The organism is Streptomyces albicerus (genome assembly GCF_008905045.1).
GTDB classification, from domain to species: Bacteria; Actinomycetota; Actinomycetes; order Streptomycetales; family Streptomycetaceae; genus Streptomyces; species Streptomyces albicerus.
Genome location: NZ_VWMY01000008.1, coordinates 139,787 through 195,146, shown reverse-complemented (window position 1 = coordinate 195,146; position 55,360 = coordinate 139,787). Strand labels below are relative to the sequence as shown.

Genomic DNA, 55,360 nt, shown 5'->3' with positions numbered 1-55,360 from the left:
GAGGTCTGCGCCCGGCACGGGATCGCGTACGTCACCGGGCCGCTGTGGCGCCAGTACTCGTCCATGTGGGGCCGCGTCCTGCGCCACGCGGTACCGAAGGTGCCGTGGGGACGCTCTTGATCTGCTGTGCTGCCGGGCGCGCGTCCTGAGCCGGCCGTCGGCCGCTTAGCGGCGCGTGCTCCGGCGGCGGGGGTGCAGACGGCCCCGGCCGCCGTCACGATGGTCGTGCCGGGGACGGACCGTGGTGGGGCGCGCGATGAGCCCGGGCCTGGGCTGCGGTGGCTGCCTGCGGTCTTCGCGGGATGCCTGTGCCCGGCCGACGGGCTGGATCACACGTGTCGCCACGACGAGCAGGATCAGCAGCGCACTGGTCGCCAGGGAGATGACCATGCCGGTCACCTCCCTGTGACCGGGTGAGCGGGGCGGGCGAGCGCTGCCGCTCGGACCAGTGGAGCGCCGCCCTCGTCCTCCCGGCCCTCCGCCGGATCCTGTGCCCGGTCGGTCGCCGGGGCCGGGCTTCCGTGCAAGGCGTGTTCCGCGGTGATGAGTGCGGTCGCGGTCGTCAGAGGGTCGGCGCCTGCGCCGCCGGCGGCGGCCATGAGCCGGGCGGCCGAGGAGGCGTCGCTCTCCGGCGGGATCACCAGGAGATCCCAGCGGCCGACGGTGTAGGACATCAGCAGGATCTTGTGGGGGTCCAGCTCCGAGGTGAACCAACCGACGTTCACCACATGGCCGTTGACGTGCACCTTGCGCGGGATGACAGGCCAGTACCGAGGGTTGACGGCGATCCGGGTGATCCGGCCCCAGAGGGGGTCCAGCACGTCGGCCAGGGCTGAGAGTTCCTGCGTCAGGTCACGGGAGCGGGGCCACCAGGCGCCGTCCAGAAGTCCTGGGGGAGTGCTCGCGGGCTTCAGCGCGAGGCGGGCGGTCGGAGCCTCGAAGGGCACGATCCGCAGCGGGGGATGGTCGGTGGTCGCGGACATCGCGCGAACCCGTCTCCGGACCGCGGCTCGCGGGCAGCCGTCCGGTGTTGTCGCTCACCGAGAACGACGCAGGTATGAAGACCGGCGTACGAAGTGCCCTCGGTGCCCCCAGGCTACTCCGGACCGATGCCCGGCGGACTGTCGCGAGGCCTCCGGAACGTGCCGGTTCCTGCCGAGCGTGTTTCCGGCCCGGATACGGCCGGCCGTGCGCAGGCCTGCTCCGGGCCGTGGACCGAGGAGTCAGCGGACCGAGGAGTCCGTAGGGCGAGGAGTACCGTGAAACGAGGAAGCGACTCTCTTTCCTCGGCGGCCGCGCCGACATCGTCGCAGGCGAGCAGCGGCGGCCGGGTCGCCGAATCCCGGCAGACAGGCGAGCGTGATGTCCGGCTCCGACTCCCCGCGTGTGACCAGGCTGCTGCCGGGCGCCCTCCATCAGGCCGTCAAACCCGGGACGGCCGTCGTACGGCTGGAGACGACGGACGACCGTCGGGGAGTGCTCGACGGGGCGTGGTGGCCACGGTCCCGCGACATCGCGGCCGAGCTTCCCGTCCTGATCGCCGCACTGACCGAGCACCTCGGGCCGGTCACCCGAGTCGGCCTGGACTCCAGTGCCTGGGAAGAACTTCCGACGCGGTTGACCATCGGCGACCGTGTCGTGCACATCGACTCCTTCCCCGTCGGCGACGACACCGTCCTCATCACCCGCGGCGATCAGGACCTCTTCTCCCTGCTCGTGATCCCGCCGCACGCGACACCCGAGGCGGCCCGCGCCGCGATGGCCGAAGCCGTCCGCGCCGACAACCTCGTGCAGGCCGAACAGATCCTCATCGACACCGGCACACCACCAGGCGCCTGAACCGGGTGGACGCACGGCATACCGGCGAGTCACGGAGGGACAGACAGAGATCCACGCGAGACGCTGCCGCTTGGTCCGGACCCGTATCCGTCGGCAGCCCGCAGGGGTGAGAGCCTGGACCCGCATCCGCCGTCTCCGTGAGGGAGCCCTCCATGGCCGCGCAGCCGTCCACCGACACCAGCTCCGATGCCGATACCGGATCCGATGCCGACACCAGCCCGGATACAGCCACCGGCCCCGACGATGCGTACCGCTTCGACGACCTGCGCGCCCTGTTCGTCAACTGCACGCTCAAACCGTCGCCGCAGGTCAGCAACACCCAGGGGCTGATCGACAAGAGCCGCGCCATCATGGACGCGCGCGGGGTCGCCACGGACGTCGTACGCGCCGTCGACCACGACATCGCGCCGGGCGTCTACCCGGACATGACCGAGCACGGCTTCGCCACGGACGCCTGGCCCGCGCTGTACGAGCAGGTGATGGCCGCGGACATCCTGGTGCTCGCCGGGCCGATCTGGCTCGGTGACAACAGCTCGGTCATGAAACAGGTCATCGAGCGCCTCTACAGCGGCTCGGGACTGCTCAACTCCCAGGGTCAGTACGCCTATTACGGGCGCGCCGGCGGCTGTCTGATCACCGGCAACGAGGACGGCGCGAAGCACTGCGCCATGAACATCCTCTACAGCCTGCAGCACCTCGGCTACATCATCCCGCCGCAGGCCGACGCGGGCTGGATCGGTCCGGCGGGACCCGGTCCGTCCTACCTCGACCCCGGGTCGGGCGGGCCGGAGAACGACTTCACCAACCGCAACACCACCTTCATGACCTGGAATCTCATGCACGTGGCGGCCATGCTGAAGCGCGCCAAGGGCATCCCGGCCCACGGAAACCAGCGCTCCGAATGGGACGCGGGCTGCCGCCTCGACCACCCGAACCCCGACTACCGCTGAGGCCGCTGTCGGCGGTCGTCGGATGTCATTGCATGTCGTTGGATGTCGTCGTGTGTCGCCGGGGGCCGCCCCTCACCAGCCGGTCAGCAGCAGATGGTTCAGGAGCAGGGCCAGGGCGGCCTGCGCGGTGAGCCAGGCGCGCGGCCGGGGCAGGAACGCGCCCGCCGCGAGCAGCCACAGTGCGAACGGGAGCCAGATGCGTTCCGTCTCCGCCTTGCTCATGCCCGAGAAGTCGGCGGCGAGGAGGGCGAGCAGCGCGGCGAGCACGAGCAGGGCCAGGCGGGTTTCGGGGGCGTCGGCGGGCGTGCGCAGACAGACGCGGACGCCCTTGCGTACGGGAGCCGCGCCGGCCCGTCGCAGGCCCGCGACCGTCGCCGGGCCCACCACCAGCACGGTGCAGGCGAGGTTGGCCCACACCCAGTAGCCGTACGGCCGGAGGCCGCCTGCCCCTTGGTAGTAGCGCTCGACCAACAGGTGGTACGCCTCCCACCAGTTGAAGCCGAGGAGGGTGAACACGGCCGGGACGACGACGAATCCGGCAAGGACGTACGGGAGGGGGCGGAGTCTTCGGGAGCGGGAGCCGAGCAGCAGGACGCCGCCGGCGATCAGGGCGTAGAGCGTCAGGCCGTACGAGAGATACGCGGTGAGGCCGAAGAGGAGCCCGGAGGCGAGGCCCGTCGCCCGTGGCCGGTGGCCCGTGACCGCGAGGGCGAGGAACGCGACGGCCCAGGCGGCGACCGCCGCGAAGTAGCCGTCGGCGGAGGTGCCCATCCACACGGCCGCCGGGGCGAGGACGAGGAAGGGCGCGGCCCGGCGGGCGAGGGTCTCGGAGGCCAGTACGCGTACGGTCACGAGGATCGCGGCCGACGCCGCCGCCCCGACGACGATGCACCAGACGCCCGCCCACGCCCCGCCGCCGAGCCCGATCCGGTCGAGGAGGACGAAGGTGACGGTGGCCCCCGGCGGATGCCCGGCGACGTGCGGGGGCCAGTGGTCGGGGGAGCCGATCAGGATGTGGTTCGTGAAGTCCCGCAGGGTGTCGGGGATGTCGTGGAAGCGGTCGATGACCTGGAGGTACTCGTACGCGGTCGTCAGGCGGCGGGCGATACCCCAGTGCCAGCCGTCGATCAGGGCGAGCGAGAACGTCCAGGCCATGGACGTGCCCCAGGCGGTGAACAGCAGCGCGCGCCAGGGCAGCCGGGCGGCCAGCAGCGGGCCGTACGCCACGACGGCGATCGCGACGACGGGCGCGACGAAGGTGCCGGGGCCGACATGCGGCTCCCACACGGCGTACAGGGGCGGCCAGCCGACGTGGAGGGTGTCGTGCTCGCGTTTGATGGCGATGCCGGTCAGGGCGGCGGCCGTGACGAGCAGTGCGGCGGCCAGCGCTGCGGCCAGGTCGCGGAGAAGATCGCGGTTCACACGCAAAAGCTAGGTCCGCGGCCGCCCGTGGCGGCGCCCGCAGGGGTGGACGTCAGCGTTTCGTCATGGTTCCGGACCCCCTGAGCGGGGTGCTCCCTGCCTACGGTCGGCACATGGCACGCTCCCCTTCCTCCCCCGCCTTCTGGCGCAGTCCCGTGCGCGGCCCCTGGTTCACCTCTGTGCTCGGTGTGGTGCTCCTCGTCGGGATCACGGTGCTGTTCGTGACGGGTCTGCTGTCGTACGCCTCCTACAACCCGGACCTGTCACCGGTGAACGACAAGACCCCGGACAAGGGCGTCCTCGGCTTCTATCTCTTCTCCTGGCCGACCGACCCGCCCTGGCTGTACCGCCTCAACCAGGGCGTCCATGTCACGCTCGGCATCGCGCTGATCCCCGTACTCCTCGCGAAGCTGTGGTCGGTCGTGCCGAAGCTGTTCGCGCTGCCGCCCGCGCGGTCGCTCGCGCACGCGCTGGAGCGGATCTCGCTGCTCCTGCTGGTCGGGGGCGCGCTGTTCGAGTTCGTGACGGGTGTGCTGAACGTGCAGCTCGACTACCTCTTCCCCGGCTCCTTCTATCCGCTGCACTTCTACGGCGCGTGGGTGTTCTTCGCCGCGTTCGTGACGCACGCGGTGCTGCGGGTACCGACGGCGGTACGGAACCTTCGCGGGCTCCGGGATGAAGGCCGTCTCCGGGAAGAAGACCCTCTCCGAGGAGATGCCTCGCCTCGAGGAGGTGAGGAACTGGTGTCGCCCGCTCCCGCCGAGCCGACCGTCTCGCGGCGCGGGGCCCTGTGGTTCGTCGGCGGCGGTTCGCTGCTTCTCTTCGGTACGACGGTGGGGCAGAACTTCGACGGGCCGCTGCGGGCGACGGCCGTGCTCGCCCCGCACGGCGGGTCCGAGCCGGGCAGCGGACCCGCCGGGTTCCAGATCAACAAGACGGCCGCGTCGCGCGGGATCACCGCGGCGGAGACGAGCGAGGAGGCGTGGCGGCTGGTGGTGGAGGGGCGCGGGGGAACGGTCCGGCTGAGCCGGGAAGAACTGCTGGGGCTGTCCTTGCACAGTTCCGCGCTGCCCATCGCCTGTGTGGAGGGCTGGTCGACCTCCGACCAGTGGTGGCGGGGTGTACGGCTGCGGGACCTGGCGGCGCTCGTCGGGTACGAGGCGGATGCGGCACCGGATGTGCTGGTGGAGTCGCTTCAGCGGCGCGGGGCGTTCCGCAGGGCTGCCCTGCGGGACAACCAGGTGCGCGACTCACGTTCCCTGCTCGCCCTGTTCGTCAACGGCGAGCCCCTGACCCCCGACCACGGCTACCCGGCGCGGATCATCGTGCCCGCGGCGCCCGGTGTGCTGAACACCAAGTGGGTGGCCCGGATGACGTTCGGAGACCTGTGATGAAGCGGCCTGCGATGAAACTGCCTGCGATGAAACGACCTGTGTTGAAGCGGCCTCTGAACCGGTCGGTCCTGATGCGACGTCCGGTGGTGGGCAGTCCCCTCCAACTCCTGCTGCTCGCCTGCTCGTTCGCGCTCGCCGGATACGCGGGCGTACGGCTGCTGGCGGACGACTGGTTCGGCGTGGCGCTGTGGTTCGTGGGCGCGGCGTTGCTGCACGACCTGGTGCTGGTGCCGTTGTACGCGGTGGCGGACCGGGCGGTCGTACGGGCCCTCGGCGCCGCCGGCCGCCGGGAGTGGACGATGTACGTCCGTGTCCCGGCGGCCCTGTCCGGGCTGCTCCTGCTGGTGTGGTTCCCGCTGATCAGCGGGCGCGTGGCGAGCGGTTACGAGTCCGCGATCGGGCTGCCGGGCGATGTGTTCCTCGGCCGGTGGCTGCTGGTGACGGCGGTGCTGTTCGCGGGCTCGGCGGTGCTGTTCGTGCTGCGGTTGCGCAGGGCGGCGAAGGAGCGGCCGCCGGTCGTCCACTGACCGTCCGGGCGCCAGCCCGCGCGTGCCGCGTGCCGCAGCAGGGACGGGGTGCCGAGGCGGGCCCATGGGAAGGCGGGGCCCGCGGCGCCGTGGCTGTCGGCGACCCGGACGCTGACGCGTTCGTCGACGTCCACGTCCGGGACGGTCTCGACGATCAACAGCCCGCCAGGGGCGAGGAGTTGGGACATCCGGTGGAGCAGGGCGGCGGGGTCGCCGCCGATGCCGACGTTGCCGTCGATGAGGAGGGCGGTGTCCCAGCGGCCCTCGCCCGGCAGCGGCTCGAAGACGGACCGCCGCAGCGCCTGGCCCCCGAGCCGCACGGTGTGCGCGACGGCCGCCTCGCTGACATCGATACCGAGCGCGGCCCTGCCCCGCACCGCGAGCTCGGCGACAAGCCGTCCCGGCCCGCACCCCACATCGAGTACGGCCCCCTCACAGCGCCCCAGCACCTCCCGGTCCACCGCATCGGCATCCGCACACCACCGCTCCACCTCCAACGGCAGCAGCCACCCGTCACTCCGCCGCAGAAAGAGCGGCCCGCGCCCGGAGACCAGGGCGTCGGAGTAGGGATCGGCGGACCAGGGCCGCGCGGCACCGACGGTCTGCCGGGGCACATGGCAGCTCGCCCCGGCCACCTCTGGCGGCGCGGAAACGTCACCCGGCCGAGGGCGCGGGGCGCCACCGTGCACGGGACGACCGGGCGGTGCCTCTGCCTCCGGAGCCGTGGAGGCGTCGGTCGGCGTGGGGTGCGGCGTGCCGCGGACCTGCCTGGGCACCGTACGGCTGGGCGGTGTCTCTGATTCCGGTGGTGCGGAGGCGTCGGGCGAGCGCTGTGCTCCGGGTGCCGAGGAGGGCGTACCCGAGCCCGAGCCTCGCCGTCCGCGCTTGCTGATCGGTGTCAGGCGGCTCGCGAACTCCGTCGGTGCCACCTCGCGTGCGGTGCTCATCGGCCGGTGACCGCCGTCCGGCGGCCCAGTTCGGCGGCGAAGTGGCTGCCGGGGGCCGACGCGGCGACCAGCTCCGCGTCGTGGGCCGTGTCCACGTCCCGGAGGCGTGGCAGGTCGCGCACGCGCAGGCCCGCCGCGACGAGCCGGGCCCGCTGCACGGCACCCGTCGTGGGCGTGGACATCGGTACGCCCCGCAGCAGCCCCGGATCGGGTTCGGCGAGGCCCAGCGCCCAGAAGCCGCCGTCCTCGGCCGGACCGAAGTACGCGTCGCAGTCGGCGAAGTCCACGGTGAGGAGCCCCGGCGTCACCTGAGGCGTGTCCATGCCGATGAGCAGGGCCGGGCCGGTGCAGTCCGCGAAGGCCGCGGCCAGCCGTTCGTCGAGGCCGCCCGCGCATTGCCGTACGACCTCGAAGCCGGGCGGCAGCCAGCGGCCCGGCTCTCCGTCGAGCACCAGCACACGCCGCCGCGCGGGCGTCGCCGCCACCGCACGCAGGGTGTCCACGAGGCACGCCTCGGCGAGCGCCGCCGCCTCCCCGGGGGTGAAGGGAGGGGTGAGCCGGGTCTTCACCCGCCCGGGCCGCGGTTCCTTGGCGATGACGAGCAGAGTGGTCACTGGGCGGTTCCTCCCTGGGAAGGGGCGGGGGTAACGGAAGCGGCGGCCGGCGACTCGGCCAGGACCCGGCTCATGTCCCGTACCGCGTGCCAGGTGCCGCGCCAGGTGCCGGTCACCTTCGAGGCGCCGGTGCGCGGCAGATACGGGACGTCGTGTTCGGCGACGCGCCACCCGGCGTCGGCCGCACGCACGACCATCTCCAGCGGATAGCCGCTGCGCCGGTCCGTGAGGCCGAGGGCGAGCAGCGGTTCGCGGCGGGCGGCCCGCAGGGGCCCGAGGTCGTGCAGCCGCAGACCGGTGCGGCGGCGCAGCATCCGGGCGAGCGCGAGATTGCCCGCCCGGGCGTGCGCCGGCCAGGCGCCCCGGCCCTGCGGCCGACGCCGGCCGAGCACCAAGTCGGCCTCGCCGTCCCGCACTTCGCGCACGAAGGGGACCAGGGCCGACGGGTCGAGCGAGGCGTCGCAGTCGCAGAAGCACACGATGTCGGCCGTGGCGGCGGTCAGCCCCGCGTGGCAGGCGGCGCCGAACCCGCGCCGCTCCTCGCGTACGACGGTCGCGCCCAGCTCGCGGGCCAGGTCCGCCGAGCCGTCGGTGGAGCCGTTGTCCACGACCAGCGCGCGCCAGCCGGGCGGGATGCGGGCGAGCACCCAGGGCAGGGCCTCGGCCTCGTTCAGGCAGGGCAGCACCACGTCAACGGGCGCCGCGTGCCGAGCCGGTCGCGGAGTGGGAGAGGTCGTCACGGCCTTCACCCTACGGACACGAAAAGGGCAAAACGGACTCCAGCTCCTTACGAAACACGGACGTCCGAGCAGGCGTACGCCACCCGGGCCGGGCCGGTGCGACGCTGGACCCATGCAGCAGCCGTACGAATCCCCAGGTGCCGGTGCCGGTGCCGGTGCCGGTGCCGGTGCCGGTCCCGGAGCGGGAGCCGGTGCCGGAGCCGGTTCCGCTTCCGGGCCCGGTTCCGGACCCGCCAGGCGCGGGCCGGACAGCCCGACGCGCGTCCTCGTCGTGGACGACGACCCCACCGTCGCCGAGGTCGTCGCCGGCTACCTCGACCGCGCCGGATACGCCGTGGACCGGGCAGGAGACGGTCCGTCCGCGCTCGCCCGCGCCGCCGCGCACTGGCCCGACCTGGTCGTACTGGACCTGATGCTCCCCGGGATGGACGGCCTGGAGGTGTGCCGCCGGATACGCGGCCACGGGCCCGTACCGGTCATCATGCTCACCGCGCGCGGCGACGAGGACGACCGGATCCTCGGTCTGGAGGTGGGCGCCGACGACTACGTGACCAAGCCCTTCAGCCCCCGCGAGCTGGTCCTGCGCGTGGAGTCGGTGCTGCGCCGGACGCGGCCCGCCGCCACCGAGCGCCCCCTGTACGCGCCCGGCCTCGCCGTCGACCCGGTGGCCCGCCGCGCCACCAAGAACGGCGCCGAACTCGCCCTCACCGTCCGGGAGTTCGACCTCCTCGCGTTCTTCCTGCGCAACCCCGGCCACGCGTACAGCCGCGAGGAGCTGATGCGCGAAGTGTGGGGCTGGGACTTCGGCGACCTGTCGACGGTCACCGTCCATGTGCGCCGGCTGCGCGGCAAGGTCGAGGACGACCCCGCCAGGCCCCGGCTGATCCAGACGGTGTGGGGCGTCGGCTACCGCTTCGACACCGCGGCCTCCGAGGAGACGGTCTGACCATGCGCGACTTCCTGCTCATCGCCCTCTTCGCCTTCCTCGGCGCCGCCGCGGCCGGCCTCCTCGGGGCGGGTGTGCTGCGGCTGGTCCGGCGACGCTCGCTGACCGCGTCGATCACCGTGATCGCCGCCGTCGCCGTGACCGCGATGCTCGCCGGGACGCTGGCCGTGGCCCAGGCGATGTTCCTGTCCCCGCACGACCTGACCGTCGTCACGATGGTCGTCGCGATGGCCGCCGTCGTCTCCCTCGCGACCGCGCTGCTGCTGGGCCGCTGGGTCGTCGCCCGCAGCCGGGACCTCACGCTCGCCGCCCGCTCCTTCGGCGACGGCGGCGACTTCGCGGCCCCGGACGCGCCCGCGACCGCCGAACTGGACGCGCTGAGCCGGGAGTTGGCCGCCACCAGTGCCCGGCTCGCCGAGTCCCGTGACCGCGAGCGCGCCCTGGAGACCTCGCGCCGCGAACTCGTCGCCTGGATCTCGCACGACCTGCGCACCCCGCTCGCCGGGCTCCGCGCCATGTCCGAGGCCCTGGAGGACGGCGTCGCCGCCGACCCCCACCGCTACCTGCGCCAGATCCGCACGGAGGTCGAGCGCCTCAACGGCATGGTCGGCGACCTCTTCGAACTCTCCCGGATACACGCCGGGACGCTGGCCCTCTCGCCCTCCCGGATCTCGGTGTACGACCTGATCGGCGACGCGCTCGCGGGAGCGGACCCGCTCGCCCGCGAGCTCGGGGTACGGCTCGTCGGCGACCGGGTCGAATCGGTGCCGGTCGACGTGGACGGCAAGGAGATGAGCCGCGTCCTGGGCAACCTCCTCATCAACGCGATCCGCCGCACGCCCACCGACGGCACGGTCGCGGTCGCCGCCGAACGCTCCCCGTCCGGCGGCGTCGTCCTGTCCGTCACCGACGGCTGCGGCGGCATCCCAGAGGAGGACCTCCCCCGCGTCTTCGACACCGGCTGGCGCGGCACACACGCCCGCACCCCTCCCGCCGGCGCGGGCCTGGGCCTGGCCATCGTCCGCGGCATCGTCGAGGCCCACCAGGGCCGAGCGGCGGTCCACAACGTCCCGGGCGGCTGCCGCTTCGAGGTAACGCTCCCGGAGGCCCCGTAAAGGCCGCCCCGTAAAAGGGCGCCCCGTAAGGGGCGCGGGGAACTGCGCGACAAGCCACGGACGGCCCGCAGCTTCCATACGTCCTGCGGGAGCACTTCGTACCGCACTCCCTGGCAGCGCTACGCCCGCGCGAACTCCCGCATACCCTCCTCGAACCCCACCTCGGCCTTCCACCCCAACTCGGCCCGCAGCCGCGACGAGTCCGCCGTGATGTGCCGTACATCGCCCAGCCGGTACTCCCCGGTCACAACGGGCGCGGGCCCGCCGTACGCGGCGGCCAGCGCCCGAGCCATCTCCCCGACGGTGTGCGGCTCCCCGCTCCCGGCGTTGTAAGCGGCCAGCGAACCCGCCAAGGGCTCCGCCTCCAGCGCCGCCACATTGGCCGCCGCCACATCCCGTACGTGCACGAAGTCCCGTCGCTGCCCCCCGTCCTCGTAGACACGGGGCGCCTCGCCCCGGGCCAGCGCGGAACGGAAGAAGGAGGCGACGCCCGCGTAGGGGGTGTCGCGCGGCATCCCAGGCCCGTACACGTTGTGATAGCGGAGCGACACCGCGCTGCCGCTCGTCGACCGGGCCCATGCCGCGGCCAGATGTTCCTGGGCCAGCTTGGTCGTCGCGTACACGTTCCGCGGGTCGACCGGAGCGTCCTCGCCCACCAGGCCGGGGGTCAGCTCCTCACCGCACTGCGGACACCGGGGCTCGAACCGCCCCGCGTCCAGGTCGGCGACGGCCCGGGGCCCCGGCCGCACCACGCCGTGCCACTCGCACTCGTACCGCCCCTCCCCGTACACGACCATCGACCCGGCGAGCACCAGCCGCTGCACCCCCGCCTCGGCCATCGCGCTGAGCAGCACCGCCGTACCGAGGTCGTTGCGGGACACGTACTCGACCGCGTCGCCGAAACCCGTCCCCAGCCCGACCATCGCCGCCTGATGGCACACGGCGTCGACGCCGGGCAGCGCGGCGGCGACGGCCCAGGCGTCCCGCACGTCCAGCCCGTCCCGCAGATCGAACACGGCCGCCTCGTGCCCACGCGCCTTCAGCGCCTCGACGACATGGGACCCGATGAACCCGGCACCGCCGGTGACCAGTACTCGCATACGCCTCACGCTAGGACCGGAGGCTCACCGGGCAGCAGTGCAGCGCGCGGCATGTCACGGGTCCGTAAGACCTGGGCGGACCTGGGCGGAGACGGGACGCGCCCACGGAGCTCGACTCACTCGTTGATTTCTTCCTCAACAGGCAACCCAGGCACCACATTTACCAGTCTCACAGGTTGCTCACAGATCCGGCCTGGGCGCGTGGGGGTGCGTCCGTACCGTCGGCCGATGGTGGGCTGTCCAGTCCGATGCCACTCGACCGTGGCACTCGCAGACGAGGAATCGATGACCAGTCAGCAACACCGCAGTCGCTTACAGCGTTCGGCGCTCGCAGCCGGAGCCGCGCTCACCGTCGTCGTCGGCGTGGCCGGGGCCGCTCCCGGTGCCGGCGCGGCCCCGGCGGGCCCGGCGGGCAAGCCGAAGCTCAAGCTGATCGCCGCGTCGAACTCCGTGACGCTGAACCGCTGGAAGGGGGAGGACGGCGTCTATCTGGACCTCGGCACGTACGTCACGGTCGACGACGCGCCGCTGGAGTTCAAGGTGACGCGGAAGTCGTACAAGGACCCGATCGTCGCCCAGCAGATCCTCCGTGACGGAACGAGCACGAAGACGAAGAAGCTGCCCGCCGGGCTGGTGAAGGACTTCTCCGGGCTGCCCGGCTTCCTCGACGTGTCGGTCAAGAACGCGGCCGGCGAGGAGGTGGCGCAGAGCCAGGGAACCTTCTGCCCGAACAACGCCTCCGGACGACTTCGTCCGGACGCTCCGGCGACCTCGCACTATCCGGAGAGCTGCTCCACCAATCCGTTCACGCTGGGCTCGGTGTGGGGCGTCGAGAAGGGCTGGGCGTCCAACTCCAGCACGGTCGACTACGACAAGCCGGTGGACCTGCCGGCGGGCGAGTACACGGCCAAGGTGTCGGTGGCCAAGAAGTACCGCGACCTGTTCGGCATCCCCGACGACCAGCCGACCATCAAGGTGACGGTGCGGGAGATCGGTGACGACGAGGGCGGAGAGGGAGTGGCCCCCTCGCGCTCGTCCGCCCACCACGGCGCCGGGCATGACGCGCAGGCCGCTCCCTCGACGGCCGCCGATCAGCACTACGGCCCGCGCGGCGCCGACGCACCCACCCCGCCCGCCCTGTCGCACGCGCTCGAGGACCGCGGTCTGGCGCACCACCTGGGCGACGGACCCGGCCACACCGACGGCTCGCGTATCGCGCCCGCGCTGAAGCCGGCCGCCAAGCGGCCCACCGGCCGTGCGGGTGCCCCGGCGAACGTGCCCAAGCCCGACCTGCGTTCCCTGCCGGCCTGGGACATCGCCGTCACCGACGGCGAGGAGGGGGACGTAGCGGGCAAGGACTACCTCGCCTTCAGCGCGAACGTCTGGAACGCGGGCCCGGCGCCCCTCGTCGTGGACGGCTTCCGCAGCCCCGGCAAGGACCTGATGGACGCGTACCAGTACTTCTACGACGCGGACGGCAAGCAGGTCGGGTACACGCCCACCGGCACCATGGAGTGGGACCCGCGGGAGGGCCACGAGCACTGGCACTTCACGGACTTCGCCAGCTACCGGCTGCTGAGCGAGGACCAGACCAAGGAGGTGCGCAGCGGCAAGGAGGCGTTCTGCCTGGCCAACACCGACGCCATCGACTACACGGTGAAGAACGCCAACTGGCACCCGAACAACACCGATCTGTCGACCGCCTGCGGCGAGCAGAACTCGATCTCCGTCCGCGAGGTCCTCGACGTCGGCTCCGGTGACACGTACACCCAGTTCCTGCCCGGCCAGTCCTTCGACATCACCGACCTGCCGAACGGCACGTACTACATCCAGGTGATCGCCAACCCGGAGAAGCGCCTCCAGGAGACGAACACCGCCAACAACGTCGCGCTGCGCAAGGTCGTCCTGGCCGGTGAGCCGGGCGCCCGCACCGTGACCGTGCCGCCGCACGACCTGATCAACGCCCCGTAGGGGAGCGGAGACAGGACAGCGGTGACAGGACAACGCTGACAGGAGCTGGAAGACCGTAGAACGCGTGGCCCCTGGATCCCGACGCTCCGGCGCGGGCTCCAGGGGCCACTGCTCAGCCGCCGTGCGGACGGGCGAGCGGTGGACGCCGGTCGCGGCGCCGGTCTCGCAGGGTTTCCAGGAGCGCCCCGAGAGCCAGGGACTGGACCAGGGCGGAGGCGGTGATCCCACCGACGAGGAACCATGCGGGAGTCTCCTCGACGCTCCACACGGCGGCGACCGCCGCGAGGGAGCCGGAGGCGGGGAAGGTGAGGAGCGCCGGCCACACCCAAATCAACGAGTTGCCCCCGTGCTCCGACCACAGCGGTTCGCTCGCGGCGACCGCGACGGAGGCGCCGACCAGGCCGAGGTAGGCCGCCGAGGCGGGGTTGGCGAACATCAGGCGTACGAGGGTGCGCTTCGGGCGAACGTTCATCGGTTCTCTCCCGGGTTCTCTCCCGCGATGCGGCGTATACCGCTGCCTCCACAGTCGGGCGGAACCGCGGCCATGTCGTGAGTACCCGTACTCAGCCCATCCCGGAACCGGGTTTACTTGACTAACTCAACTATAAAAATTGCCGCCGCCCGATCCGGTTCTTCCCGGCGTTCCGGGCGACATGGTGTCGACTCGCGGAATAATGGGATTTGGGGTTGAACCGCACGTCATGTGGCGCTCTTGAGCGGCGCGACGGTACGCGCCCCGAGCAGCGACGCCTCAACGCGGTGGAGAACTCGCGGTGGAGAACTCGACGAGAGCGAGATGAGCGACCATGGAGCGGCGTGTCGTCGACGACCAGGGAGCGAGTCTTCCCCAGGACGTCGTCGGTGAGGCGCTCACCGCGCGCGCCACCGTCGACGAACACGGCACCGTGACCGGCTGGAGCGACGGCGCCGAACGACTCCTCGGGTACACGTCGGCGCAGGTCCTGGGCCGCCCGGTGGCCGCCCTGCTCGCCGAGGAACCCGTCGCAGGGGACCTTCCGCCCTTCGCCGAGTTGCCGAGGTGGCACGGAAAGCTCGCTCTCAGGCACCGGGACGGCCACCGCGTCGAGGCCCGAGTGCTGGCACACCACAGGACGCCGGACCAGGGGAGCGGCGAATGGCTGGTGCTCTCCCCGCTGACCGGAGACGAGCCCGAGCCGGCCGACGAGGCCCTGGTGGGCTGGAGCTTCACGCAGTCCCCGAGCTGCGCCCTGGCGCTGTACGACACCAGGCTCCGTCTGCGGCGGGCCAACGAGGACATGGAGCGGTCCGTGGCCCTCACCGAGGGCGACATGCGCGGGCTGCGCGTGGCGGAGATCGTGGACAACGAGGCGGGCGAGCTGGCCGAGCAGGACATGATGCGGGTGCTGGAGACCGGGGAGACGCACTACCGCGAGAACTATCTGCGCGCGGCCGGCGAGACCCGCGAGCACGCCTGGTCGGTTTTCGTGTCACCGCTGCGGGACTCCGGCGGCCACACCCGGGGTGTCTGCCTCACGGCGCACGACATCACGGAGCAGCACTGGGCCCGCAAACGCCTCCAGCTGATCGCCGAGGTCAGCAGGCGCATCGGCAGCACCCTCGACGTGACGCGGACGGCGCAGGAGCTGGCGGACGTGGCGGTCCCGGAACTCGCCGACTTCATCAGCGTCGACCTGCTGACGTCCCTGGACGACATCCATGAGCAGTTCCCGGGATCGCTGCCGACGGGCCCCTCCCTCGCGCTGCGGCGCGCCGCCCACCAGTCCGTGCTTCCGGGTGTCCCCGAGGCCGTCGTCGCAACGGGCGACGTGGACGAGTATCCGGCCGGCTCCCCGCCGGTCGAGTGCCTGAGGTCGGGACGCGCCGTGCTGAGCCAGGTCACCGCGTCCGCGATCGCCGAGTGGGTCGCCCGGGATCCGCTCCGGGCCTCCCGTGTCCGAGAATTCGGCGTCCACTCGGTGATGACCGTGCCCCTCGCGGCCCGCGGAACCACCCTGGGCGTGGCCGTCTTCGTCCGTCACCGGCATCCCGACCCGTTCCAGCAGGACGACCTGGTACTGGCCGAGGACCTGACGTCCAGGGCCGCGGTCTGCATCGACAACGCCCGGCGCTACACACGCGAACGCGGCACGGCGGTCGCCCTGCAGCGCAGCCTGCTGCCGCAGCGGCTGGCCGAGCAGGCCGCGGTGGAGGTCGCCTCCCGCTACCTCCCGGCCGGTGCGCAGGCCGGGGTGGGCGGCGACTGGTTCGACGTGATTCCGCTGTCCGGAGCCAGGGTGGCGCTGGTCGTGGGCGATGTCGTGGGCCACGGCGTCCACGCCTCCGCGACCATGGGACGGCTGCGCACCGCCGTACGCACCCTCGCCGACATCGATCTGCCGCCCGACGAACTGCTCACCCACCTCGACGACCTGGTGGGCCGCCTGGCCGAGACGGAGGGCACGGAGTGGGACGCCGGTGACGGGGACACCGCGGGAGACGTCGGCGCGACCTGTCTGTACGCCGTGTACGACCCCGTGTCCCGCCGTTGCACACTCGCCAGGGCCGGGCATCCGCTGCCGGTCGTGGTGAGCCCGGACGGCACCGTGGAGCTGCTCGACCTTCCGGCGGGGCCGCCACTGGGCCTGGGCGGACTTCCCTTCGAGTCGGTGGAGATCGAACTGCAGGAAGGCAGTCTGCTCGCCCTCTACACCGACGGTCTGATCGAATCCCGCGACAACGACCTCGACGACGGCATCTTCCGCCTGTGCCAGGCACTCACCCAGCCCGCCGCATCGCTGGACGCGCTGTGCGACACGGTTCTCGCCACCGCGCTTCCCCAGCGGCACGCCGATGACGTGGCCCTGCTCGTCGCCCGTACCCGGGCGCTCGACGGCGACCGGGTCGCCGCCTGGGAGGTCGCCCCCGATCCCGCCGCCGTCGCCGAGGCCCGCAAGAACGCAGTCGGCCGGCTGGAGGCCTGGGGGCTGACCGACGCGGCCTTCGTCACCGAGCTGATCGTCAGCGAACTGGTCACCAACGCCATCCGCCATGCCGAGCCGCCCATCCAACTACGCCTCATCCACGACAGAAGCCTCATCTGCGAGGTCTCGGACGCCAGCAACACAGCACCCCACATGCGCCGCGCCCGCACCTACGACGAGGGCGGCCGCGGACTGCTCCTGGTCGCCCAGCTGACCCAGCGCTGGGGCACCCGCCCCAACACCAAGGGCAAGACGATCTGGGCGGAACAGAGCATCGACGCGCCACCCGACCGTTCCTGACCTGGACCCGCAGGTCTTGCCCGGGTCCGCAGGTCTTGCCCGGGTCCGCAGGTCTCGCTCGGATCGGCAGGTCTCGCCCGGACCCGCAGGTCTCACCCGGACCCGGCAGCCGGGCTCTGGCCGGCCACCGGCCTGCGGCCGCGCACCGCCCAGGCCCGTGCGGTGAGCGCGACCGAACCGTCCGGCCGCCCGGGGACAGCCGCGGCGAGCGCGTCGCGCACCCGGTCGCGGCCGGCCGGCGCGAGGGCGGCGACGTAGCCCGGTGCCGGGCCCTGACCTGCCAGGAAGGGCTCCCACAGATCGGCGAAGTCGGCGAAGACGGTGGGCACTTCGATCGGCGTGGCCGACACGTCCACGAGACCCGCGTCGGCCCACATCGCGCGCAGCGGTTCCGGCCGGCATCCGGAGAAACGGCGGCCTTCGTCCAGCGCCGCCGCGGACGGGTCGACCTCGACGGCCGCATCCCAGAACCGGCGCAGGAAGCCCATGCCGTCCGCGTAGTCCCACACATACGCGGCGACCAGGCCGCCCGGACGAACCACTCGGGCCATCTCGGCCACGGCCGCCGCCGGCTCGGGAAGGAAGTTCAGCGTCAGACCGCTGACCGCCACGTCGCACGAGCCCCCGCGCACGGGCAGCGACATCGCGTCCGCCACCACGAAGTGCGCCGGCGCGGAGCCCGTGGCCCGGGCCGCGCCCACGAACCCCTCGGACCGGTCGCATCCCACCACGACCCGGGGGCGGCACCGGGCGGCCACCACCGCCGACAGCACACCGGTACCGCATCCCACGTCCAGCCACCGCAGATCGCCCCCGCGGTCGAGCCACACCGTGAACTCCTCCGCGACCGCCCGACTCCACCGACCCATGTACCGCTCGTACGCGGCTCCGGACGCCCACACGTCGAATCGCTGCTCTTCCATGCCCCTACGATCCCGGCTCGACGGGACGACGGGGTCATATCGGCCGAAGTGCGGGCGCTGCTCGAGCAGTTGGCGTACTGCCGCCTGCGGACGAGGGCCCGCCGCGACTGCCTACGGCCTTGGCTGCTTGGACGCGTTCACGGTGTCAGCGGCATGCCGAGGGCCGTGCCGGGGCGAGAACTGGCCGACGAGTTCACGGAAACACGCCAGAGCGGTGATCGGCGGAATCCCGACGATCACCATTGCCAGGAGGGAATTCGATGATTGGCCGATGCACAGAGCCACCGCCGTCCCGGAGGCGATGAGCATCACAGCCCAGGACCGCCGAGCGGTTCGGTGCTGAACGGATGCCCGCAGGATGGATAAACCCGCCACGAGCCACGGCCCGTACACCGTCAGTGGCCACCATTGCGCCAACCTCTCCGACACCACCAGTAGAGCAATGGTGCGCAGCTGGTCGTACGAATAAGAGATGGACCAGCTCAGCATCGTCACCGCGCACATGGTGATCAGCGTGATCAGGATCGCAACGGTGACGACTCTCGGGTTTCCGGAAAGGAAGTGAACCCCTGGCCGGGGCCGCCGTCGGCTGACCGTGCGATGCGGGCGCTTTTGGCTGTCCAGCGGAGGAGGAGCGGGAACGGGATCCACGCTGGGCGTCGTGTACAGCATCTGAGCCAGCTCTTCATCCGGATCCCATTCGTCCGACGGGATCGCCGGATCAGGGACTTGCCAGATGTGCTGCGCCTCAAGCGGCTGAGTGTATTCAGGGTGTTCGTTTACCGCGTCATAGTCGGTTCTCATCGAATCTCATCCCGAGTCCAGTCCATATTCGACCCCTCCGCGCTCCGGTTCAGGATGCTTCATTCAGAGTGCGAGCCTTGGGCCGGGCGGCGACTGCGCTTACGGTGTCATGTTCCTCCGTCGCGGCCCTTAGGTATTCACTTTCCATCCGGCTGATGGCTTTGAGGAAGTCCTCAAGCAGGTCCGAGCAGTGCTTGAAGCTCACTCTTCCGCCGGCCGACTCATCACAGACGGTGCTGCTTTCCGTAGCGGTCTGATCAGCTGGAGAGAGGATCCGCTGTTCCGGTTCCCCGGAGGCACTCTGATGCGAGAGGAGCGGATGAGCCTCACCGGCATGCTTTTGCTTCCAAGTCACGACCACCTAACGAGCCTCATGCGGCGCAAGGCATCGGGCATTCGGGGGAATATCCGTCAGCGGAGATTATCTTGAGTATCGGATGACAGTGCATGGTCGATGAAATTCTGAAGATGTAATACATGGTCTTATCGAAGGCTTCGCGGAGGGGAGCCGGCCTGGCGCCGGCTCCCCCGATGAACGCGTGTGGCGAGGTCAGCGGCTGCTCGTCCAGCTGTGCGCCACATCGACCACCAGGCGGTCGGGCAGCTGGACCACCCGGAACGGCAGTCGGGCGCGGACGCCGAGACCGATCTGCGTCTCGCCCTCGAAGCTGCCGGCGAACCGGGTGTCCTTGAAGGTGCGGTATCCGCCGATGTCCACTCCGGGGAGGGGGCGGGCCACCCGTCCCGGGTATGCGGCTGCGCCGCTCTCCGGGTCGTAGCTCGGCGCGGCGACACGGACCTCGAGTACGGCTCCGCCGCCGACCGGGATGTAGTTGCCGGAGCCGGCCTGGTGGAGCCGGGCGACGTAGCTGACGTAGTAGCCGATGGCACCGCCGCCGGGGACGTCGAACACCATGCGGTCGAAGCAGTTGTGCCGGCCGGTCCTGATGTTCTCCAGCGGTAGGGCGCCGGCGGTGACGCCGCCCTTGGCGCCGCTGCCCCAGCCCGTCGGGCAGGCCGTGGCAGGTGCAGTGGTCACCGGGGCCGCGCCCGCGGTGCTCGCGCCCACGCCCAGCATGGTGCCCGCGAGGGCGAGCGCCGCCAATGCCGCTCCTATTCGTCTCATGATGTCCCCCTTGGTCGTGTAGAGCTGATATGAGGTGAGACGGACAGGTATGCCAGAAGGTTGCACGCCGGGGCGGGGAGGGGGAGCTGGTACGTCCTGGCCTGACCGTCGGGTCCGCCGGAGCAGCGGAAGACGGCGAGGCGCCGGGCCGCGAAGGGCCCGGCGCCTCGGATGTCGGTCGGTGTGGGGCGGGTCAGCGCAGGGCGGGGCCGATGCGGTCGATGCGCTCGTCGACGCCGTTGCGGAGTTCACCGAGCGTCGTGCCGGGCGGGGCCACCCTGGGCGTGGCGGAGGGCGGCTGGGTCTCGTCCGCGCAGGTCGCGCCCCGGCCCGGGACCTTCAGATCCACCAGGTAGCTCGTGACCGCGTCCGTCGCGCAGGCGCTCCTGCCGAAGGCGGTGTGTCCCTCGGCCTTGAACGTGAGCAGCGAGGCGTTGTCGAGCTGCCGGGACAGGGCCACCGCGTCCTGGTACGGGGTGTCCGGGTCGCCGGTGGTGCCGACGACGAGGATCGGCGCGGAGCCCTTCGCTCGGTACGAGCCGTCGTAGCGGCTGACGCGTTCGCCGGGCCACTGGACGCAGGCGGTGGCGTGCTGGTGGTCGTAGGTCGGCGGACCGTACGCCATGGCCGGGCCGAGCAGCGGCGCCGCCTTGGCATTGGCTGTGACGTTCCGCTTCAGCCGGCCGAGGTCACGCGGGTAGTCCCGGTCGACGCACTCGACCACCACGTTCGGACCCAGGAAGTCGAAGCTGGCCGGGGACGGCGGCCGCAGCAGGAAGGAGGTGTTGTCGCGCTGCTGGGCCTTGCGCAGGGCCTCGCCGAGCGAGGGCCAGATGACCTTGCCCTCGTTGATGTTGAACATCAGGCGGTAGACGAGCGTGTAGCCGTTCGCCTGGCCGCCGTTCGCGGTCGGCACCGGATTGGCGTCCAGGTCGCGCTTGAGCTGCTCGAACGCCGCCCGGGGATCGCCGTCGCCGAACCCGCAGGTGGCCTGGTCGGCGGCGCACCAGTCCAGGAAGCGGCTCATCGCGCCGTCCAGGGCCAGGTATTGGGGACGGTCATAGGCGTAGGGCCGGTTGGCGTAGTGCACCGGGTCGTACGCTCCGTCGAGTGCCAGGGCGCGCACCCGGTCCGGGAACATGGCGGCGTAGACGGTGCCGATGTAGGTGCCGAACGACCGTCCGTAGTAGGTGAGTTGGTCCTCGCCCAGGGCCTGACGCAGCAGGTCGATGTCGCGGGCGACGTACTCGGTCCCCACGTACGGGAGCAGCTCGCCCGAGTTGTCCACGCATGCCTGGTCGAAGTCGGCGGCCTCGCGCAGGGCCGGACCGAAGGAGCCCGGGCCGGGGACGCCCTTGGCCTGGGTGACGGCCTGGGTGTAGCGCTGGTCGTCCCAGCACTGGAGCGCCGAGCTGCGCCCGACGCCGCGTACGTCGTATCCGAAGACGTCGAACGAGTCGCGGAGGGCGGCCGGCAGGTCCGCGTGGTTGTTGCGGACGAAGTCCACTCCGGAGTTGCCGGGCCCGCCCGGCTGCATGAAGAGCGTGCCCTTCCGCTTCGCCTGGTCCGTGGCCTTCTTGCGGATCACGGCCAGGGTGATCGTGCGGCCCTGCGGGTCGCGGTAGTCCAGCGGCACGTCGGCGCTCGCGCACTCGAAGCCGCCCTGGCAGTCGGACCAGGCGAGGGACGGCACCGGAGGCGCGTCCTGCGAGGCCGTAGTGATCATCGAGGCCGCAGTGGCTCTCGGGGACGTCGTGGTCTTCTGGGCCGTCTCGGCGGCCATCGCCTGGGTCCCCGCCCCCGCGACGACGAAGGCGGTCGCTGCCGCAGCGGCTCCGGCGATCCTCAGACGCGCGAAACCGCTCCGCGCCCGCGAACCGGACCCGGACCGGTGCCCGAGCCGGTGGGCCCGGGCCAAGCGACTGCCCCGGCCGGACGAGTCGTGTTCTGGCGAAATCAAGTGTGTTCCCCCTCGTGCTGATGTGCCGTCAACACCCCACTGGTCAATGGGTGTTCGGGAAATGTCTAACTCAACGGGAGGGGAAAAAGCGACAGGAGTGACGTCGTTGTCGTCCTTCCACGAGATCTCTCCAGCTACCCGGCGGTAGTTACCGCGCTTGTCACTGCCGGGGGCATCCTGAAGAGGGGGTTTTTGTCCCGTTCTGGGAACGTAGACGAGAGTGGACGAGAGAGGACGCACCCCATGCCAGAGCTGCCGGACGTCGAGGGATTTCGGAAGGTGCTCGAATCCTGTGCGAAGGGCAGGGTCATCCGACGCGTCGACGTGCGCGACGCGGGCGTCCTGCACGGGGTGAGCGCGCGGCGGCTGCGCGACGCGCTGGAAGGCCGGCGGTTCACCGAGCCGGAGCGGCACGGGAAGTGGCTGCTCGCCCACACCGGCGGCCCCACCCTCGTCCTGCACTTCGGCATGACCGGTCAGCTGGTCTGCGGCCATCCCGACGATGCGCCCGAGGCCCACGACCGCGTCCTGTTCACCGTGGGCGGCGACCGTCAGCTCCGCTACCGGGACCAGCGCAAGCTGCAGGGTCTCTGGCTGGCCGACGACGACTCCGATGTCGTACGGCTGCTGGACGGGCAGGGCCCCGACGCGATGGCGGTGGACCGTGCGGAGTTCGAGGACGCGCTGTCCACGCACCGCGGCCGCGTCAAGACCGTACTCACCGACCAGTCCGTCCTGGCCGGACTCGGCAATCTGCTCGCCGACGAGATCCTGTGGCGCGCCGGGCTGCGCCCCACCGACCGGGCGAGCGATCTCACCGAGGCCGAACGCCGGCGCCTGTACGCACACATGCGCCGCACCCTGCGTTCCGCGGTCACCGCCGGCTGTGTACCGCCGCGCGACTCCTGGCTCACCGGCCACCGCGACGACCCCGACCCGACCTGCCCGCGCTGCGGTGACTCCCTGCGCCGGTCCCGTGTGGCAGGCCGCGGCACGGTGTGGTGCCCGCGGTGTCAGAAGGACGGATCCTGAGTTCCCGGGCGAGACCCACGTCACATTCGGTCGTGTCACATCGTGCCGAGCCGGTCCGTCAAAGAGGTGTAACCACCAACAACGACACAGGAGTGCACCATGGATGCTCGGTTGAACATCATGGCCAGCCCGGTCGCGGCCAAGGCCCTGAAGCACCTCGTCACGGCGGGCAAGACGCTCGCGGACTCGACCGTGCCGGCCGCGACGCTGGAACTGGTGAGGCTGCGCGCCAGCCAGATCAACGGCTGCGGCTTCTGCACCGATATGCACACCAAGGACGCCGCGCACGCCGGGGAGACCGCGCAGCGCCTCCACATGGTCGCGGCCTGGCGGGAGGCCACGGTCTTCACCGACGCCGAGCGCGCCGCGCTGGAACTGGCGGAGCAGGGCACCCGCATCGCCGACGCGGCCGGCGGGGTCACGGACGAGGCCTGGGCGAACGCCGCCAAGTACTACGACGAGGACCAGCTCGCCGACCTGGTGTCCGCCATCGCCATCATCAACGCCTTCAACCGCGGGAACGTCATGATCCAGCAGCCCGCCGGCGACTACCAGCCCGGCCAGTTCGGCTGACCGGGAGCACCTGGCCGGTGCCGTACGCGTCGAGGGCGCCGGCCGCGGGCGGCGATAGCATCGCGATCATGAGCGCATGGCGGATACGGGCGGCGGCGGACAGCGACGTCGAGTCCGTGGCCGAACTGCGGGCCGCCGTGCTCAGGGACGATCTGGAGCGCCTGGGCCGGTTCGACGAGCACCGGGTGCGGCAGCGCCTGCGGGACGGGTTCGTTCCCGCATATACCCGGGTGATCGAGGTGGACGGAGTCTTCGCCGGCTGTGTCACGCTGCGGCCGGCCGAGGACGCCCACTGGCTGGAGCACTTCTATCTGGCCCTCCGTCTCCAGGGCAGGGGCATCGGCTCCGCCGTGCTGAGCGGGCTGTTGGCGCAGTGCGACCGCGATGCCGTCAGAGTCCGGCTGAACGTCCTGCGGGGCAGCCCCGCCCGGCGGCTCTACGAGCGGCACGGTTTCACCCTCGAAACCGAGGACCCGGTCGATGTGTTCATGGTGCGAGAGCCGGTCGGGTCCCCGGGCTCGATGTACCGCATCATGTCCGGCCGACGGCCGTGACCTGTGGTGTGACCGGGTTCGTCATGGCGTCCCGTCCGGCCTACGGAGCATGGCCTGGCACGGTCCGCCAACGCCAACGCCAACGCCAACACTCGGCCGGTCAGTGCGGTCGACGTAGTCCCGCGATGAGGAGTTCGACCAGTCGGCGTGCGTCGTAGCGGGGATCGCTGTCCGCGCCGATGCAGAGGTTTCCGACGCCGCGCATGAGCTCGTACGCATCGATGCCGGAGCGGATCTCGTCGGCGCCGGCCGCGGCTTCGAGCAGTTGGGCGCACACGGGCACGAGGCGGTCGAGGAAGTAGGCGTGCAGCGTCTCGAAGCCCGCGTCGTCGGACCGCAGCACGGCGGCCAGTCCGTGCTTGGTGACCAGGAAGTCGACGAACAGGTTGATCCATTGACCCAGTGCGGCGTGCGGGGTCGCGCTGGTCGCCAGCAGGGCCGGCCCGGCCTCGGCGCAGGCGTCGACCTGGTGCCGGTAGACGGCGATGATGAGATCCGCCCGCGTCGGGAAGTGGCGGTAGATCGTGCCCATCCCGACGCCGGCCTCGGCCGCGATGTCGCGTACCGGTGCTTCCACGCCCGACCTGACGAAGACCGCGGCGGCCGCGTCGAGCAGCGTCTCCTGGTTACGCCGGGCGTCCCTCCGTTTGGACCGGGCCGCGCTCCCCGCGCCCTCGTCGCTGTCGTTCACCGCGCCTCTCTCTCCGCTACTGGGCTTGTACTGGGCTTGCCAAAACGGAACACCGCTCCGTATCGTAAGCGGAACGACGCTCCGCTTTGCTCATGATGTCAGAGCAGGGGCCCGACAACCAAGCCGCGCATCGGCACCACGCTTTTTCCGCAACGGAGGAACACGGTCATGCAGTACCGCACCTTGGGTCGCACCGGCGTACAGGTCAGCACCCTCGCACTCGGCGCGATGAACTTCGGCAAGATCGGACGCACCACCCAGGACGAGGCCACCGCCATCGTCGACGCCGCCCTCGAGGGCGGGATCAATCTCATCGACACCGCCGACATGTACAGCGACGGCGAGTCGGAGGAGATGGTCGGCAAAGCCGTCGCCGGCCGCCGCGACGACATCGTGCTGGCCACCAAGGCGACCATGCCGATGGGCGACGAGCGCAACCACCGGGGCAGTTCGCGCCGCTGGCTGGTCACCGCGCTGGACAACAGCCTGCGCCGTCTCGGCGTCGACCACGTCGACCTCTACCAGATCCACCGGTGGGACCCGGACACCAGCGACGAGGAGACGCTGTCAGCCCTGACCGACCTGCAACGCGCGGGAAAGATCCGCTACTTCGGCTCCTCGACCTTCCCCGCCTACCGCATCGTGCAGGCCCAGTGGGCCGCCCGCGAGCATCACCTGAGCCGTTACGTCACCGAACAGCCCAGCTACTCGATCCTGCAGCGCGGGATCGAGACCCACGTGCTGCCCGTGACCGAGCAGTACGGGCTCGGTGTGCTGGTGTGGAGCCCGCTGGCCTCGGGCTGGCTGTCGGGCGCGATCCGCGAGGGCCGGGACATCACCACCAGCCGCTCGACGTTCATGCCGCAGCGCTTCGACACCGCCATCCCCGCCAACCGGGCCAGGCTCGACGCCGTCGAGCGGCTGGCCGAGGTCGCCGACGAGGCCGGCCTGACCATGATCCAGCTCGCGCTCGGATTCGTGACCGCGCACCCCGCCGTGACCAGCGCGCTCATCGGCCCCCGCACGTCGGCCCACCTGCACGCGCAACTCGCCGCCGCGGACACCGTGCTCTCCGCCGACGTACTCGACGCGATCGACGCCATCGTCGACCCCGGCACCGACCTCGCCGCGCACGAGAAGTACGACACTCCGCCCGCGCTGCTCGATGCGTCACTGCGGCGCCGCTGATCGCCGACCGACTGAGCCTTTGCCCAGGCGGCCCGGTCGTCCAAGTTATCTTGCTCGGGCAAAGGGCCGTCTCGTCAGCCCAACACAGCGTCGCAGGCAGGGAGTTGAAGATGGGCGCGCAAGACGCGCAGGACGCGCAGGACACCGCCAAGAGGCTGCGGGCGATCGGCGACGAGCTGTCGGACCGTTTCTACGAGCGGGCTGACGTGGTGCGGACGCTGGTGGTGACGCTGCTGGCCGGACAGCACTCGTTGGTGCTCGGCCCGCCCGGCACGGCGAAGTCCGAGTTGGCCCGGGAGCTCACGGGCAGGTTCGAGGGGGCGTCGTACTGGGAGATCCTCCTGTCGAAGTTCACCGCGCCGACGAGGATGTTCGGCCCCATCGATGTCGCCGCGCTGGCCCGGGGTGAGTACCGCCAGGTGTTCGAAGGCCGTGCCACGACCGCGCATGTCGCGTTCATCGACGAGATCTTCAAGTGCTCCACGGCGGCGCTGAACGAGACGTTGGGCTACCTCAACGAGCGGATCTACCACCCCGAGAGCGGCGGCGAGCCGATCCGCTGCCCCCTGATCGGGGCCATCACGGCGAGCAACGAACTGCCCAGCGAAGAGGACGCGGCCGCGATCTACGACCGCCTGCTGGTGCGGATCGAGGTCGGGTACCTGGAAGACCCCTCGAACTTCGCCGCGCTGGTCCGCTCCGCCGTCAGCCGCCCGGCGGCGCCGACACGGACCACGGTCGAACTGGCCGCGTTGCGGCACGCCGTGACCGAAGCCGTCCCGGCCGTGGACGTCCCCGACGTGATCGTGGACGCGGTGTGTACGCTGCGGGCCGCCCTGCGCCGCAAGGAACTCGTCGCCTCCGACCGCCGCTGGCGGCAGGCGGTGGGCCTGCTCCAGGCGTCCGCGTACTTCGACGGCCGCCCGGCGGTCGCCGAGACCGACCTGTCGGTGCTGACCCACGTGCTGTGGGACTCCCCCGCCGAGCGCCCGACCGTCGAGCGCGAGGTGCTGCAGCTGGTCAACCCCGACGCCAAGGAGGCGCTCGACCTGGCCGACGTCATCGTCGAGTTGGAGGCCCAGCTCGACGCCATGGCCGGGCAGTCCCGCGAGGCGCTGAGCGACTGGGTCATCAAGAAGGCCCACAACCAGCTGGCCATGGCGGGGAAGCGCCTTGAGAAGCTGCGTGAGGAGGCGGCGTCCGCCGGCCGCTCCACCGCCGCCATCGATCGGGTGGCCGGCCGCCAGCGCGCCGTCCGCGCCCGCGTTCTCACCGAGGCCCTCGGCGTGGACGCGAGCATGCTGCAGGCCCAGTTCTGAACACCGGGGGACAAGGACCGTGGGGGAGACACCGAGCAAGCTCAACGAGCTGGCGAGCCGGGCCGGCAAGTGGCTGGGCCTGTCCGCCGCCGCGCCCGAGCGGCACACTGCGGCCGTGGTCGCGGACCGCTTCGAGCGGATCACCTGGCGCGACACCTACGAGCAGTCGGCCGGACTGCGCGAGCTGGCCGAGGAGTTGAACGAGCGCTACGACCGCTTCGCCCCGTACGACCACACCACCGATCTCCTGACCGACGCGTTCCTGGCCGCCTACAAGGTCAGCCCGCGGTTGCGCGAGCGCGCGGAGATGGACCCCTCCCGGCTGGTCAACCACCAGGTCATCACCTCCCTGATGGAGTCACCTGAGTTCGCCGAGCTGCGCCGGGAGACGGCAGGAGACCCCTACGCCGCCGCCATGGCCGTACTCGCCCAGGCCGCCGCGCTGCGCCGGATGCTGGAGCGCTCCCGGGATGCCCAGGAACACGCCGGGCGGGCGAAGAAGGCCCAGCAGGCCGCCGAAGTCGCGGCGGCCGCCGTGGGCGAGGCGCTTCAGCAGGCCGCCGACGGGGCCGACGGGGCCGGCACCGTGTCGGCCCAGGCCGCCGACGCCGTACAGCGGGCGATCGAGACCGCCGAGGCCGCCGAGGCCGCTGTGCGGCAGGCCGCCCAGGACGCGGCGCAGGCCCTCTCGGGGGCGGCCCCCGCCATCCGTGCCGCCGCGCGGAACGCGGTGGCGAAGGCCGTCGAGACCGTACGCGAGGAGGCCGCACTGATGCGGGCATGGGGCGTCGGCCCCGGCGAGCTGGAGCGGATGCCGTTCGACCAGCGGGCCCGGCTCGCCGAGCGGCTGCGCACCGGTCGTCTCGCACAGTGGGCCGAACTGATCGGCCGCTTCCGGCAGATGGCCGGCGGTGAGCGAGCCCGCAAGGTGGAGAACGCCACCGGGGAGCTGGTCGGCGTCACGCTCGGCAATGACCTCTCCCGCGTCATCCCCTCCGAGCTGGCCAATCTCGGCCTGCCTGAGCTGCGTGCGGTGTTCGCCGCGCGCTACGCCGCCGGGGAGCTGATGCTCTACGACAGCCAGGACGAGCAGACCACCGGCCAGGGCGCCGTCATCGCGTGCGTCGACACCTCGCACTCCATGTACGAGGCAGGGCCCGGCGGAGTCACCCGGGAGGCGTGGGCCAAGGCGTGCGCCCTGGCGCTGCTGGACCAGGCCCGCCACGCGAAGCGCGACTTCGTCGGCATCCTGTTCTCCGCCGCCGACAAGCTCCAGGTCTTCCGCTTCCCGGCCGACGAGCCCGCCGACACGGCCCGCGTCCTCGACTTCGCGGAAACCTTCCTGGGCGGCGGCACCAGCTACCAGAGGCCGCTGTCAGCGGCCGGCGAACTGCTGGAGGAGGAGTTCAACGACGCCGCCCGTAAGCGCGGCGACATCGTGATGCTCACCGACGACGACTGCGGCGTCACCGAGGAATGGATGCGCGGCTGGAACGACGCCAAGCACCGGCTGGGCTTCCGCGTCTTCGGCGTGGCCATCGGTGCCCCGCGCGTCGCCGAAGCCGACTCGGTCCTGGACGCCCTGTGCGACAACCTCCGCTCCATCGAGGACCTCACCGACGTCCACGCCGCCGCCGACCTCTTCCGCGTGATCTGACCGGGCTTCCTCCCACGACGGTCCGCGCCGGCAGCGGTGCGGGATGGAGTCCTGCGAACGCAAGATCAAGGCAGCCGCGTACGCGCCCGCAAGAAGACCGCGCCCGCGGCCGTCCACTGACCCGTCGGCGCCGCCGGCCATGGTGACGGATCGAGGCGGTCAGGTCCGTACCGGCTTGCGTGCCGTCGGCTCACCCGCCGTCGCGCGGAGGTGCGCGATGCCGGTGTCGAGCGCCGCCTTGAGGTGGGTCGAGTCGCCGGTGGACATCATGATGGCCACGCCTCCCTGGATGCCCGCCAGCAGCGCGGCGGCCGTCCGGTCCACGTCAAGGGCCGACGACACCATGCCGTTCGCCTGGAGGGCGCGCATGCCGTGGGCGAGCTGCTGCTGCCATTGGCGCATCAGCTCCGTCACGATGGCCCGTGAACCGGGGCGGGACCGCCCGACCTGCAGAAACAGTGACCCCAACGGGCAATGGTCGCCTTGGCGTTCATAGCGTTCCACCACCACGTCCCGCCACTGCTGCCAGGACTCCCACGAGTCAAGACGCCCCAGGTGCGGCTGCTGATCCGCCAGCACACGGTCCGCTTCGAACTGGGCCACCGCCAGCAGCAGTTCGTCCTTGCCGTCGGGGAAGTAGTGGAAGAGCTGGCTCTTGCTCGTGCCGGTGCGGCTGCGGATGTCGTCGAGCGTCGCGAAGGCGACCCCCTGCTCGCGCAGCACCTCGGCCGCCCCCTCGACGATGCGGGCCCGTGTGGCGCGGCCTTTCGCGGTCGGTGCGTCGGGCATCTGACCTCCTCTCCTCCCCGCCTCACTGTACCGGCATTCTGGACTTTCTGGTCCATCTTCTACGACGCGCAGCGGTCCGCACCCTGCGAGACAAGGGAGATCGCGTCATGAGTGGACGGCTGCGGAACAGGACGGCGTTGGTCGCAGGATCACGCCGGGCGGTACGGCGTTCACCCGCACGCCCGTCCGGCCGAACTCCGCGGCCCACGCCCGCGTGAGCGTCTCCATGGCTCCCTTGGTGGCGGCCGCGATTGTTCCCGAAACTTTCGCATATGGGGCAATACCTTGACGCGGATTTCTGCGTGGCCGCAAGATCAGCCCGCCCTTACGCCGCATTTGTACGAAGGGTGGGTGCTCTGCCTGCACCACCGGCAGCCGGTCGCGCGCGGCGGCTTCAGCGCCGGGATCTCCACCTCCAAGCAACAGATGGCCACCCGCCCCCGTTCCGTCAAGGAGTCACCATGAGCTCGTCGTTGTCCCGGCGAACCACCCTCCAGGCCGTCGGCGCCCTCGCTGCCGCCGGCTTGGCCAACAGTGTCGCGAACACTTCGCAGGCCGCTGCCGCCACGGCGGGGGAGACGGGCGCCACTGGCGACATCGTTGTCACGCACCCGCCTCTTCCGCAGGTGCCGGTCAACAACTCCTTCACCGTCAAGGTCCGGTCGTCCGGCGGCAGTTGGCAGAGACTCGGCGTCTACCTGGCCAAGCTTCCGCTGATCGATCCCACCACCGGCAGCAACAAGGCCCAGAACTCCTCCTGGGCCGCCTTCGACTTCTCCGGCACCGTCGAGGTCGAGGTCACCTACAACCAGGGCGGCTTCGAGAAGGCCCGCATCCGCCCGGACTCGTACGGCATCAAGCCCGAGGTGCTCGGCAGCACCGTGCGCTTCACCCTGGACCGGCCCCGCAACGTCGTCGTCCAGCTCGACGACAAGATCTTCGACTGCCTGCACCTGTTCGCGAACCCGCTCGAGGAGAACCCGCCCGCCGAGGGCGACAAGAACGTCATGTACTTCGGGCCCGGTCTGCACACCCCCACCAACGGGGAGCTGAAGGTGCCCAGCAACACCACCGTGTACCTGGCTCCGGGCGCGGTCCTCAACTCGTTCGTGCTGTTCGAGGGGGTGGAGAACTCCCGGCTGATCGGCCGCGGCGTGATCTACAACTCCAAGTGGGGCGCAATGCTCATCCGCAAGTGCGAGAACGTCACGATCGACGGCATCACGATCCTCAACCCCCGCTACGAGAACATCCGGGTCGCCGAGTCCAAGAACCTCACCATCAAGAACCTGCGCGCCTTCAGTCACCAGGGCTGGGGCGACGGCATCCAGCTCTACTGCTCCGAGAACGTCACGGTCGACGGCTGCTTCCTGCGCACGTCCGACGACTGCATCGCCCTTTACACCCATCGCTGGGACTTCTACGGCGACACCCGCAACATCACCGTCAAGAACTGCTCCCTCTGGGCCGACGTCGCCCACCCGATCAACATCGGCGTGCACGGCAACTCCGACACCCCGGAGATGCTGGAGAACCTGAACTTCGAGAACATCGACATCCTCGACCACCGCGAGCCGCAGGTGACCTACCAGGGCGCCATCGCCTTCATGGTCGGCGACAGCAACCTTGTCCGGGACGTCAGGTTCGAAAACATCCGCGTGGAGGACTTCCGCTGGGGCCAGCTCATCCACATGCGGGTCGAGTACAACCCGAAGTACAACACCTCGGCCGGCCGCGGCATCGAGTCCGTCTACATCAAGGACCTCAGTTACAACGGCAAGAACGCCGACCTCTCGATGATCGCCGGCCTCGACGCCGAGCACGCCATCAAGGACGTCACCTTCGAGAACCTCCGCGTCAACGGCAAGCTGATCGCCGACAGCACGGGCAAGCCGAGGTGGTACCTGGCCTCGGACGGCGTGCCCATGTTCGTCAACGAGCACGTGCAGAACCTCCGCTTCCTCACCACCGAGGAGGCCGCGGCCCTGTAACAGCCGAAACAGCCGACGATCGGCCCCGGTGTCCTCTGGGGGATGCCGGGGCCGGCCGCACGCCCGCGGGACGTCACACACAGGGAACACGAGATGGGGAATCCCGGCGCCGGGCCTGGGGCTCGGTGCCGGGATCTGGTTCCCGCTCTCGGTCGCCTACGCGACCGCAACGTGCCTAGAAGGCCTTGTTGTCGCAACCCATGCTCGAGCCCAGGTGGGTGTCCTGGCCACCCGAGTTGCCCTCGCCGTTGAGTCCGTTGCCCAGCAGGCCGTTGAGCAGCCCGACCTGGCCGAGGACGTCGACGTTCAGGTCATGCGACTTGCATTCGGAACTCTGCAGGACGCTGTGGTGACCGCCGCCCTTGCCGCCGCCGCCGTCGCCGCCGTTGGCGCTGGCGGTGCCGGCGCCAAGGAGTCCGACGCTGCCGATGGCGGCGACCAGGACGGCAGCCTTGCGAAGCTTGTGCATGTCATCTCCGGTGAGTGAGGTGGGTGTGATCTACGAAAGATCGATTTCAAACCATTACGGGGAGATTAGTGCGAAATACGACAGAAAGTCCGGTGTGGCGCGCCGGACCTCGTGATCTCGTAGCGAGAGAGCAGCCTGACGCCGCATCGCATACGAGCGGGCCTTTCGGACGCGGTCCTCGAAGAGCCTTTGCTGGGCGTCGACGCCCTGCCGTCCGGCGGCCCACAGGACCTGGCGAGGGTCACTCGGCGACGGCGGACCGGTGGCGCTCGGCCCAGTCCACCAGGCCGGTCAGCGAGCTGTAGAGCTCCCGGGCCATGGGTGTGACTCCGTGACGTAAATGTGCCTCCTTCCGCTGAGCGGCAACGTTACGGAGGATGACCGCTGTAACAAGTCGTGAACCAAGGGGGAAGACATGGCCGTTCGCGCTCTCGTCGTCGATCCGTCCGCATCCGCCGCCGTACGCCTCGCCGAGGCTCCCGATCCGGTGGCGGGGCCGACTCAGGTCCTGGTGGACGTCACCCACGCCTCGTTGAACTACGGCGATCTCAACGACGCCCGCTCCGGCCGCGTCCCGCCAGGGGCAGTGCTCGGTTCGGACGCCGCCGGAGTGGTGACTGAGGCCGCCGCCGACGGAACCGGCCCGGCGGTGGGCACCCGGATCGTGGCCCTGACGGCGGGGGCGTTCGCCGAGCGCGTCGCGATCGACGTGAACGCACTCGCCGAGGTGCCGAAACCCCTGGACCTGGCGCAGGCGGTGGCGCTGCCGGTGGCCGGAGTGGCCGCGCTGCGCTCGCTGCGCGCAGCCGGGCTCGGGCCGGACAAGAGGGTGCTGGTCACCGGCGCCTCCGGCGGGGTCGGCCGGTTCGCCGTCCAGTTGGCGGCGCGCGCCGGAGCCCACGTGATCGCATCCGTGGGCTCGGCGGTTCGCGGGGAGGGGCTGGCCGAGCTAGGTGCTGACGAGGTGCTGATCGGTCTGGACGGACTTGACCGCTCGATCGACGTGGTCATCGACAGCGTCGGCGGCCCTCAGTTGGTCGCTGCATGGAACCTGCTCGCCCCTGGCGGCAGCGTGCAGAGCGTCGGCTGGACCTCCGGGGAGCCGGCCGTCTTCCCTCCGTACGCGACGGTCGGCCCTGCCAAGTCACTGACTTCCTTTGTCATCGAGGGCAACGCCGGCGCGGACTTGGCCACCCTCACCGAACTGGCCGCGGAGGGGGCCCTCACCGTCGAGATCGGCTGGCACGACTCCTGGGAACGCTTCGCCGAAGCGGCCGAGGCGCTTCGTGGACGTCGGGTTTCCGGAAAGGCGGTCTTGGAGGTGTCACGCAGCGAGCGGCGCATGTCGACACGTCGCCCGCAGGACTAGAACGTGCCTTCCAGGTCGCCCAAGGGGCGTGCGCCTTCGTCGATGGCGAGGGGAAACGCGAGCGTCGCTCACGGCGGTTGGCTTCGCCGGCCTCTGATGGCCCCGACAGATATCTGGTCTTGGCGCCTGCCTAATCCGCTTTTCCTACGCCCGCGCGTGGATGATGATCGGTCCGCAGTCTCCGCATCCGGCCACAGGGAGGCAACCGATGGAGCTCGTGCCCCACAACCCGACCGAAGGCGTCTACGCCGCCACGGACGACTACGTGCACGCCATGGAGGTGCGAGGCGCCGGACGGCTGCTGTTCGTCGCCGGCACCATGGGGCTCGACCCGGCCGGGAAACCCGGAACCGGCCTGGAGGAGCAGCTCGAACTGATCTGGTTGAACATTCGCGCCATCCTCGCCTCAGCCGACATGACCGTCGACAACATCGTGCGCCTGACCAGCTATCTGCGAGACCCCGCCTACGCCGAGGCCAACGCCGCCGCCCGAACGGCCGCACTCGGGGGCAGGCGCGTCCCGACATCCGCGATCGTCGCCGCCACGCTGGACAGCAACTGGCTCGTCGAAATTGAGGTCATCGCCGCAGGGTGACACCTCGCACGCTCGGTCAGGGATCAGCCCCAAGCGGTGAGGTGTTGCTGAAACTCACCAGCATTTCTGCGGCCGAGTGCCCTCAGGCGATCCCAGAACTCACCGTCACGCGCTGCTGCTTCCCACCGACATTGCCAAGGAGGCACTCGCCACCGCCGGCAAGTTGCCGAACTCGTCCTGATGCCGTCCCGCTTGTCGGCGGCCTTGGTCTCGTCGACGAGCGAGACGAAAGCACTTCTCAGCGCAGCGCGCTCTTCTGCTGCCACTCGGTCCACGAGAGGTTCCACGCGCCGAAGCCGTTCCCGGGTGCGACCACGCCCTTGGTGTCCTTGCCGGTGATCTCGAACGGGTCGCCCGGCCGCACCTGCCCGTAGAACCAGGCCGCGTTCGCGTCGCTCATTCCTATGCATCCGGAACTGTGGTTGGTGTTGCCGAAGTAGCGGGCGTTCCACGGGGCGGCGTGCGCGTACATGCCCGACCAGGTCAGCCGCATCGAGTGGTCGACCATCCTGTTGTAGGCGTCGCGCAGGCCCACCGTCTCGGAGTTCATGTTGATCGTGCCCTCCTTGGCCATGAGCACGGCGGTTCCGCGCCAGGAGCGCTTGTCACCGCCGGGTGTGCCGCCGGAGACCGGTATGCGCCGGACTGTCTCGCCGTCGCGTACCAGGGTGAGTTGATGGCTGTCGAGGTCGACCTTGACGATCTGCCGGGCGCCGATGGTGAAGGCGGTCGTGTAGTCGCGTACGAACCAGCCGCCGGCCGCGCCCGAGTCGGTGCCGTTCAAGTCGGCGTTCAGCGTGACCTTGGTTCCGGGCTTCCAGTACGTCCTGGGCCGCCAGTCCACCCGGTCCCGGCCCGACCAGTCGCGTATCCAGCCCCAGGAGCCCTCGGTGCCGTTCGAGGTGGTGATCTTGAGCTGTTTCTCGACCTCGGCCCGGTTCCTGACCGGTTGGTCGAAGACCAGGGAGATCGGCTGGGCGATGCCGACGGTGCTGCCGGCGCCCGGTCGCCAGTCGACCTTGTTGACCTTGTCCGCCGGAGCCGTGGTGAAGGCGGCCTTGGTGCTCTTGGCGGTTCCGCTCTCGGTCCGGGTCGCCGCCGTCACCGCGTACGCCGCGCCGGGTACGGCCTTGCGGTCGGAGACCCACGACCGGCCGTCGGCGGCGACCTTGCCGGCGAGGCTGTGGCCCTCGGCGTCGGTGACGGTCACCGAGGTGAGCCTGCCGCCCGCGGCCGTGACCCGCACGGGCTCGCCCGCCGGGACCCGTTCTCCCATGGGCGTGACGGTGACCGTGACAGGGCGGTCGACGGCATTCGGCGGCACCTTGGTGTCCGGGGCGCCGGAGGAGGCGCCGGGGGAGGAGTTCGACGAGCAGGCGGCGAGCGGCGCCAGCAGGGCGGTCATGGCGACGGCCACGACGGCGGCCCGGACGCGGGTATGGGCGAGTACGCGTGTGCGCGGCAACAGGACCTCCGGGAAGGGCGAGAACGAGGTGGGTGAGTCGGCGATGTCGTGACTGTAGAGCCGGAAAACCCGAGGTCAGCCGCTATGGAGCTATGTGACGGCGACTGGTGAGGAACGGTCATCGTCCGGTCACATTCGCCGCGCGGAGCGGTCATGGACCGCTGTGAGCCTCCTGTGTGTCCCCGCGACGGACCGGGGAGAAGGAGAGGCTCGGACTGTGTCAGCGCTGCTCGTTCCGCCCAGCCGCGTGTGCCAAGCACGGAAGCAGGGCGTGGCCCTGCGAACCATCACAGCGGAGACATACCGCGCCTTCCTCGCAACCCCCGACGGCGCCGCGCTCGGTGCCGGATTCCTGCAGTGCCCGTCCTGGGCCGACGTCAAGGAGCGCTGGCGCGCCCAACTGCTCGGCTGGGGGCCGGATCCGGAGGCAGGCGCACTGACGGGCGTGGCCCTGGTGCTGCTGCGGCAACTCCCCGGCACCCGCAAGTACTTCGCCTACCTTCCCGAAGGGCCCGTCGCCGACTGGAACGACCCCGACGTCGACGGCTGGCTCGGTCCGCTGCTCGAACACCTGCGCCGCGCGGGCGCCTTCGCCGTGCGCATCGGCCCGTCGCCCGCCTACCGGCGCTGGGACGCCGCCCTGCTCAAGCCGCTCACCGGCCCGGGCCGACGCCTGGGCGACGTCCTCGCCAGTGAGGTCGACCCGCTCGGCACCGCCGTCGCCGAGCGGCTGCGGGCCCGGGGCTGGCGCCGCTGCGGTGGTGACGGGACCGGAGAGAACGGGGGCGGCGACGGGGACGCCCAGCCCCGGCACGTCTTCCACGTACCGCTCGCCGGACGCACCACGGAGGACCTGTGGTCAGGGCTCAACCAGGAGTGGCGCCGCAACGTGCGCCGAGCCCGGAAGGAGGGCGTGGAGGTGGTGGTGGGCAGTGCGGCGGAACTCCCCGAGTTCTACCGGCTGCTCGGCATCACCGAGCGACGCGACGGTTTCCGGCTCGGCCGCTCGCTCGCCTACTACGAGCGTCAGTACGCGGTGCTCAACGCCGAGGAACCGGGCCGGATGAAGCTGTACCTCGCCCGTCACCGAGGAGAGATCCTGGCCGCCCACACGATGATCACGGTGGGCCGCCGGACCTGGTACCAGACCGGCGCCTCGGCCGACCACCGTCGCGAGGTCCGGCCCTCCAACGCCCTGCAGTGGCGGATGTTGTTGGACGCCCACGCCCTCGGCGCCGACGTCTACGACATGCGCGGGGTACCCTCCACTCTCGATCCTGAGGAACGTGCGTACGGACTGCTGCGGTGGAAGCTCGGCACCGGAGGACAGGTCGTCGAGACGTTGGGGGAATGGGAGAGGCCATTGGGCGGCAGCGCCAACCACGCGCTCTACCGCGCCTTCCAGGCGTACCTGAACCGCCGATGAAGCAGACGCCGCCGACCATGCCGGCCAGCACGCCGCCGCCGATACCGGCTGGCACGGACAGCGCGGCCGGCGCGGAAGCGACGAAGGCGGCCTCCACGGCACGCAGCAGTGCCGTCATGGCCGCCGGATCCATCGTCTCCCGGGCCACCGGTTTCGCCCGGTCCGCCGTGGTCGCGGCAGCGCTCGGCACCATCGGGCCGATCGCCGACGGCTACGCGGTCGGCAACGCCCTGCCCACCATCGTCTACATGCTGCTCCTCGGCGGCGCGCTGAACGCCGTCTTCGTGCCCGAGCTGGTCAAGGCCGCCAAGGAGCACGACGACGGGGGCGCCGCGTACACCGACCGGCTCGTCACCGTCTGCGTCGTCGCCCTGCTGGCGATCACCGCGACCGCGGTATGGGCGGCTCCCGCGATCATCGACGCGTACACCGACTACACCGGCCCGCAGGCGGCCATGACCACCGCGTTCGCCCGCTACTGCCTGCCCCAGATCTTCTTCCTCGGACTGTTCACGCTGCTCGGGCAAGTACTCAACGCACGCGGCCGGTTCGGCGCGATGATGTGGGCGCCGGTCCTGAACAACGTCGTCGTCATCACCGTCTTCGGCCTGTACCTGGCCCTGGCCATGGGCGGCGGGGACACCCGCACCGCGGGGAACACGCTCACCGCGACCGAGACCGCCGTACTCGGCTGGGGCACGACCGCCGGTATCGCCGTCCAGGCACTCGCCCTCGTCCCCGCGCTGCGCGCGGCCCGCTTCCGCTGGCGGCCCCGCTTCGACTGGCGCGGCAGCGGACTGACCCGCCCCCTGCGCTCGGGCGGCTGGCTGGTGCTGCTGGTCCTGGCCAACCAGGCCGCCTACTGGGTCACCACCCGGCTGGCCACGACCGCGGGCCTCGGCGGCGGCCCCGGATACGGCGCGTACAACAACGCCTATGCCCTGTGGGTCGTACCGCACGGCATCATCACGGTCTCCGTGGTGACCGCGCTGATGCCCCGGATGAGCGCGGCCGCCGCCGACGGGGACACCGCCGCCGTGCGGCGCGACGTCTCCCACGCCCTGCGCGTCTGCGCCTCCGCCGTCGTACCCGCCGCCTGCGCGCTGTTCGCCCTCGCCCAGCCGGTGATGGCCCTCGTCTTCGGATACGGCAGGACCAGCGCCGACGACACGGCCGCCATGGCCGGGATCCTGATGGCCTTCGCGCCGGGACTCGTCGCCCTGTCGGGCCAGTACGTCCTGTCCCGCGCCTTCTACGCGCTCTCCGACACCCGTACGCCGTTCCTGCTGAACCTCGTGATCGTCGCTCTCAACGCGGGGCTGTCCCTGGCCGCCGCACACCTGCTGCCGGCTCGCTGGGCCGTGACGGGCATGGCGGCGGCGTACTCCCTGGCGCTGTGCGCGGGCTGGGCGGTGACCGGCCTGGTGCTGAGCCGCCGGCTCGCCGTCGCACGCCCCCTGCGATCGTCCGCCGTCGGCGCGCACGCGCGGCTGCTGCTCGCCGCCGTCCCCGCCACCGCGCTGGGTCACTTCGCGGCCCTGGGAACCGCACCGGCGGGGGCGGTGGTCTCCATGGTTGCCGGCGCGACCGCCGTCATCCTCACCTTCGCCCTGCTCGCCCGTCCGCTGCGCCTCGCCGAACTCGACGCGCTGCTCTCGGGCGTACGCCGGAGACGGACCCGGACCTGACCACCACCGAGGGAGAACCGCCGATGCCCCGCGTGCTCCTCATCGAGGACGACCCTTCCGTACGCGAGGGGGTCGAACTCGGTCTGCGCCGCCGCGGCCACGAGATACGGGCAGCCGCGACCGGCGAGGCCGGTCTTGCCGCGCTGGCCGAATTCCGCCCCGATCTACTGCTGTTGGACCTGATGCTGCCCGGAATGAACGGCGTACAGGTCTGCCGGCGGGTCCGCGAGCACAGTCAGCTGCCGATCATCGTGCTCACCGCGCGCGGCGACGACTTCGACGTGGTCATCGGCCTGGAAGCCGGTGCCGACGACTACATCGTCAAGCCCGCCCGCACCGAGGTGATCGAGGCCCGGATCCGTGCCGTACTGCGCCGCATGGACGACAGCGGCCCGGGCCGCCCGGCCATCGAGGTCTACGGTGAACTCACCATCGACCGGGCCGGACTGACCGTCACCAAAGCCGGCCGGCCGCTCGCGCTCGCTCCCTCGGAGCTCAAGCTCCTGCTGCACCTCGCCGCCGCCCCTGAGCAGGTGTTCAGCAGGCAGCAACTGCTGGAGCACGTATGGGAGCACAGCTTCCACGCCGACGCCCGACTGGTCGACGCTTGCGTCGCACGTCTGCGCGGCAAGATCGAGGACGAGGCCGGCAACCCCCGCTACGTCCAGACACTGCGGGGCTTCGGCTACCGCTTCGGGCCACTGTGATCACCAGCCCCCGCCCCGGCCGCTCGCGGATCAGAGCGTTCGGGCTGCGTACGCGGCTGATGCTCGCCTTCCTGCTGGTCGCCGCCGTCAGCGCCGGCACGACGGCCGCGCTGACCTACCGTGAGGCCCGCACCGCGCTGCTGGAGACCGCCCAGGACACGGCAGTCACGTCGTTCCGTGACCACGTCCAGACGACGGGCTTCGCCCTGCCCGTACAGGAGGAAGGCATGGAGGAAGTCCTGCGGGACATCGCCCGCAAGGGCAAGCCCCATCCCTGGGTGGTGTTCGCCGAGTACGGTTCGGTCCGCGCCTCCTCGGGCGAGAACCCCGTCTCCACCGTCATCACACCCGAACTGCGCCGCGCCGCGCGGGCCGACCCCCACGGCAGCTTCGAGCGGGTCGTCAAGGACGGCGTTCCCTATCTGACCATCGCCATGCCCATGGTCTTCAAGGCGAGCCCGGACAGCGTGCTGCCCAGCGGCCTCGTCCTCTATGCCGTCATGCGGATGACCGACGAGCAGGTCAACGTCGACGCCCTCCTCATGGCCGCCCGGGACGGCGCCCTGCCCGGCCTCGCCGTCGCGCTGATACCCGGCCTGATCGCCGCGCGCAGCGTGCTGCGCCCGGTGCGGGAACTGCGCCGGGCGGCCCGGAGCATGGGCAGCGGCAGACTCGACACCCGGATTCCGGTGCGCGGCAGCGACGAACTGGCGGACCTGGCGCGCACCTTCAACGAGTCGACGGGCCAACTGGAGCGGTCCGTACGTGAACTGCGCGAGGCCGAGGAACGGGCCCGCCGCTTCGCCTCCGACGTCTCGCACGAACTGCGCACCCCCCTCGCCGGAATGCTCGCCGTCACCGAGGTCCTCGACGAGGACGCGGACGGCCTGGACGCCGACACCGCCCGGGCGGTCCGACTGGTCAGCGCGGAGACCGGAAAGCTCGCCGTGCTCGTCGAGGACCTGATGGAGATCTCCCGCTTCGACGCCCGCGCGGCCGAGCTGAACGCCGACGAGGTCGACGTGGCCGAGGCCATCCGCAAAACCCTCCACAACCGGCACTGGACCGACGACCGGGTCCGCACCGAACTCCCCGACGGCATCCGGGCCCGGCTCGACCCGCGCCGCTTCGACATCGTGATCGCCAACCTCGTCGGCAACGCCCTGCGGCACGGCGGCGCGCCCGTAACGGTGAGCCTGCGCACGGAGACACGCTCCCCGTCCCCGGCCGTGCTGATCACCGAGGTCATGGACAGCGGCCCCGGCATCCGCCCCGAATCGCTCCCGCACATCTTCGACCGCTTCTACAAGGCCGACGCGGCCCGCACCCGCTCGGCGGGCAGCGGCCTGGGACTGGCGATCACCCTGGAGAACGTGAAGCTGCACGGCGGAACGATCCGCGCCGGGAACCTGCCCGGGGGCGGTGCCGTCTTCACCGTCGGGATACCGCTCCACGCGGAGGAGGCCGGCGGATGAGACGAGCGCGAACGCGCCGTCGTCTCCTGGCTGCCGCCATCGCCGCGGCGGCCGTGCCGCTGCTCGCCGGCTGCGGTATCCAGGAGACCGACGTCATCGAGGCGGGCGGCCCGGCCAGCTTCCAGGCCTTCCTCAACCGCGACTACGACATGCTGCTCTTCTTCCGTTCCCCCGACGGAGGGCTGAGCCCCGTGATCCGGACGACCGAGCCCTCGGCCGGGCTCGGCGACGGATACGACGAGTCGTCGGGCTCCGGAGACGAGAACCCCGGCGACACGGAGGGACCGGTGCCGACGGAGAAGGTCGTCCTGGCGTTGCTCGGCGGTCCGGGGAAGGAAGACCGGGCCGCCGGCCTGGCCACCTCCCTCCCCGCCGCCCGCCCCGGCGGGACCGTCGAGGTCGAGCGCTCCTCGGGCGACAGGGTCACGACCCGTCTGCCCCTTGCCCTGGAGGGACTGGACAGCACCGCTCTACGTCAGCTGACCTGCACGATCGCCTACAGCCAGGACGCCGACGGCCAGGTCGTCGTGGAACTGACGGGACAGGACGGGGTATCGAGGTCCGGCACCTGCGGACTCGCCCCCGGCGGCACCGGGAACGTACAGGCGGCGGACTGAGATCCGGGCACGGACCACGCCGGGCACGACCGGCTGAGAACGCGTCAGGCAGGGCCATGTTCACGGCGCCGTGCAGGAGATGGGGAATCCCGGCGCCGGGCCTGGGGCTCGGTGCCGGGATCTGGTTCCGTTCCTGCTTGCGGTCGCCTACGCGACCGCAACGTGCCTAGAAGGCCTTGTTGTCGCAACCCATGCTCGAGCCCAGGTGGGTGTCCTGGCTACCCGCCTTGCCCTCGCCGTTGAGTCCGTTGCCCAGCAGGCCGTTGAGCAGTCCGACCTGGCCGAGGATGTCGATGTTCAGGTCGTGCGACTTGCAGTTGGAGCTCTGCAGGACGTTGTGCTGACCGCCGCCCTTGCCGCCGTGACCGTCGTCGCCACCACCCTGGGCGTTGGCGGTGCCGGCGCCAAGGAGTCCGACGCTGCCGATGGCGGCGACCAGGACGGCAGCCTTGCGAAGTTTGTGCATGTCATCTCCGGTGAGTGAGGTGGGTGTGATCTGCGAAAGATCGACTTCAAACCACTACGGGAGATTAGTCCGAAATATTAAAGAAGGTCCGGTATGGCGCGCCGGACCTCGTGATCTCGTAGCGAGAGCAGCCTGACGCCGCATCGCATACGAGCGGGCCTTTCGGACGCGATCCTTGAAGAGGACCTTGAAGAGGACCTTGAAGAGGACGAAGCGAGGTCCCTCAGCCATGGCGGGGCCGCAGGCCGTTGTGCCTGCGGCCCCGCTCGGGCGCCTGGGTCAGGACGGGTCGCCGTACTGGAGGCCGCGTCCGTTGGTGCCGACGTAGACGCGCCCGTAGGTGTCGGGGTCGCCGCTGATGACGCCGACGCCGCCGATGCTGCCCCACTGGTGGGCGTCGTCGTTGACGCGGAGCCAGGTGGCGCCCTTGTCGGTGGAGCGGAAGACGCCGGTGACGTCCTTGACGGTACCGATCATGTACAGGGCCTGGTAGGAGCCGCCCGGCGCGGCCTTGCCGAAGCCGAGGGCGGAGGCGGACTGCACCGCTCCGAGCGTGGTGAAGGTGCGGCCGCCGTCGGTGGAGTGCAGCAGCCCCTTGCCACCGCCGGCGATCCACAGGTCCCCGGTGATGCCGGGGACGGCCGTGAGCCGGCCGGCGGGCAGGTCGGTGGCGCGGGCGGTGAAGGTCGCACCGCCGTCGGTGCTCGCGTGGAGCGTGCCGTCGGCCAGTGAGTAGAAGGTCTTGTCCGAGGAGCGGTCGGCGACGACCACGGCGCCGGTGCCCAGACCGCTGACCTTGGACCAGCCCGCCCCCTTGTCGGTCGAGCGGTACGGGGCCTGGCCGGCCTCGGTCCAGACGATGGCGGAGCCGTCCGCCGAGAGCGCGACATGCCCGCTGTCGGCGCTGCCCACCGGCTCCGACTTGAAGCCGTTCCAGCTGCTGCCGCCGTCGGTGGAGTAGGCGCCGTCCTGCGCGCCGCCACGGCCGACGCGGACCATCATCGCGGGGTTGGACTGGGCGAAGTCGATGTCGGTGCTGGTGATCATCATCGGGTTCTCCAGCCGTCCGGCGGGCACCCTGGTCAGGGAGTCGTGGCGGAAACCGCCCAGGTCGCCCATGGCGGTGATCGCGGTGGCACCGCCGGGCGGGGCGATCACGTCCTGCACCGCGGTCTCCTCCAGCCCTCGGGCCCCCACGATCCAGTGGCTGGTGCCGCCGCTGTCGGTGGCGTCGGCGTCCTTGCTCCGCCAGATGCCGCTGCCGGTGCCGTACAGCACGTGCCCGGAGTCGAAGGGATCGATGGCCAGGGCGGTCATCCAGTGCCCGGTGCCGGTACCGACGTAAGGAGCGGCGGAGGCGTCCCGCTCCGACTTCGCGGCCTGTGCCTTCCAGGTCGTGCCGCCGTCGGTGGTGCGGTAGATCTCGTCCTCGGGCCACCAGCGGTCGAGGGTGGTGACCATCACCGTGGACGGCTTCTGCGGGTCGACGGCCAGACCGGAGAACCCGTAGCTGCCCTCGGACGGGGAGACGTCCTTCCACGCCCCGCCGGCCGGCGTGTGCTTCCACACCGAACCCGCCGTCGCGCCGCTGGGGCCGACGGTGTTGGCGTACGTCACGTACAGCGAACCGTCACCGGAGAGCACGCCGTGCTGCGGCATCTGGCCGGTGGGCTGCCCGGAGACGGCCTGCCAGGTGCTGCCGCCGTCGGTGGAGCGGTACAGGGAGGTGGACCTGTCGGCGACGCCGGCATAGACCGTCTTGCTTCCGGCCGGGCCGTACGTCACGAAGGAGATGCCCGCGCCGCTGCTCGCCCCGTCCTTGACGGGGAACGAGGAGACCTGACTCCATGTCACGCCGTGGTCGGTGCTGCGCCACAGGCCGTTCTTGCGGGTGCCAAGGAGCAGGGTGCCGTTCTCTGCGGGATTGATCGCCAGCCGTTCGCCCGCCCCGCGGCCGTCCTCGTTGGCGCCCAGCTTGAAGGGCAGGTCGGTGCGCTGGAAGGTGCGGCCACGGTCCGTGGAGCGCAGGATCGCGCCGTTGCCCGCCCAGCTGTTGGTGTACGTGCCCGCCGCGAGATAGAGCCGGTCGGGGTCGACGGGGTCGGTGGCCAGCGAATCGATGCCCAGCAGGTTCCAGTCCTTCTCGCCGGCCCAGTCGGTCAGCGGGATCCACTGCTCGGCCGCGACGTCCCAGCGGTAGGCGCCGCCCATGTCGGTGCGCGCGTACAGCAGGCCCTTCGCGCGCGGGTTGAACACCAGCCCGGTGACGTAACCGCCGCCCACCACCTGGGCGTTGTTCCACACATACGGTCCGGCCGCGGCCGTGGTCTGCGCGGTGCCGTTCCCGGCCGCCTGGGTCCCGGCCGCCTGGGCCTCGGCCGTTTTCACCAGCTTCCACTGCTGGTTGGTGCTGCCCTTGCCGGGATACTGGATGACTGCCCCGCCGTCGGCCGTGGAGGCTCCGGACACGTCCAGGACCTGGCCGCTCCTGCGGGAGGTGAGGGTGACGGCGTCGGAACCGCTCACATCGTCGATCCGCCACTCCTGGGAGGTGGAGGAGCTGTCGGTCTGCTGCTCGGCGGCGGCTGCCTGGGCGGTCGAATCGCCCGCTATGCCCAGCACTTTGCCGCTGTTGCGGTTCACCAGCTCGTAGTAGCCGTCCCCGGCGGGCCTCAGCTTCCACTGCTGGTTGGCGGTGCCCTGGTCGGTCCACTGCTGGATGCGGGTGCCGTCGGCGGTGGAGAAGGCGTTGACGTCCATCACCTTGCCGCTGCGTACGGAAACCAGCCGGTAGTAGGCATCGCCGTCGACCGTCGCGGCCTGCGAGTCCTCCTGCGCGAACAGCAGATACGGCACGACGATGGCGGGCACGCCGAGCAGCAGACCGGTCGCGGTCCAGCGACGGCGGTGACGCCCGCGGCGCCCGCCGTTCGTGGGGTTGTTCATGGGGGAGGTGCTCTCCTTGCATGACGTTCACCGGAGGAAATGCGGATTCCAGCCGCCGGAACTGGCCGGATCCACCTCCTTGTGGTCACAGGCCTCGCAAAGGGTTGCCTTGAGCCGGAAACCCCTTTTTACGGCCGGCCGGCCCCCGCCGATCGGCGGTGTGGTGGGGGCCGACCGGCGGGGCAACTCCCGTAGCCCGTCGGATGGTTGACCGCCCCCGTGCTTCGGCAGCGTTGTCCTAGTGACCGAGATCGAAAGCGCCGAGAAGGCGCCTCCGCGTTCCTTGTCCGCCCCCGAGTCCGCCACATCCGCACTCGAGTCCGCTACATCCGCCCCCGAGTCCGCCACGACGACGGAACGGCCGGCGCCGATGGCGCGGCTGGTCGGGGTGGACCTCGCCCGTGCACTGGCCGTGTTCGGAATGTTCACCGTGCACGTCGGCCCCTTCACCACGCCCGGCGGCGGCGTCGGCGACTGGTTCATAGGCCTGGCGAACGGCCGGGCCTCGGCGCTGTTCGCCACCCTCGCCGGGTTCTCGTTGATGCTGATCGCCAGCCGCCGCGAGCCGAAGACCGGACTGGCCGGCCGGCAGGCGAAGGCCCGGATCGTGATCCGGGCCGTGATCCTGCTGGTGCTGGGCAGCGCGCTGGCGATGACCAACTTCGGCGGCGCCGTGATCCTCCCCTCCTACGGGTTGTACTTCCTGCTGGCTCTGCCCCTGCTGCGGCTGCGGGCCAGGACACTCGCGATCATCGCGGTCGCGCTCGCGGTCGTCACGCCGCAGTTGGCGTTCGGCCTCAGGGCGCTGCTCACCGAGTCGATCGTGACCAGCATCGACTCGTACGACCCACTCGCGCGCCTCTCCGACGTGGGCGTGCTCGACCTCCTGCTCACCGGCCTCTACCCCGCGATCACCTGGATGACGTTCGTGGTCACCGGCATGGCGTTGGGCCGGCTGGATCTGACGTCCGGCGCGGTGCGGCGGCGGCTGGCCGTGGTCGGTCCCGCACTGATCGGGTTCGGATACGGCGTCTCGTGGCTGGCGCTCCGGTTGTCCGGCGGCGATCAGCAGATCATGGCCGGTATGCCTGCCATGAAGGACCCCGGTGCCATGAAGGACCCCGGCATGGCATCGGGACCGGGACCGGGATCGGGATCGGCATCGGGATCCTTCGACATGCCGGTCGGTGGTGAGCTGTGGGGCCCCGACGCATGGGGGCTGCTGGCAGCCGAGCCGCACACCGGTTCCACGTTCGACCTCATCGGCAGCATCGGGATCGCGATCACCGTGCTCCTGTGCCTGACGGTGGCGATGGACCGACTGCCGTGGCTGCGGCGGCTGGCAACTCCGATCATCGCCGTCGGCACGATGTCCCTGACCCTCTACGTGGCCCACATCCTGGTCATCCTCGCCCTGCCCGGCGAAGCGGCCACCCCGCCGCAGTCCGCCTCCGCCGCGCTCCTGCTCTGGTTCATCCTCGGGGCCACCGTGTCCGCGGCGATCTGGTCCCGCTTCTTCCGCCGCGGACCGCTGGAGTACCTGCTCAACGGCGCGACCAGACTGGCGAATTCCGTCCGATGAGCCTCGGGCGGGTACCCCGGGAAGGTCAGTTCGCGTGAAGGCCGGCCGGCATGTCCGCATCCCGGAGAGCGCCCGATCACGAGCGCAGAGTCAGAACCGAAGCGGCCGAGTCGGCCACTTGCCGTACCGGAAACTCGACTCTTTCCGTACCGGAAACTGTCTCCTACTCTTTCCGGTATGGAAACTCACGGGGTACGACTCACGCCGGAGCAGGCCCATGCCGCCCTGGCCGACACCGAGCACATCCGGGCCTCCGCCGCAGCGCTGTCGGCCACACCGTGGCCGAACTGGTTCTTCATCACGCTCACGCTCTACATTGCCGCGCTCCCGATCACCTACGGAGGCGTCATGGCCGACTCGGACTGGCTGCTGCCGCGCCCCGCCTGGATAGCCATCATGCTGACGAGCACCGCGGTGTACATGGCGCTCTTCGCCGTCGCGGCGAAGGCGTGGCGCAACAAGACCGGGGTGGCGCTGCGGTTGGACGTGCTGCCGAAGCGGGCGACCGTGCCGCTCATGGTCGGCCTGCCCGTGCTGCTGGTAGGGGCAGCGCTCGCTTTCCGCGTCACGGGACGGCCGGTGTGGCTGATCGCAGCCTCGCTGATCGGTGCCGTCGTGTCCGTCGGCTTCCACCTTGCCTTCGTCCGCCTGCACCGGAAGGCCCCGTGAGCGCCGAAATCCACGACCGGCTGGAAGGTTTCGACACCACCATCCACGCCCCGAACCGGCTGCGCATCTGCGCCCTCCTGCACGCTGCGGGCGAGGCGGAGTTCGGCCTGGTCCAAATGCAACTCGACCTCTCCGCCTCCGTGCTGAGCAAGCACGTCACCGTGCTGATGGACGCCGGTTACGTCGAGCAGCGCAAGGCCGTCCGCGACACCCGGCAGCGAGTGTGGCTCCGGCTGACCCGGCGAGGCCGGGATGCATATCAGGGGCACCTTGCGGCGCTGCGGGCGATAGTGGGGTCGTCGGATCCGGCTCTCTGATCACGATCGGAGCCCGATGAGGAGCGCGGCGGCGACTGTGCCGACAACAGCCAACGGGCCTCGTGAAGCACACCGGGCTCATGGCGCGCGAGCCAGGCCAGCAGGGCGGCCGGGGAACCCGCGAAGGGCACCGTGCCCGACAACTCCAGGGCCCGGGACCAGACCGGAGTGCCCCGCCATTCCTCCAACACCGGTTCGGCACGGGTGTCCATCGCCACGATGGCGGGGCGCACCGGCCGGCCTTGCCCGTCGACGGCGTACAGGCCGTCGCCGTGCCCGGCCAGCCCCACCACGGCGACCGCCCGCCCCGTGTCCGGGCCTGCCTCGGCGAGACAGGCGGCGATGGCCTGGCACGCTGTCCGCCACACGTCGTCCATGTTCCGCTCGACCCAGCGGGGGTGCGGGGTGCTCAGCGGCAGCGTGCCGCTGCCCCGCCCCACAGCTCGGCCGGTGGCGTCGAACAGCACGGCCTTGGTCACGGTGTGTCCCGCGTCTACACCGAGCACCAGTTCACGCGCCACCACCCATCCCGGTTCGCTGACCTTGACCGCCGCGTGCTGTTCCGCCTTGATTCCTGACCGGTCGACGCCGCTCAGGGGCCCGAAACACGGATCACACACCTCCGCCAGGGCGTCGACGCAGTACCGGGCAGGGAAGAGCGATCACCGACGACCAGAACGCGCAATGACGACCAGAACGCGCAATGCGATCTCGTCGTGTATCGAAGCACCGCCCAAGGGGCCGATCGTCCCATGCAGCAGTTCGTTGCGGCTGGTTCGCGCGCTGACCTGGTCGAACGAGTGGGCTGCGGACGCGCCGGCGGTGCGTGCCCTCACCGTGATTCCCCGCTGTTCCCCGCTCTGTCCGGTGCGCTTGTGGTGCGGTTGCTACGTCCCTCGGCTGCTCGGCTCGGCTTGTAGCGCTCGGGGAAGTCGGGATGGTCCTGGTAGGGGAGTGCAAGGTCGAGCAGGTCGTCGCACGGCCAGAGGTCACCGTCGAACTGACAGTCATCACGGTCATCCCAGGGACGCTCCGGGTCGCCTTCGGCCGGACTGAGCGTGTGACGGTTCAACACGCGTCGCTTGGCCTCGACTTCACGCAGCACGCGGGCGGGGTCGTGCAGGGCCACGTGCTGCGCGATCGCGGGATGGAATCCGGTGAGATCTCCTTGGCAGAAGTCGACCGTGTCCCCGCGCGCGGTCCACTCCCCGCAACACCCGTCCCCGTCACAGCATCGGGCGAGGGCGGCTTCCTCGTCCAAGCGCGCATTGAGGAACGCCACCAGGTCGTTGTTCATGAGGGCATCCTCGACGACGGACGGTGCGCCGGCACGTCGTTTACGACCGTCGCTCTCCTCCAGGACCTGGAGCAACACCGCGGAAACCGGGAGTCCTCGGGTGGTCCGTCGTGGTCCGTCGTGGCCGGTTGGGCCGTATCAAGAGCCGCCTTCACTCTGGCGTTGGCCGAGCGGGTGTCGAAAGTGCCCTGAACCGGGAAGATCTACGGCACCGAACTCCCGAACATGGAAGTGGAACATCATGTTCCCCTCAGGGTTTACGCGGAAATCTTGTTCGCCGACGTGGCGCGCTGCAAGATCAGGTGACCGCGAGCGGGGGCATCACGACCGGTAGCCCCCACTCGTCTGACCAGGGGGAACCATCATGCGAATTTCAAGGGCGGCGTCGCTGCTGATTGCGCCGAGCCCCGCGACAGCCGTGCTGGGTGTTGGTGGCCCGGCCTTTGCGGCGGATCCGACTCCCACCCCGACCGAGGCGGTCGACAAGATCGCGGTTGACACTCCCTCCACGTACACCACCCACGCCAAGTACGGGGTCTACCGGCTGAAGACCGCCGGCTACAACCAGTACGGCTACGCCAACTGCGCCAAGGGGACCAAGGGGACCAAGACGAACGCGACGCTCTACACGCCTGCCCGGGTCGGCTGGTACATCTGGGAGACCAAGTAATGCCCCGGCGGCTCTCTGTGGGGCTGAGCTTCCTGTCAGCAGCCCTGCTGCCGCTTGCAGTTGCCTGCACGTCTGACCAGTCGAACCCCGCAAAGGCTCCAGAACCCGCACCGCCCAGCACGTCGGCATCCGCCGCATCCCCCAGTTCCGAACGGGACTCAGCGATGTCCCCACCCGAGTTGGACACGACCGAGACCCTCGCCGGCCGCCAAGGTGAGACCCGCGGTGGCAGCACTTTCGAGTTCAGCGAGGGTGAGAAGGGCGATGTCCTGATCGCCGCCGTCCGATGCCAGGGCAAGGGGGAGATCAAGGTCTCCCTCAAGTCGGTGAACGTCGACTTCCCATTGAAATGCGTCGATGGCGAAGTAAGCACAACGCACAACGAGGTCGGCGTCGCGGGGGCGGAGAACAAGGGCACCGTCTCGGTCCAGGCGCCCTCAGCAGTGCGCTGGTCCATGACGATCGGCCGCGGCGAGCCTCCGAAAGCACAACCGCCTGAGCCTTCAGGCGAAACAGAGTAGAACCGCGTACAACCGCATACACAACTCCAACCGGCCCTGCCCGAGGCTGAGTTATTGCACGGTCACCGTCCAGCCCTCCTCAAAGGGCCGGACGGTGACCGTTTCAGCGCCCACTTCGTTCGGCTGTCTAGAGGCCAACGACGCGCACGGACGCGGGCTGCTCCTGGTCGACTCCATCGCCGACTCGTGGCACTCCGGGCCCAGCCGCTTCGGTGGGAGCGTGGTGTCTGTCGTCGTGGCCGACCTTCGAGGCAAAGTGCCACTCTGAAGGACACGACGGTCCGGGCCGGACAGTCCTCCGAGAAGGCTGCCACGCCTCCATCGGCTCCACGGATGTACAGCGACGGCTCCTTCCCACTGCGGGCGCAGTGGGAAGGAGCCGTCGGCCGGCCGTCGGGACCGCTCGGGTCAGCGGGTGCCGAGCAGGGCGCGCCAGGTCTCCGGGCCGATGACGCCGTCGACCTGCAAGTGGTGGTTCTGCTGGAAGGCGACCGCCGCCGACTTCGTCCCCGAGCCGAACGCGCCGTCGACCGCGAGGCCGTAGCCGTAGACGTTCAGCTGCGTCTGCGCTGCCTTCACCGCCTGGCCGGACGAGCCGTACTGCACCGTCTTGATCAGCTTTGACCAAGTGTTCGGGCCGATGACGCCGTCAGCGGCCAGGGACTGGGACTTCTGGAACTGGATCACCGCCGAGCGGGTGTTCGGGCCGAAGATGCCGTCGGCCTCGAGCGTGTAGCCCTGCGCGGTCAGCAGCTGCTGGGCGGACCGCACGTCCGCACCCTCGGAACCGCTCTGGAGGATCGGCCAGGAGACACCCGGGGACGGGAGCTCCCCGCCGCCACCGCCATCACCCAGCTTGACCGGGCGGAAGGGGTCGTAGTTGTCACTGCCGATCCCGTACGTGAGCTGCCGGTGGGTCGTGCCGTACGTACCGCGCTGTTCGTACGCCCAGTAGGCGCTGTGCGACGTGTTGGCCCACTTCTCGAAGATCACTACGTGACGGAAATCGCCGTCAGTGGTGCTGTAGTCGATCAGCAGGTCACCCTTCTTGAGCTGACTCATGCTGCTGAGCCGCGTGGTGACGCCGTTTCGCGAGTCGGCCAGCCCGACGGTGTTCAGGCCGGGCTTCCCCAGTCCAAGTGCCATGGAGACATAGCCGGAGCAGTCCTGGCGGTAGCCGTCCGTCCAAGTGCGCTCCATGCTGTAGGGGACCGGGGCTCCGTTGTTGGCCGTGAGCCACGTACGGGCCCGGTTGATCATCGTGTCGGGCGAGAGCGTGGCCGTGGCCGTGGCCATGGTCGACATCTTGCTGACCTGGGTGACGAGCTTGCTGTCGGCCTCGGGCTCGGGCCCGTAACCGGTCGCCTTCTGGGCGGCGACCGTCGCCAGCTTCGAGGAGTCGGTGTCGGCGAGCGACGGTGTGACGGCGATTGCGGCCGCGACACCTCCGGCGGCGACACCTATGAGAGTGACCTGCGCGCGGCGCGCGAGTCGGCTGCGAAGAGACATGATTCCCCCGTATTCCGTTTGTTTGTTGTGGCACGCCGAGCCGAGTGGGCCGACCGGGGCTTGGAATGCTTGTCGTTCATCGAGTGCCGCATCACCGGGCGGACCGGAGGGCCACACACGGCCCGCCCCCCTGTACGAGGGGATGGGCCACGTGGGTCAGGGGCGCCAGCCGTCCTTGATGCGGCCCTGCGGCACCTGCCAGGTGCCGCTGCACTTCCCGTCGTCGGGGCCGCGCCAGATCTTGATGGCGTCGGCGTCGTTCGCCTAGTTGCCGACCGACGATCCCCGGTAGGACGTGTGGTCAGCTGCAAGTGCGGTAGTTGTAGGCCGCGACGCGCCAGGCACCGTCCTTGACGAACCAGTACCGGTTGCTGTCGTCGCGCCTCAAGGTGAAGTCGTGGGCCGCGCCGTCGTACCTGAGGTAGAGCGTCCCGGCCTCCGTGCTGCCCGAGATGTACCGCAGCTTGTTGTCCGCCGTGCCGAGCGTCAGGGGGCCGACCCGTCCGTCGTTGTCCAGGCCCCAGCGCGTCTGAAGCTTCTTGCTGGCGTACTCGGTGTTGGGGCCGAAAATGCCGTCGATGTCCGCCTCGTCGTAGGCGGTGCCGTTGGACTCCGTCGCGCCCTCCGCCCAGAGGATCTCCTGCCACAGGCAGGTGGCGTTGGAGTTGGCGTAGCTGCCGGTCGACAGGGTCCCCTCGTTGCTCCAGTCGTCCGTCCATGCACCGTAACCGGTGAAGTACCCCTGGGCGGAGGTGGCCGAGGCGGGCGAGGCGCTCACGGCCAGCGCGGCCGTCGCGACGGCGGCGGCGACGGCGGTTGCGAGGCGGGTCCGAGTTGTACCGAAGTTCATTGTGTTCCTTCCCCAATTGGCGTGCGTCTGCTGGAGCCGACCGCACCGGCCGGCTCCGCGACGAGACTGCGGGTTCGGCGCGTTGTCCGGCCACAGCTGACGCGGAAGTGACCTCGTCCCGGGACGTCCCGCACGCTGACCTGCTGAGATGCCGTCCGCCGAGTCCCTGCTGCGGGACTGCGGCGATAGGAGGGATGGCTGATTCCGCGCCAGGACTGAGCCGCACCAGGGCGGCGTGCCCGCGCTGTGATCCCTGTGACAGCTGATGCAGAATGAGCCCGGGACACGGGGGCCGGGATCGCGGCCCCCGACGCGAGTGGGGGAAAGCGTGTCGCGCTGGAAAGAACTGCCCGCAGAACTGCATCCACACATCCACCAGTTGATCGTGCGACTGCGCAGGCTGAAGGACCGCAGCGAACTGAGCACCCGTCAACTGGCTGCGAAGACCGGGTACAGCGCGAAGTCGTGGCAGCGATATCTGAACGGCAGGTCTCTGCCGCCCCGGGAGGCCGTCGAGGCGATGGCCCGCGTCGGCGGTGACGATCCGCCCCGGCTGCTGGTGATGCACGAGATCGCCGCCCAACGCTGGGCGGAGGGACGGGCGGTCGCCGCCGACGCGCCCGAGAACCCCTCCGCAACACCGGCACACCCGCCTGCGGAGCAGCAGCCGTTTCGGCGTCACCTGCGCGCCGCGGTCACGGCGGGAGTCTTGGTGACGGCACTGTCCGTCTCCGCGGCGCTCCTGCTGGCCGTGCGGCTCACCGACGCCCGTGCCCAGCTCGCGCACGAGCGCAGCGATGCTGTCACGACGGCCCCGGCCACCGTGTCGGAGTCCCTGGTGCCGGTCATCTACACCTGCCGGCTGGAGCAGCGTGACGGCCGCTGGTACGCGGGCCTGAGCCGGACCACGGACCTCCTCCTGTCCAACACCCAGGTTGGGCTCGAAGTGGCCGAGGCGCAGTGCCTGCTGCACCGGGCGGGCACCGCGCCAGGGGACATCGACGGCGTCTTCGGCCCGAAGACGCGGCGAGCGGTCGAGCGCATGCAAAAGCAGAACGGGCTGATCGTGAACGGAGTCATCGACCCGCCCACCTGGCAGGCCCTGCGGTCGGCGGATGCGAAGTGAGCGCGGAACACACCCGGCTGGCCGCGGCGCTGCGGGAGCTGCGGGCCGGTGCGGGGCTGAGCCTGGCGGCGCTGGCGGAGCGGACGGCGTACAGCAAGTCCTCGTGGGAGCGTTACCTCAACGGCAAGAGCCTGCCTCCTCGCCAGGCCGTACAGGAACTGTGCCGGCTCGCGAACGAACCGGACGGGCGGCTGCTGGCCCTGTGGGAGATCGCCGAATCGCACTGGAGCGGACGCGCGGTGGCCCCCGCACCCGGCCCTCCCGCGGACGAGTCGCCGCGGCCACATCCTCAGGAGTCGCCGCCGCCCGCCGGGACCGGGTGGCGGCGACTCCGCGGGGGCAGGCTCCTGGTGGTGCTGGCGTCGGCGTACACCGTGATCGTCGGTGGTGCTGCGGCCCTGTTGTTCCTCCTGCTGCCGGACTCGGAGGCGCAGGAGGACGGACCGCCGCCGGCCTCCGTCCCGTTCTCCCTCGCTCCCGAATGCCACGGAGCCGCCTGCGAAGGCCGGGACCCGATGCGCCTGATCTGCGGCATCGGCCCCGAAAACCTCGCCTCGCACCGCACGGCCACCGGCGCCCACGTCGAGCTGCGCCACAGCAAGAAGTGCGGTGCGAGCTGGGCCCGGACCTGGGGGACCGAGATCGGCGACCGGGTGGACGTCACGGCAGGCGGCCCGACCCACAGCGTGCGCGTCGGGAACAAGGACGACGCGGCAACCTTCATCTATACGGAGATGACCGAAGTCCGTCCCGGCAGCACCGTCCGGGCCTGCTTCCGGCCCGCGTCGGCCGACGGCGAACGGGAGTGCTTCGAGGCCCGCGTGGGCGGGGCCGCCACCACGACCCGGCCGCCCTCACCTCCAGTGGCGTCAGGCCCTCGCGGGTAGCGTCCGGCCCTCGGACATGTCGATGCCGAAGTCGGGAATTCTCAGCGGGAGGCAGGCGGGTGAGGTGCCGTCGGTGATGGTCGGAACAGCTCGGCGTCGGGGCCCGGGGGCAGACGAGCACGAGTACGACGCCTTTTACGCCGCGAGCGTCGGCCGACTCATCAACGCCTTGTTCAGGGCGATGAGGTCGAAGACGCCGGCAGCGCAACGAGGAGTGGGAAACAGCGTTGGCGTTCAAGGTGTTCCCACCGGCTGAGGCCCTCGTTTGCCGGATCGGGAGACACTGTCCCCATCACCCGCCCGACCGGGGCGTGCGGTGGTCCGGGATGCCCGGAGACCCGACGGAGACCCGATGGAACGACGCCAGCTGGAGTATTTCCTCGCCGTGGTCGAGCACGGCGGATTCACAGCGGCGGCCATCGCGCTCCATGTCGCGCAGCCCTCGCTGTCGCATGCGATCCGGTCCCTGGAACGCGAATGCGGCGGAAAACTCTTTCACCGTCTCCCGCAGGGTGTCGTTCTCACCGCTGCTGGTGAGGCGCTGGTCCAGCCGGCCCAGCAGGTTCTGCGCGACCTGTCCACGGCCAGTTCTCTGGTCCGAGAGGTCCTCGGGCTGGGCGGCGGCCGACTCGACATCGTTTCGCAGACGACCCTGTCGGTCGACCCCCTGGCCGACATGCTGGGGCGTTTCCATCGCGTGCATCCGAAGGTCTCCGTGCGCGTGGTCGACCCGGAGAGGGGGTCCGCCGTGGCGCACATGGTCGCGGCCGGGCAGTGCGAACTCGGTCTGGTGGACGCCTCGGTGAGCACGGCGGACCTCCGCGGGATCGACCTGCCGGAGCAGGAGATGCACGTGGTGCTGCCCGCGGACCACCCGCATCCGGCGGGCGACACCATCACCCCGCGTGAACTGGCCGCGCTGGACCTGATCGTGACACCGCCGGGCACCAAGACCCGGGCGGCGATGGACGACCTGTGCGCCGCACTGGGCGTCGAGCCGCGGATCGCGGTGGAGACCGCGCACCGCGCGATGATCGTGCCGCTGGTCCTCTCCGGCGTCGGTGCCTCCCTGCTGCCCGCTTCCATGGCCCGGGACGCCGCGCTGCGTGGGGCCCGGATGCTGTCTCCTCGGCCGCGGCTGCTGCGCCACGGCCGGCTGGTGTGGCGGTCGGGTCCCCTGTCCCCTGCCGCCCAGGCGTTCGTGGACCTGGCGTCCGCACCTGCCCAGGACTGAACATCCCTGCAGGTATAGAAGATTTCTATTGCCTTCATTC

Annotated in this window: 52 protein-coding genes and 3 pseudogenes (1 of these 55 only partly in view); 32 read left to right on the top strand and 23 right to left on the bottom strand. The window is 70.6% G+C overall.

The genetic code is table 11. From position 1 onward, the window contains the following. A protein-coding gene (locus GAS53_RS09240) for a fatty acid desaturase family protein (RefSeq protein ID WP_404829192.1) crosses the window boundary here: on the top strand, positions 1-120 show its final stretch. The gene continues 1,032 nt to the left of window position 1, outside the view; 120 of the gene's 1,152 nt are visible here — the last part of the coding sequence; its start codon lies off the left edge, out of view; it ends in the stop codon at positions 118-120. A 45-nt stretch (positions 121-165) separates the two neighbouring features. Here GAS53_RS09240 and GAS53_RS09235 read toward each other — a convergent pair whose 3' ends face one another. Then, a complete protein-coding gene (locus tag GAS53_RS09235; protein ID WP_151476959.1) occupies positions 166-390 on the bottom strand; it encodes a hypothetical protein in 225 nt (74 codons plus the stop codon). 5 nt (positions 391-395) lie between these two features. Beyond that, complete coding sequence (locus tag GAS53_RS09230; protein ID WP_151476958.1) at positions 396-983, bottom strand: DUF5994 family protein; 588 nt, start codon at positions 981-983, stop codon at positions 396-398. A 379-nt stretch (positions 984-1,362) separates the two neighbouring features. Here GAS53_RS09230 and GAS53_RS09225 point away from each other — a divergent pair, with 379 nt between their 5' ends. Both GAS53_RS09225 and GAS53_RS09220 read left to right on the top strand, forming a co-directional pair. Next, positions 1,363-1,839: a DUF5994 family protein gene (locus GAS53_RS09225; protein WP_151476957.1), complete on the top strand. Its 477-nt coding sequence runs from the start codon at positions 1,363-1,365 to the stop codon at positions 1,837-1,839. A gap of 152 nt (positions 1,840-1,991) precedes the next feature. Beyond that, positions 1,992-2,789 (top strand): flavodoxin family protein, encoded by a 798-nt coding sequence (locus GAS53_RS09220; RefSeq protein ID WP_225858823.1) that lies wholly within the window; start codon positions 1,992-1,994, stop codon positions 2,787-2,789. A gap of 72 nt (positions 2,790-2,861) precedes the next feature. On the opposite strand, the gene GAS53_RS09215 is transcribed toward GAS53_RS09220, so the two are convergent. After that, positions 2,862-4,211: a hypothetical protein gene (locus tag GAS53_RS09215; RefSeq protein WP_151476956.1), complete on the bottom strand. Its 1,350-nt coding sequence runs from the start codon at positions 4,209-4,211 to the stop codon at positions 2,862-2,864. Positions 4,212-4,324: 113 nt separating this feature from the next. On the opposite strand from GAS53_RS09215, the gene GAS53_RS09210 reads away from it, so the two are divergent. Next, positions 4,325-5,602 (top strand): molybdopterin-dependent oxidoreductase, encoded by a 1,278-nt coding sequence (locus GAS53_RS09210; RefSeq protein WP_151476955.1) that lies wholly within the window; start codon positions 4,325-4,327, stop codon positions 5,600-5,602. Between the two features lie 29 nt (positions 5,603-5,631). Beyond that, positions 5,632-6,132 carry a hypothetical protein gene (locus tag GAS53_RS55050; protein ID WP_225858822.1) on the top strand — a complete coding sequence of 167 codons (501 nt, stop codon included), beginning with the start codon at positions 5,632-5,634 and terminating at the stop codon, positions 6,130-6,132. Between the two features lie 176 nt (positions 6,133-6,308). On the opposite strand, the pseudogene GAS53_RS09200 reads toward GAS53_RS55050, so the two are convergent. From GAS53_RS09200 to GAS53_RS09190, 3 genes and pseudogenes are all read right to left on the bottom strand, one after another. Continuing rightward, a pseudogene (locus GAS53_RS09200) lies at positions 6,309-7,079 on the bottom strand (methyltransferase domain-containing protein); the annotation flags it as partial. After that, positions 7,076-7,693, bottom strand: a complete 618-nt coding sequence (locus GAS53_RS09195) for a TIGR04282 family arsenosugar biosynthesis glycosyltransferase (protein ID WP_151476954.1) — start codon at positions 7,691-7,693, stop codon at positions 7,076-7,078. The gene GAS53_RS09195 and the pseudogene GAS53_RS09200, both read right to left, overlap by 4 nt. Next, positions 7,690-8,442, bottom strand: coding sequence for a glycosyltransferase family 2 protein (locus tag GAS53_RS09190; protein WP_192583031.1), 753 nt, complete (start codon positions 8,440-8,442; stop codon positions 7,690-7,692). The genes GAS53_RS09195 and GAS53_RS09190 overlap by 4 nt, the downstream gene beginning before the upstream one ends. Positions 8,443-8,545: 103 nt before the next feature. Here GAS53_RS09190 and GAS53_RS09185 point away from each other — a divergent pair, with 103 nt between their 5' ends. Together GAS53_RS09185 and GAS53_RS09180 are read left to right on the top strand one after the other, a co-directional pair. After that, a complete protein-coding gene (locus tag GAS53_RS09185) occupies positions 8,546-9,379 on the top strand; it encodes a response regulator transcription factor (protein WP_151476952.1) in 834 nt (277 codons plus the stop codon). A 2-nt stretch (positions 9,380-9,381) separates the two neighbouring features. Next, positions 9,382-10,494, top strand: a complete 1,113-nt coding sequence (locus GAS53_RS09180; RefSeq protein ID WP_151476951.1) for a sensor histidine kinase — start codon at positions 9,382-9,384, stop codon at positions 10,492-10,494. A 119-nt stretch (positions 10,495-10,613) separates the two neighbouring features. Here GAS53_RS09180 and GAS53_RS09175 read toward each other — a convergent pair whose 3' ends face one another. Then, on the bottom strand, positions 10,614-11,594 hold the full coding sequence (locus GAS53_RS09175; RefSeq protein ID WP_151476950.1) for an NAD-dependent epimerase/dehydratase family protein: 981 nt from the start codon (positions 11,592-11,594) through the stop codon (positions 10,614-10,616). A 285-nt stretch (positions 11,595-11,879) separates the two neighbouring features. On the opposite strand from GAS53_RS09175, the gene GAS53_RS09170 reads away from it, so the two are divergent. Beyond that, on the top strand, positions 11,880-13,565 hold the full coding sequence (locus GAS53_RS09170; RefSeq protein ID WP_151476949.1) for a lysyl oxidase family protein: 1,686 nt from the start codon (positions 11,880-11,882) through the stop codon (positions 13,563-13,565). 112 nt (positions 13,566-13,677) lie between these two features. On the opposite strand, the gene GAS53_RS09165 is transcribed toward GAS53_RS09170, so the two are convergent. After that, positions 13,678-14,037 (bottom strand): SCO4225 family membrane protein, encoded by a 360-nt coding sequence (locus tag GAS53_RS09165; RefSeq protein WP_151476948.1) that lies wholly within the window; start codon positions 14,035-14,037, stop codon positions 13,678-13,680. 334 nt (positions 14,038-14,371) lie between these two features. Between GAS53_RS09165 and GAS53_RS09160 the strand changes: the two genes are divergently transcribed. Continuing rightward, positions 14,372-16,828: a SpoIIE family protein phosphatase gene (locus tag GAS53_RS09160; protein WP_151476947.1), complete on the top strand. Its 2,457-nt coding sequence runs from the start codon at positions 14,372-14,374 to the stop codon at positions 16,826-16,828. A gap of 92 nt (positions 16,829-16,920) precedes the next feature. Here GAS53_RS09160 and GAS53_RS09155 read toward each other — a convergent pair whose 3' ends face one another. The 4 genes from GAS53_RS09155 to GAS53_RS09140 form a co-directional block, all read right to left on the bottom strand. Further along, positions 16,921-17,751: a class I SAM-dependent methyltransferase gene (locus tag GAS53_RS09155; protein ID WP_151476946.1), complete on the bottom strand. Its 831-nt coding sequence runs from the start codon at positions 17,749-17,751 to the stop codon at positions 16,921-16,923. Positions 17,752-17,862: 111 nt separating this feature from the next. Beyond that, positions 17,863-18,555 carry a DUF2637 domain-containing protein gene (locus GAS53_RS09150; protein WP_151476945.1) on the bottom strand — a complete coding sequence of 231 codons (693 nt, stop codon included), beginning with the start codon at positions 18,553-18,555 and terminating at the stop codon, positions 17,863-17,865. A gap of 550 nt (positions 18,556-19,105) precedes the next feature. Continuing rightward, on the bottom strand, positions 19,106-19,681 hold the full coding sequence (locus GAS53_RS09145; RefSeq protein ID WP_151476944.1) for an AMIN-like domain-containing (lipo)protein: 576 nt from the start codon (positions 19,679-19,681) through the stop codon (positions 19,106-19,108). Between the two features lie 193 nt (positions 19,682-19,874). Beyond that, positions 19,875-21,407 (bottom strand): alpha/beta hydrolase, encoded by a 1,533-nt coding sequence (locus tag GAS53_RS09140; protein WP_225858831.1) that lies wholly within the window; start codon positions 21,405-21,407, stop codon positions 19,875-19,877. A gap of 477 nt (positions 21,408-21,884) precedes the next feature. On the opposite strand from GAS53_RS09140, the gene GAS53_RS09135 reads away from it, so the two are divergent. From GAS53_RS09135 to GAS53_RS09125, 3 genes are all read left to right on the top strand, one after another. Next, positions 21,885-22,673 carry an Fpg/Nei family DNA glycosylase gene (locus GAS53_RS09135; RefSeq protein WP_151476943.1) on the top strand — a complete coding sequence of 263 codons (789 nt, stop codon included), beginning with the start codon at positions 21,885-21,887 and terminating at the stop codon, positions 22,671-22,673. A 99-nt stretch (positions 22,674-22,772) separates the two neighbouring features. Further along, the gene (locus GAS53_RS09130) at positions 22,773-23,246 is read left to right on the top strand and encodes a carboxymuconolactone decarboxylase family protein (protein WP_151476942.1); all 474 of its coding nucleotides are present in this window, start codon (positions 22,773-22,775) and stop codon (positions 23,244-23,246) included. Positions 23,247-23,314: 68 nt separating this feature from the next. Then, positions 23,315-23,800 carry a GNAT family N-acetyltransferase gene (locus tag GAS53_RS09125; RefSeq protein WP_151476941.1) on the top strand — a complete coding sequence of 162 codons (486 nt, stop codon included), beginning with the start codon at positions 23,315-23,317 and terminating at the stop codon, positions 23,798-23,800. Between the two features lie 100 nt (positions 23,801-23,900). On the opposite strand, the gene GAS53_RS09120 is transcribed toward GAS53_RS09125, so the two are convergent. Further along, positions 23,901-24,491: a TetR/AcrR family transcriptional regulator gene (locus GAS53_RS09120; RefSeq protein ID WP_151476940.1), complete on the bottom strand. Its 591-nt coding sequence runs from the start codon at positions 24,489-24,491 to the stop codon at positions 23,901-23,903. Positions 24,492-24,659: 168 nt separating this feature from the next. Here GAS53_RS09120 and GAS53_RS09115 point away from each other — a divergent pair, with 168 nt between their 5' ends. The 3 genes from GAS53_RS09115 to GAS53_RS09105 all read left to right on the top strand — a co-directional run bounded on the left by GAS53_RS09115 (position 24,660) and on the right by GAS53_RS09105 (position 28,655). Further along, complete coding sequence (locus GAS53_RS09115; protein ID WP_151476939.1) at positions 24,660-25,679, top strand: aldo/keto reductase; 1,020 nt, start codon at positions 24,660-24,662, stop codon at positions 25,677-25,679. 110 nt (positions 25,680-25,789) lie between these two features. Next, positions 25,790-26,998 (top strand): AAA family ATPase, encoded by a 1,209-nt coding sequence (locus GAS53_RS09110; protein WP_151476938.1) that lies wholly within the window; start codon positions 25,790-25,792, stop codon positions 26,996-26,998. Between the two features lie 19 nt (positions 26,999-27,017). After that, entirely contained in the window at positions 27,018-28,655 is a 1,638-nt protein-coding gene (locus GAS53_RS09105; protein WP_151476937.1) for a VWA domain-containing protein, read from the top strand. Positions 28,656-28,814: 159 nt separating this feature from the next. On the opposite strand, the gene GAS53_RS09100 is transcribed toward GAS53_RS09105, so the two are convergent. Both GAS53_RS09100 and GAS53_RS09095 read right to left on the bottom strand, forming a co-directional pair. Further along, positions 28,815-29,444 carry a TetR/AcrR family transcriptional regulator gene (locus tag GAS53_RS09100; protein ID WP_151476936.1) on the bottom strand — a complete coding sequence of 210 codons (630 nt, stop codon included), beginning with the start codon at positions 29,442-29,444 and terminating at the stop codon, positions 28,815-28,817. Positions 29,445-29,576: 132 nt separating this feature from the next. Continuing rightward, a pseudogene (locus GAS53_RS09095) lies at positions 29,577-29,687 on the bottom strand (SDR family oxidoreductase); the annotation flags it as partial. Positions 29,688-29,905: 218 nt separating this feature from the next. On the opposite strand from GAS53_RS09095, the gene GAS53_RS09090 reads away from it, so the two are divergent. Further along, positions 29,906-31,435, top strand: coding sequence for a glycosyl hydrolase family 28 protein (locus GAS53_RS09090; protein ID WP_151476935.1), 1,530 nt, complete (start codon positions 29,906-29,908; stop codon positions 31,433-31,435). A gap of 175 nt (positions 31,436-31,610) precedes the next feature. On the opposite strand, the gene GAS53_RS09085 is transcribed toward GAS53_RS09090, so the two are convergent. After that, positions 31,611-31,904: a hypothetical protein gene (locus GAS53_RS09085; RefSeq protein ID WP_151476934.1), complete on the bottom strand. Its 294-nt coding sequence runs from the start codon at positions 31,902-31,904 to the stop codon at positions 31,611-31,613. Between the two features lie 415 nt (positions 31,905-32,319). On the opposite strand from GAS53_RS09085, the gene GAS53_RS09075 reads away from it, so the two are divergent. Both GAS53_RS09075 and GAS53_RS09070 read left to right on the top strand, forming a co-directional pair. Continuing rightward, positions 32,320-33,273, top strand: coding sequence for a zinc-binding dehydrogenase (locus GAS53_RS09075; RefSeq protein ID WP_192583030.1), 954 nt, complete (start codon positions 32,320-32,322; stop codon positions 33,271-33,273). Between the two features lie 208 nt (positions 33,274-33,481). Continuing rightward, positions 33,482-33,868: a RidA family protein gene (locus GAS53_RS09070; protein WP_151476933.1), complete on the top strand. Its 387-nt coding sequence runs from the start codon at positions 33,482-33,484 to the stop codon at positions 33,866-33,868. Positions 33,869-34,106: 238 nt separating this feature from the next. Here the strand turns inward: GAS53_RS09070 and GAS53_RS09065 are convergent, their stop codons facing one another. Next, positions 34,107-35,273, bottom strand: coding sequence for a L,D-transpeptidase (locus GAS53_RS09065; RefSeq protein ID WP_151476994.1), 1,167 nt, complete (start codon positions 35,271-35,273; stop codon positions 34,107-34,109). 277 nt (positions 35,274-35,550) lie between these two features. Here GAS53_RS09065 and GAS53_RS09060 point away from each other — a divergent pair, with 277 nt between their 5' ends. The 5 genes from GAS53_RS09060 to GAS53_RS09040 are packed head-to-tail and all read left to right on the top strand — an operon-like array spanning position 35,551 to position 41,246. Then, positions 35,551-36,759 (top strand): lipid II:glycine glycyltransferase FemX, encoded by a 1,209-nt coding sequence (locus tag GAS53_RS09060; RefSeq protein WP_151476932.1) that lies wholly within the window; start codon positions 35,551-35,553, stop codon positions 36,757-36,759. Positions 36,760-36,776: 17 nt separating this feature from the next. Beyond that, positions 36,777-38,447 (top strand): murein biosynthesis integral membrane protein MurJ, encoded by a 1,671-nt coding sequence (murJ, locus tag GAS53_RS09055; protein ID WP_225858821.1) that lies wholly within the window; start codon positions 36,777-36,779, stop codon positions 38,445-38,447. Between the two features lie 23 nt (positions 38,448-38,470). After that, entirely contained in the window at positions 38,471-39,154 is a 684-nt protein-coding gene (locus GAS53_RS09050) for a response regulator transcription factor (RefSeq protein ID WP_151476930.1), read from the top strand. Positions 39,155-39,213: 59 nt separating this feature from the next. Beyond that, positions 39,214-40,629, top strand: a complete 1,416-nt coding sequence (locus tag GAS53_RS09045; protein WP_225858830.1) for a sensor histidine kinase — start codon at positions 39,214-39,216, stop codon at positions 40,627-40,629. Next, positions 40,626-41,246 carry a hypothetical protein gene (locus GAS53_RS09040; protein ID WP_151476929.1) on the top strand — a complete coding sequence of 207 codons (621 nt, stop codon included), beginning with the start codon at positions 40,626-40,628 and terminating at the stop codon, positions 41,244-41,246. Before GAS53_RS09045 ends, GAS53_RS09040 begins: the two co-directional genes overlap by 4 nt. A gap of 166 nt (positions 41,247-41,412) precedes the next feature. On the opposite strand, the gene GAS53_RS09035 is transcribed toward GAS53_RS09040, so the two are convergent. Beyond that, entirely contained in the window at positions 41,413-41,712 is a 300-nt protein-coding gene (locus GAS53_RS09035) for a hypothetical protein (RefSeq protein ID WP_151476928.1), read from the bottom strand. 279 nt (positions 41,713-41,991) lie between these two features. Next, the gene (locus tag GAS53_RS09030) at positions 41,992-44,658 is read right to left on the bottom strand and encodes an RICIN domain-containing protein (RefSeq protein WP_151476927.1); all 2,667 of its coding nucleotides are present in this window, start codon (positions 44,656-44,658) and stop codon (positions 41,992-41,994) included. Between the two features lie 241 nt (positions 44,659-44,899). Between GAS53_RS09030 and GAS53_RS09025 the strand changes: the two genes are divergently transcribed. The 3 genes from GAS53_RS09025 to GAS53_RS09015 all read left to right on the top strand — a co-directional run bounded on the left by GAS53_RS09025 (position 44,900) and on the right by GAS53_RS09015 (position 47,226). Continuing rightward, the gene (locus tag GAS53_RS09025) at positions 44,900-46,240 is read left to right on the top strand and encodes a DUF418 domain-containing protein (RefSeq protein WP_404829191.1); all 1,341 of its coding nucleotides are present in this window, start codon (positions 44,900-44,902) and stop codon (positions 46,238-46,240) included. Positions 46,241-46,417: 177 nt separating this feature from the next. Continuing rightward, positions 46,418-46,909, top strand: coding sequence for a hypothetical protein (locus GAS53_RS09020; protein ID WP_151476926.1), 492 nt, complete (start codon positions 46,418-46,420; stop codon positions 46,907-46,909). Then, the gene (locus GAS53_RS09015; RefSeq protein ID WP_151476925.1) at positions 46,906-47,226 is read left to right on the top strand and encodes a transcriptional regulator; all 321 of its coding nucleotides are present in this window, start codon (positions 46,906-46,908) and stop codon (positions 47,224-47,226) included. Before GAS53_RS09020 ends, GAS53_RS09015 begins: the two co-directional genes overlap by 4 nt. On the opposite strand, the gene GAS53_RS09010 is transcribed toward GAS53_RS09015, so the two are convergent. Next, a complete protein-coding gene (locus GAS53_RS09010) occupies positions 47,169-47,846 on the bottom strand; it encodes an FGGY family carbohydrate kinase (protein WP_225858820.1) in 678 nt (225 codons plus the stop codon). The genes GAS53_RS09015 and GAS53_RS09010 overlap by 58 nt on opposite strands. A gap of 212 nt (positions 47,847-48,058) precedes the next feature. Next, on the bottom strand, positions 48,059-48,523 hold the full coding sequence (locus tag GAS53_RS09005) for a DUF6221 family protein (protein ID WP_225858819.1): 465 nt from the start codon (positions 48,521-48,523) through the stop codon (positions 48,059-48,061). Between the two features lie 364 nt (positions 48,524-48,887). On the opposite strand from GAS53_RS09005, the gene GAS53_RS09000 reads away from it, so the two are divergent. The 3 genes and pseudogenes from GAS53_RS09000 to GAS53_RS56165 all read left to right on the top strand — a co-directional run. Continuing rightward, a complete protein-coding gene (locus GAS53_RS09000; RefSeq protein ID WP_151476924.1) occupies positions 48,888-49,193 on the top strand; it encodes a hypothetical protein in 306 nt (101 codons plus the stop codon). Positions 49,194-49,372: 179 nt separating this feature from the next. Then, positions 49,373-49,714, top strand: coding sequence for a hypothetical protein (locus GAS53_RS08995; RefSeq protein ID WP_225858818.1), 342 nt, complete (start codon positions 49,373-49,375; stop codon positions 49,712-49,714). Positions 49,715-49,844: 130 nt separating this feature from the next. Beyond that, a pseudogene (locus GAS53_RS56165) lies at positions 49,845-49,982 on the top strand (ATP-binding protein); the annotation flags it as partial. 140 nt (positions 49,983-50,122) lie between these two features. On the opposite strand, the gene GAS53_RS08985 reads toward GAS53_RS56165, so the two are convergent. Next, the gene (locus GAS53_RS08985; RefSeq protein ID WP_151476923.1) at positions 50,123-51,223 is read right to left on the bottom strand and encodes a peptidoglycan-binding domain-containing protein; all 1,101 of its coding nucleotides are present in this window, start codon (positions 51,221-51,223) and stop codon (positions 50,123-50,125) included. A 301-nt stretch (positions 51,224-51,524) separates the two neighbouring features. Further along, a complete protein-coding gene (locus GAS53_RS08980) occupies positions 51,525-52,073 on the bottom strand; it encodes a peptidoglycan-binding domain-containing protein (RefSeq protein ID WP_151476922.1) in 549 nt (182 codons plus the stop codon). Positions 52,074-52,401: 328 nt separating this feature from the next. Between GAS53_RS08980 and GAS53_RS08975 the strand changes: the two genes are divergently transcribed. The 3 genes from GAS53_RS08975 (at position 52,402) to GAS53_RS08965 (ending at position 55,320) form a co-directional block, all read left to right on the top strand. Further along, entirely contained in the window at positions 52,402-53,199 is a 798-nt protein-coding gene (locus GAS53_RS08975) for a peptidoglycan-binding protein (protein WP_225858817.1), read from the top strand. Further along, positions 53,196-54,086, top strand: a complete 891-nt coding sequence (locus tag GAS53_RS08970) for a helix-turn-helix domain-containing protein (RefSeq protein ID WP_151476920.1) — start codon at positions 53,196-53,198, stop codon at positions 54,084-54,086. The genes GAS53_RS08975 and GAS53_RS08970 overlap by 4 nt, the downstream gene beginning before the upstream one ends. 352 nt (positions 54,087-54,438) lie before the next feature. After that, positions 54,439-55,320 (top strand): LysR family transcriptional regulator, encoded by an 882-nt coding sequence (locus GAS53_RS08965; RefSeq protein ID WP_151476919.1) that lies wholly within the window; start codon positions 54,439-54,441, stop codon positions 55,318-55,320. The last annotated feature ends 40 nt before the right edge of the window (positions 55,321-55,360 follow it).

Excerpts from the sequence above, each read along its gene's own strand:
- GAS53_RS09070 (WP_151476933.1), top strand. The coding sequence starts at position 33,482 with ATGGAGCTCGTGCCCCACAACCCGACCGAAGGCGTCTACGCCGCCACG.
- GAS53_RS09210 (WP_151476955.1), top strand. The coding sequence starts at position 4,325 with ATGGCACGCTCCCCTTCCTCCCCCGCCTTCTGGCGCAGTCCCGTGCGC.
- GAS53_RS09035 (WP_151476928.1), bottom strand. The coding sequence starts at position 41,712 with ATGCACAAACTTCGCAAGGCTGCCGTCCTGGTCGCCGCCATCGGCAGC.
- GAS53_RS09045 (WP_225858830.1), top strand. The coding sequence starts at position 39,214 with ATGCTCGCCTTCCTGCTGGTCGCCGCCGTCAGCGCCGGCACGACGGCC.
- GAS53_RS09090 (WP_151476935.1), top strand. The coding sequence starts at position 29,906 with ATGAGCTCGTCGTTGTCCCGGCGAACCACCCTCCAGGCCGTCGGCGCC.
- GAS53_RS09075 (WP_192583030.1), top strand. The coding sequence starts at position 32,320 with ATGGCCGTTCGCGCTCTCGTCGTCGATCCGTCCGCATCCGCCGCCGTA.
- GAS53_RS09155 (WP_151476946.1), bottom strand. The coding sequence starts at position 17,751 with ATGGAAGAGCAGCGATTCGACGTGTGGGCGTCCGGAGCCGCGTACGAG.
- GAS53_RS09110 (WP_151476938.1), top strand. The coding sequence starts at position 25,790 with ATGGGCGCGCAAGACGCGCAGGACGCGCAGGACACCGCCAAGAGGCTG.
- GAS53_RS09040 (WP_151476929.1), top strand. The coding sequence starts at position 40,626 with ATGAGACGAGCGCGAACGCGCCGTCGTCTCCTGGCTGCCGCCATCGCC.
- GAS53_RS09100 (WP_151476936.1), bottom strand. The coding sequence starts at position 29,444 with ATGCCCGACGCACCGACCGCGAAAGGCCGCGCCACACGGGCCCGCATC.
- GAS53_RS09175 (WP_151476950.1), bottom strand. The coding sequence starts at position 11,594 with ATGCGAGTACTGGTCACCGGCGGTGCCGGGTTCATCGGGTCCCATGTC.
- GAS53_RS09150 (WP_151476945.1), bottom strand. The coding sequence starts at position 18,555 with ATGAGAACCGACTATGACGCGGTAAACGAACACCCTGAATACACTCAG.
- GAS53_RS09145 (WP_151476944.1), bottom strand. The coding sequence starts at position 19,681 with ATGAGACGAATAGGAGCGGCATTGGCGGCGCTCGCCCTCGCGGGCACC.
- GAS53_RS09005 (WP_225858819.1), bottom strand. The coding sequence starts at position 48,523 with ATGAACAACGACCTGGTGGCGTTCCTCAATGCGCGCTTGGACGAGGAA.
- GAS53_RS09130 (WP_151476942.1), top strand. The coding sequence starts at position 22,773 with ATGGATGCTCGGTTGAACATCATGGCCAGCCCGGTCGCGGCCAAGGCC.
- GAS53_RS09180 (WP_151476951.1), top strand. The coding sequence starts at position 9,382 with ATGCGCGACTTCCTGCTCATCGCCCTCTTCGCCTTCCTCGGCGCCGCC.
- GAS53_RS09170 (WP_151476949.1), top strand. The coding sequence starts at position 11,880 with ATGACCAGTCAGCAACACCGCAGTCGCTTACAGCGTTCGGCGCTCGCA.
- GAS53_RS09065 (WP_151476994.1), bottom strand. The coding sequence starts at position 35,273 with ATGACCGCCCTGCTGGCGCCGCTCGCCGCCTGCTCGTCGAACTCCTCC.
- GAS53_RS08985 (WP_151476923.1), bottom strand. The coding sequence starts at position 51,223 with ATGTCTCTTCGCAGCCGACTCGCGCGCCGCGCGCAGGTCACTCTCATA.
- GAS53_RS09235 (WP_151476959.1), bottom strand. The coding sequence starts at position 390 with ATGGTCATCTCCCTGGCGACCAGTGCGCTGCTGATCCTGCTCGTCGTG.
- GAS53_RS09230 (WP_151476958.1), bottom strand. The coding sequence starts at position 983 with ATGTCCGCGACCACCGACCATCCCCCGCTGCGGATCGTGCCCTTCGAG.
- GAS53_RS08980 (WP_151476922.1), bottom strand. The coding sequence starts at position 52,073 with ATGAACTTCGGTACAACTCGGACCCGCCTCGCAACCGCCGTCGCCGCC.
- GAS53_RS09050 (WP_151476930.1), top strand. The coding sequence starts at position 38,471 with ATGCCCCGCGTGCTCCTCATCGAGGACGACCCTTCCGTACGCGAGGGG.
- GAS53_RS09085 (WP_151476934.1), bottom strand. The coding sequence starts at position 31,904 with ATGCACAAGCTTCGCAAGGCTGCCGTCCTGGTCGCCGCCATCGGCAGC.
- GAS53_RS08965 (WP_151476919.1), top strand. The coding sequence starts at position 54,439 with ATGGAACGACGCCAGCTGGAGTATTTCCTCGCCGTGGTCGAGCACGGC.
- GAS53_RS09140 (WP_225858831.1), bottom strand. The coding sequence starts at position 21,407 with ATGATCACTACGGCCTCGCAGGACGCGCCTCCGGTGCCGTCCCTCGCC.
- GAS53_RS09000 (WP_151476924.1), top strand. The coding sequence starts at position 48,888 with ATGCGAATTTCAAGGGCGGCGTCGCTGCTGATTGCGCCGAGCCCCGCG.
- GAS53_RS09185 (WP_151476952.1), top strand. The coding sequence starts at position 8,546 with ATGCAGCAGCCGTACGAATCCCCAGGTGCCGGTGCCGGTGCCGGTGCC.
- GAS53_RS09220 (WP_225858823.1), top strand. The coding sequence starts at position 1,992 with ATGGCCGCGCAGCCGTCCACCGACACCAGCTCCGATGCCGATACCGGA.
- GAS53_RS09160 (WP_151476947.1), top strand. The coding sequence starts at position 14,372 with ATGGAGCGGCGTGTCGTCGACGACCAGGGAGCGAGTCTTCCCCAGGAC.
- GAS53_RS09115 (WP_151476939.1), top strand. The coding sequence starts at position 24,660 with ATGCAGTACCGCACCTTGGGTCGCACCGGCGTACAGGTCAGCACCCTC.
- GAS53_RS09020 (WP_151476926.1), top strand. The coding sequence starts at position 46,418 with ATGGAAACTCACGGGGTACGACTCACGCCGGAGCAGGCCCATGCCGCC.
- GAS53_RS09135 (WP_151476943.1), top strand. The coding sequence starts at position 21,885 with ATGCCAGAGCTGCCGGACGTCGAGGGATTTCGGAAGGTGCTCGAATCC.
- GAS53_RS09225 (WP_151476957.1), top strand. The coding sequence starts at position 1,363 with ATGTCCGGCTCCGACTCCCCGCGTGTGACCAGGCTGCTGCCGGGCGCC.
- GAS53_RS09165 (WP_151476948.1), bottom strand. The coding sequence starts at position 14,037 with ATGAACGTTCGCCCGAAGCGCACCCTCGTACGCCTGATGTTCGCCAAC.
- murJ (WP_225858821.1), top strand. The coding sequence starts at position 36,777 with ATGCCGGCCAGCACGCCGCCGCCGATACCGGCTGGCACGGACAGCGCG.
- GAS53_RS09030 (WP_151476927.1), bottom strand. The coding sequence starts at position 44,658 with ATGAACAACCCCACGAACGGCGGGCGCCGCGGGCGTCACCGCCGTCGC.
- GAS53_RS55050 (WP_225858822.1), top strand. The coding sequence starts at position 5,632 with ATGAAACGACCTGTGTTGAAGCGGCCTCTGAACCGGTCGGTCCTGATG.
- GAS53_RS09125 (WP_151476941.1), top strand. The coding sequence starts at position 23,315 with ATGAGCGCATGGCGGATACGGGCGGCGGCGGACAGCGACGTCGAGTCC.